Below are 57,671 nucleotides of genomic sequence, written 5' to 3'. Positions count from 1 at the left end.
GGAGCTCTTCTCTATCTCTCAGTGGTTTATCAGCCTATGAGAGATTCTCAGCTGGGCAGGATGTTCCCACTATACTGGATCATATATTCGGTCTTCGAGCTCCTCTCATATATATCCCTTGGGAGGCTTAGTAGCTCGTTCTATGCATCGTGTATAAGCATCCTGGGCATAGCTATAGTTGCATATATGATGATATCCCAGACAATACCTGGATACTTGACAACCGAGCACCCGGCATCGTCGCCCGCGATCCTAGCCCTTTTCGCCACCCTTTCAGTATCCTCTCTCATGGCAGCAATATCCTCCCCAAGGCTTAAGCTAGATAGCATCTATATGGGATGGTAGGTGATTCAAGGATCAACATCTGTTAAGGGATCAATACTTTCCAGATCCCTGGTCTATATATTCTTTAACCTCTATCTCGCATTCCCCCCTACCTACTAGGATCTCTAGAACCTCCTCCGAGATCAGGGGTTTACCGTTAACAACTGGATATGCATATGGAAGCTCTATCTCATGCTCTATAGAGCCTATCTTCCTCCTTATTATAAGCCCAAGCGCTATCGGGATCTCCCTAACCCTCCTCCCCCTAATAACCTCTAGAGCTATATATACACTTGCATCTATTGGGAACTGGTGCTTTCCAATGTTCCTCTTAGCCGCCTCTGGGTATCGATCTGATAATAGCTTTTTAGTCCTCCCCATAGGTGGGTGGGCACCCAGTATCCCTCCTATTACTATTGCTTCGAAGCCAACTAGATCCTCTGGCTCTAGAATCTGGGGAGCCTGGGGATCTAGTATGATGGCTTTTGAAGGGTTAACAAGCTCGTGGAACCTTTTCCTCGTACTTGGAAGACCCGGGATCTCGATCCCTGTTATAGTTAGGAGATCCCCGGCTATTCTATAGCTATTCCTATACTCAGCCAGCACCCATCTGCCTAGGCTCTCCTCGAGATGCTCTATATATATTCTAACCATTCTAGCTAACCTGCGGCGCTAGGTAGAAGGTTGCTGTACCACCTATAGCTAGTGGGAAGATCATTTTAAGGGGTGCGTCGTTTGAGAAGCTTAGCTGGAGCTGGGAGGCTAGTTTTGCGAGGGAGAGCGCCTTTTCTATATACTCTACCTCGTAGGAGCAGCTTGATGGCTTAGATAGTTTAAGATCTATTAAAGATCCCGAGGATCTCGATAGCCTTGCAAGCCCTCTTCTAGTAGATGCCTCCATAATCTGGAGAACCTCCTCATCCTCAGCCTTGAAAAGGGCATAGGATCCTATCGAGGATATATCCTTCACAGCAACCTTAAAAGGATCTATACCGACTATAGCCTCAACATCATATTGAACATCTATATTAGGGATCTCCCTAGGTATCTCGATGCTTCTAAACTTATACCTCCTAGTTGGGAGACCCTCCACAATAACCTCTACAAACTCCCCATCACTCACAAGAACATATTTATCAGTCTTCTTAGCAGCTTCGACAGTGAGCTCTAAGCTCTGCATAGAAACACCTATAGAGAGCTCCTTCTCAACCCTGAGCTCGAGAAAAGCACTAGCAGGGATCTCCATAAGGAGCATAGAAACCCTAGCAGGATCTAGAGCGGCTAGCTTGAAACCCCCAGAATCTATGGTTATCAACACCTCATCAACAAGCCCCTTAAGAGTCTTAACAATCGTAGATGGAACCTTAACATCGGCAAAAGCTATTGATACAACCGGAGAAATCGTAGCGTAGGAGGACAACACCACCCCCAAGAAATAGGAGCAACACGCATTAAAAACACAAAGAAACATATAGCTAGCAAGATATTTCAGGATATAGGGTCTATGAGCCATCCATGCCCGACGCCTAGGGCGATGAGGGGTCAGCTTCTCCAGCTTCTTATTAGAGCCTAGCCTCTGGTAAACCCTAAAATCGATATAGAGCTTAAATAGTAGACAGAGACGATAGCGGCGAAAGCTAGTTTTCCATCTCACATTGATCATTTGTGTCGAGGCGCTCGTTAAGCTCGAGCACCCTCTTCGAGCTCCCTAAAATCCTTCCAGATGATTTTCCAAGTATACCCTCATATTTCTTAATCAGTTACCCCTATTCCGCATATCACAGAACCCCGGGCTTTAGATCAACAGCTTTTACACGCTCTAGCTTTTCGCCATCCCTATCCTTAGATGTCCAAGGTTTTAATTATAGGATCTTTTTTCCCATTGGCTTAGCTCTCTAACCGCAGCAATTCTCTGAATATACTGGGGAGACATTATGCCTCCTAAATAGATCCTTCGAGAGAATCGTTAGATAATTATAAATATATTTTGGTTTTAACTATCATGGGTTCAAGGGAGATGGTCTTTATTAGAGAGACCATGTTAATTGTTTTGTCAATTGTCTTGATGTTTCTGATAATAACGTCCCTAGGGTCTGTAGCATCTCTTATAGATCCCTATACAGGTGTTTGGAGAGAGATTGGGAGAGGCGATTTCAGAGGCTCTATAGAGATCAGGGTTGATGGTGTTGGGAATAAGGTTACTGTGGTTTTTGATGAGCATATGGTTCCCCATATTTTTGCTGATAGTTATAGGGATGCCGCTTTTGCCCTCGGATATGTTCATGCGTATCACAGGCTTTGGCAGATGGATATACAGAGAAGGCTTGCTGAGGGAAGATTATCCGAGATCCTCGGCAACTCTACTCTGAAACAGGATATCTATATGAGGATAGTGGGGCTCTACAGATCCGCTGTGAATACAACTGAGTGGATTAGAAGAACATATCCAGAGGTCTACTCTATTCTCTATGCATATTCCGCAGGGGTTAATAGGGCTATAGAGGAGATGAGGAGCAACAATAAACTGCCCCTTATGTTCAAGCTATTAGGATATGAGCCAGAGCCATGGAGGCCTGAGGATAGCATTGCATGGGCTAAGTATATGGCTTGGAGCCTCACAGACTTCTTTGAACCCCTTAGACTAACATACCTAGCTATGAAGCTCGGGTCTAGAGATACTAACACCCTTTTTCCAGTAGATCCCTATTATAGTGATAACATAACCGTGATCCCAGGGGATGGAAGCATAGGCAATACAAGGATCAATATAGATCCCAGCTATCTCAGGAGCCTAGACTGGTTCTCTCCATGGGCAACAGGCATAGATCTCGGTGATAATGCTCTCGCACAGCAGATTTTAGATGCGATAGAATCGATCCTAGATCTCAGCGGTGAAAAACCCCGAGAGATAGGTAGCAATAACTGGGTTGTGGGACCATCTAGATCAGCTACTGGTGGGGCCATGCTAGCAGATGACCCCCATCTATCCCTCAACATACCGGCTATATGGTATGAGGCCCATATAAAAACCCCTGAGGCGAATGTCAGGGGTGTGACGCTCCCAGGGATACCCTTTATAATCATAGGGTTCAACGAATATGTTGCGTGGGGTCTAACCAATACCCAGATAGGTGTTATGGATTTCTATTTGGAGAAGATAGTAGGCGATAAATACCTCTACAAGGGGGAGTGGAGGCCTCTAAAGATCGTTGAAGAGTCTATAAGGGTTAGGGGCTATGGGGTCTACCTGCTGAAGGTGAATATAACCGCTAACGGCCCTATAATAAGCACTAGAGGAGCCCCAATATCCTTTAGATGGGTCGGCAATGCAGGGTATATGAACGACGATAGCGGGGTTACTAGAGAGGCCATAGCTATATATCTTGTTAACAAGGCAAGAGGGTATGAGGATCTAGTCAATGCCCTGAGATACTGGGATGTGCCCTCACAGAACTGGGCATTCATAGATATCAGGAATAACTATGGTATCGTGATACCAGGTCTCTTCCCATATAGATCTGTATCTGTGAGGCTTCCCAATGGAGATGTGGTGAAGGTCATAGGATCTAGATCTATATTGAATGGGAGTGGGGGGTATGAGTGGGAGGGCTATGTCCCCTATGAACTGATACCAAGGACAATTAACCCAGAAAGAGGGTGGGCTGCAGCGCCTAACCAGAGGAGTGTGGGGCCATTTTACCCATATTTCATCTTAGGAGGCTGGTGGGATCCTGGTGCTAGGGCACAGAGGATATACCAGCTTCTATCCAGTAAAGATAGACACTCCGTTGAGGATATGATGCGATATCAAGCAGATATATATCTATGGTATGCTGCATCCTCACTACCTGTGTTGCTTAAAGCTGTTGAGGGGTATAAAGATCTAGATCCTCTTGAGGCTAAAGCCCTCGAGATCCTCAGATCATGGGATTATAGAATGGATAAGGATCTAGTAGCACCAACTATATGGTGGGCCTGGTTCTCCTCCTTATATGATGAGGTATTCTCAAAGATATACTTGGATCATGGGATCAGGCTAAGGCTATACCCGAGCGAGGACACATTGCTATGGCTGATCCATAGCATGCCCAGCTCAAAATGGTTTGGAGGTAGCCTAGGCGATGCTGCTAGAAAAGCCCTTTCAAAAGCGATAAGCATCCTTAGAGCATCCTATGGCGATGATATAAACACCTGGGTGTGGGGGAGGATTCACATGCTATATATAGCCCATCCAAGCGGGCTCAAACCCCTATCCATAGGGCCTGTGCCAGAGGATGGCGGATCTGCAACTCTGATGAACGCCCCGATACCCTATGATCTAAAGAGTCTTGGGAGGACCTATGTTAGAACAGGCCCTAGCTGGAGGATCGTGGCCTATGTAGAGGGAGGATCTATAAAGGCCTACGGCATATACCCAGGAGGCCAGAGCGAGAACCCATTCAGCGACTACTATAAAAGCTTCTTCAACACATGGTATAGATATGAATATCGCCAGCTGGATCTCCCAGAAACGCCCCAAACCGTTGGAGGCATAGTAGCTATGATCATAGTGATGCCTAGCAGGTGATCAGAATGGGATTGGTTAGAGACAATATATATCCCATCATATCAGGCATCATTGTAGGCGCTGCAGGAGGAGCCTTAGGGCTTAACTGGCTATGGATATCGATCCTCATCGCAATACCCCAAGCGCTTCTATCACCTAGCAAAACCTGGTTAGGAGTCATCAATAACCTAGTTGCATCATCAGCAATATTTATAACCCCTATAATAGCGAGCATCACCACAGATCCAAAAGCAATCAATATGCTAGACACCTTCGCATCAATAGCAGGGATCAGCTGGATAACATTAATAGCGATATCAATCACAGCATATATAGCAACATCTCTTCTAACCTATATAGCAACGACATACATAAAGAAAATCATATTAGAAATATATGCAAGGGAAAAAAGCTAGAGAAACAGTGGAATGCAATAATTGAAGCATCATGAGGACTAAAGATCTATATAACTATTTTGAAAAACATTTATGCTGAATCCTCTAGGGCAGTATTCCTAGCCTTGTTATCATTGCTAGTGCTATCTGTGTTATGAGAGTTGCTACAACAGATCCTGCTAGTATTATCGATATCTTTGCAACAAAATCTATCCTCTTATCAAGATCCTCGATCCTCTTGGTAAGACTGTTGTTTATATCTTCTATTCTTTTTATCATCTGCTCTAGAGATCCCTCTACCTTTGTAACTCTCTCAGCTAGAGAGGCTACCATAGAATCCAAACCCTTAATCTACGTTCTAAGCGATTCAACCTTCTTATCAACATCACCCCTAAGATCATCTATATCCTTTCTAGTAGCTACATCCCTTAGAACAGCACCTATAATCGCTAGCCTCGCATCTGAATCAGTGAGGATCGCTGCTGCAAGCCTCCTCCTAACAGAAGGATCACTCTCAACAGCAGAAATAAAATCCTCAACAGAGCTCAGAAAACCACCCAAGAAGATATGCCATGGGGATAATTAATGTTATAGCTAAAATATTCTGGCTATGGGTTTTACCAGGTTCTTTGAGTAGATAGCTCTCGCCATTCCCTTGGTGTTGTAGTAGGCCGCGTAACTCTCATCGGAGGTCAGTATTATGACGCCTGCTGTGTTGACTCCGAAGAGATCCTCTAGCTCTTTGAAGCTCTCTTCAACGGCTCTCGCAATGTCTCTGAGGTATCTGTAGTGAAGCCCTATCGATCTGCATAGCGATATAGTCATAATTGTCTCCCCAATACCTGTTGCTGAGCAAGCAATATTCCTATCAGCATAGAACCCCGCTCCAGGTATTGGTGAGTCTCCTATCCTACCGCTTATCTTCAGCCAGATCCCACCTGTGCTGGTTGCCGCGGCTAAGCCACCCTTTTTATCGATTGCAACAGCCCCTACAGTATCTCCAATTACCAGGCCTAGCCTCTTTACTAAATCATTATTCTTTTTATAGAAAGGAGGTGGGGCATTCCTAGAGAGCATTTCTCTATATCTCTTAACAACATCTATATTAACCACCCTGTTTTCTAAACCAAATAATCTGGCGAGGAGATCAGCTCCTGAACCCCCTATCAAGACATGATCTGTTTTCTCCATAACAATCCTAGCAAGCCTAACAGGGTTCCTCACCCTCTCAACGATAGCCACAGCACCCGCCCTCATATCGATACCATTCATTATACCCGCATCCATCTGGGCAACCCCCTCGATATTCAAGCTACTCCCATAACCAGCATTGAATAACCCAGAATCCTCCAGCCTTGAAACAGCATATTCAACAGCATCTAAAGCACTATAATCCCTCTCCAAGAGATCTAGCGTTTCCCTTGCAAGATCCCCTAGAAAACCCTCCACCTTCACCCTAGTAGACTCATCAACATCCCAATTACCAGCTCCCCCATGCAACGCAATAGCAGGCCTACCCACTTTAAGAACCTCTAACCTGCCACTAGGCAAGCAGAGCACCAGAGAACTATGGTGAGAATGCCTAAATAATTTTAGAGGCTAGCTTCTGCCACCTCATATTAATAACTATATCTCTAGCTACAGCCCTTTCAAATTTATAGCCCCCCTTTCACATACTTTGGGCGAGGATGATGAAGAGCAGCTTCAGAGCCATCGCTAGAAGGCTACTTGGTAGGAGAGGCACTTTCATGCTGAGGAATACGATCTCCACATTAGCTTTCTATATAGGGGTTAGAGATGATCCTAGGAAGAGACCCCAAGGTATATCAGCCATGGTTGCTGTCTATAATGAGGAGGACTGGATCGAGCCTTCCCTCCTATCTATAAAGGATTTAGTCGATGAATATATAATCATAGATTCCAGCAACGATAACACCCCGAATATTATAAAGAGGGTAAGAGAAGAGCATGGACTTAATATAAAGTACCAGTGGATTCCCCCAGGAGATCTTGCCCATATTAGAAACATGATCCTGGCTAAGGCTAGCTATAGATGGATCCTACACTGGGATGGAGACTTCATTATGAAGGAGGACTCTGTGGGCTTCATCAGATCCCTCATAGAGAAGCTGGATCCTAGAAAACACTATCTAATCTACTGGCCCTGGGTTACACTGTGTGGTGATATCTACCACACATGTGGTGAAAAACCCTATCACATAGAACACTGGCTCTTCACAGCCTCTAAAGAACTGAGATATAGAAATGTCTATGTAGATGGTAAGCCATTTGACTCCCTTATAGCCCCAATATGGCTCTATAGAGCAATCTATATCGATAAGATCATGGGGTATCATATGCCAACCGTTAAGAGGCCCATAAGAATAGCTCTTAAAACCCTTTGGTTTAGATATAGGTCTGAGTTCTACGATGCTGCTAAAAAAGGGATTTCCTTCGAGGATTTCGCCTCTATGAAGGCTAGGGAGGTCTATGGCACAGGGGATCTTGAGGAGGTTGGATGTAGAATTATTAGGGAGATGGTTGAGAAGCTCCCAAGATATGATCCTATAAAATATGGCGATCTACCTAATATTATTAAGAGGCATTGGGAGAAAAGCGGAGCTCGAAAGTGCATCGATAATTAACACAGCTAGGTTATATCAAGAATTAAATATTAGTTATTATATTGAAGAAGCTTAATCCCAGGGATGTTGATCCTTATAAGGGCTATATATTCTAAATCTATGTAGCTCTTGCTCTACTATAGAGGAGGCCTTGGATAAGCTTAGATCGTATGTCTCTTCATAACAGCTCTAATTGGTCTTAGCTCTCGCTTAAATGGATCCAATATTAAACCGAAGATCTCAAGCGTCACCACACCCAGCAGATTTTCATCCTCGCCCTCACCAAGTACTACAGGAGTATGTCTCTCACCAAAACCTGGTAACTCGAGTAGAACCTCAGAAATATGTCTACGGATAACAGTGCCATCGGCAAGAATAAACTCCATCTCATCCATAGGCTTTAAACCGAGATCCTCCCATATAGATCTCGTTAACACAGTATATGTTGCCCCAGAATCTACTAGAAACCTCACCTTCACAGCCTTACCTCTATGCTTAACAATACCATCTATATAGACTAAACCCATATACCGTGCCTCCTCATCCCTCTCAATATGTGATTAGAGTTAGCTGATAAATATTATTTTTAATATTATAGCCTTTACATGAAAGCATTTTCCCCTTAAAAGACCGGCTTCTCCCCCCGCACTAAAGGGGCAAGGTTTTTTAGATGTAATAGCCTCATCACGGATCTGAGGTTCTTATCCCTCTCCGGGTGGGCAAGGTTAGAGCTCTTCTAATATTTTGTCGCATTTATACCAACATAGTTTTCTAGCTAGGAGGGCTACCTCTCCTATTATGATCACTGCGGGGTTTTTGAACCCGTGTTTCTCTATTTCTCTCTGCATTTTCTCTAGACTTGTTATAAGGATCCTCTGATCTTCTGTGGTTCCGTTTTCGATCACGGCTACAGGTGTTTTAGGTGGTAGCCCTCCCTCTATTAGTTCTCTCGATATTTCTCCTGCTCTCGAGATCCCCATGAGGATTACTATAGTGTCGACGACTCTAGCCATGGCCTTAAGATCTACCCTCTTCTCCCCCTTATCCTCTGCCTCCCTACCTGTTGTGATCGCTACTGATGATGATATCCTTCTATGTGTTATAGGTATCCCAGCATATGCTGGCACAGCATATATCGAGGATACCCCTGGAACCACTTCATAGCATACCCCTGCCTCTTTCAGAGCCTCCATCTCCTCTCCTCCTCTCCCAAATACTATTGGATCTCCCCCCTTCAGCCTAACAACTATCTTACCCTCCATAGCCTTTTCAACCATGATCCTGTTGATCTCATCCTGGCTATAGCTATGGTGCCCAGGCTCCTTCCCAACATATATGATCTCAGCCCCCTGCCTCGCATACCCCAGGATCTCCTTCGGAACTAATCTATCCACGAGGATAACATCTGCCCTCGAGATAGCCTCTAAACCCTTGAGGGTGAGGAGCCCTGGATCTCCTGGGCCTGCGCCGACTAGATATACCTTCCCAGGCGATCTGCACCCTAGATCCTCTCTATATTCAATCTCCATCCAGATCCCCCTGACCGCTGGAGACCCTCTCCCACTCTCTCACAAGCTCCAAACCCCCTAGAGCCTCGAACTCCCTCATAACCTTCTCAACAATATCCCCAGCCTTCAGGCTATCGTAGAACCTATCTATATATATTCTATGGGTATAGTCCGGCGATACAAGGGATGCTATAACCCTCACAGACGATCCAACAGCTATTGCTGTAACCCCAATGGGGGCTCTACAGCCAACTCCTAGGAGGGATATGAAGCCCCTCTCCACAGAGGCTTCGAGCCTTGAAACGGGATCATCTATGAGGGACGCGATCTTAGAGGCTGTTGAGCCGGTTCTAGCAACCACGGCTAATGCGCCCTGCCCAGCCTGGGGAGTGATCACACTTGGATCTAGCGGGGTGTACTCCTCAAAACCAAGCCTCTGAAGCCCAGCCTCGGCTAATATAGCTATATCTACATCAACACCAACCTTCCTTATCCTAGTATCAACATTACCCCTGATCCTCCTAACCCTTAGATCCCTCCTATGGTAGAGGATATGGGATATTCTCCTCATACTGCTAGTCCCTATTATAGAGCCGCTGGGGATCTCCCTAAGAGATCTATATGATCCAGGTATAATCGCATCCCTCCTAGATGCTCTCCTAGGGATCGCAGTTATCTCCAGCCCCTCAGGGATCTTTGTTGGATAGTCCTTGAGGGAGTGCACAGCAAGATCTATGTTCCCCCTGATAAGCTCTAGATCTATCTCTTTTGTGAAGATCCCGGGCTCTGCTATTCTCCTAGGCGAGCCCTCAGCATCCCCCCTGGTTCTGATCTTCACAAGCTCGAACTCAACACCACTATATACCCTTTTAATGGCATCTACAACCTCTAGCGTTTGTTTAACCGCAAGGCTACTCCCCCTAGTACCTATCCTCAGAAGCATGTTAGATCCTCCTGAGACTCTCCCTAACAGCCTCTATCGTAACCCCTAGATCCTCCTCCGTATGTGCATACGATGGGAACCAGGTCTCCATCTGGGATGGTGGTATGAAGACACCCCTTTTCATGAGCTCCCTATGGAGCTCTCCATATCTCTTCAAATCGCTTCTAGAGACATCTACATAGCTCTTAACAGGGCCTCTAGCCATGAAGATCTGGAGCATACCCTCAAACCTATTCACATGGGCCTCCAAACCCCTCTCGCTAATAACCTTCTCCGCCTCCTCCTCTATCTCAGATGCTATCTTCCTAAGCCAGCTATAGATCCTATCACCCTCAGCCTCTATATATTCTAGAGTTGCAAGGGCAGCCGCAACAGAGACTGGGTTCCCACTATATGTTCCAGCCTGGTATACCCTGCCCTCGGGGGCTATATGCCTCATAATATCCCTTCTACCTGCGTAGGCTGCTATGGGGAATCCAGAGCCCAGAGCCTTCCCCATAGTAACTATATCCGCTCTAACCCCGAAATACCTCTGGGCACCTCCGGGCGATATTCTGAAGCCTGTGACAACCTCATCGAATATCAATAGACAGCCATATCTATCGCATAGCTCCCTACACGCCTCGAGGAAACCTGGCTCCGGCGGTACGAGCCCCATATTGGCTGCTACAGGCTCTACTATTATGGCAGCTATAGAATCCCCATATACCCTCATAACCCTTTCAAGCCCCTCAACATCGTTATACTCAACCACGAGGGTCTTAGCCGCGGCATCCCTTAGAACCCCTAGATGGGATGGGATTCCAGATGCTCCTGATCCAGGTGATACCAATACATAGTCATGGGATCCGTGGAAGCATCCTCTGAACTTCACAATATAGTCCCTCCCAGTATATCCCCTCGCAAGCCTGATCGCACTCATAGTAGCTTCTGTACCTGTGTTGACGAGTCTGACCATCTCTATATTAGGCACGATAGAGACTAGCTTCTCAGCCAGCCTAACCTCAGCCTCTGTTGGCATTCCATATAGAACCCCGTCCCCCAGGATCCTCGAGATCCTATCGACAAGCCAGCTGGGTGAGTGGCCGAAGAGATTGGCTCCATATCCCATAACATAGTCTATATATTGATTTCCATCGACATCATATACCCTCGACCCCTTTGCCCTTGAGATGAAGATTGGATATGGCTTGAAAGCCCTTACAGGGCTATTCACACCTCCTGGTATAACCCTTAGAGCTCTCTCATAGAGGATCCTGCTGCCCTCTGTATATAGCTCTCGAGCCACTACCTAGCCACCCTAGACAGGATCTTCGATGCTTTGAGGGCATAGTATGTTATTATTATATCCGCCCCAGCCCTCCTCATAGCAACTAGGCTCTCTAATATTGCCTCATCCTCTGATAGATATCCGCTTGAGGCAGCAGCCTTGATCATTAGGTACTCACCGCTCACATTATAGACTGCTAGAGGCACCTCTGGAAAGCTATCCTTAACAATCCTCACAACATCTAGATACCATAGCCCTGGCTTGACCATCACTATATCAGCACCCTCAGCAAGATCCATCTCAACCTCTTTAACAGCCTCCCACAGATTCCTCGGATCCATTTGATAGCCCTTTCTATCGCCGAAGAGAGGCTTTGAGGACGCAGCTATCCTGAATGGGCCGTAGAGGCTTGAGGCGTATTTAGCTGAGTAGGACATGATCGCTACATCTGTATATCCCTCTGAGTCTAAAGCGTTCCTTATAGCACCAACCTGGCCATCCATCATAGCAGATGGAGCAACTATATCAGCCCCAGCCTCTGCATGGCTAACAGCTATTCTAGCAAGTAGTTTGAGGGTCTCATCATTATCAACAACATATCCAGACCCCCTTTTAACTACTACACCACAATGCCCATGATCTGTGTAGGAGCAGAGACACACATCTGTTGCAACAACAACGCTATCGCCATACTCCCTCTTAATACTCCTAACAGCCCTCTGGGTGGGGCCATCACTGCTATATGCCTTCTTACCCATCGGATCCTTCTCAGATGGAACACCGAAGATAAGCACAGCCCTAACGCCCGCTTCTAGGAGCTCTCCAACGAAGCCTAGAACACCTTCCACTGAGTATCTATATTGATCAGGCATAGACTCTATAGGGGCTCTAGGGCTTGTCAGACCCTCGTCAACGAAGATGGGCTGGACAAGGCTATCGCTAGAGAGTCTCGTCTGAGAAACTAGATCCCTAATAGAGCTGCTCCTCCTAAGCCTCCTAGGCCTGGAAACAGGATATCTATATGGCCTCGCCACAACCACTACCCCGGCTCAGAGAGTGGGGAGAGTTATAAGGGTTTGCTAACCACATATGGTTACCCATGGTTACAGCTGTATCCTCTGTGTAGCCATCGAGCGTTACACAGGTCTTATAAGCAGTGTCCCCCATAGCCTAGGGTGGCCCTGCTGAAGCTACCGATATTCGTTGATGTTGAGGGTATGAGGATCCTGGTTATAGGGGGTGGGGAGGAGGGGTATAAAAAGGCCAGGAGATTCCTCGAGGCAGGGGCCGAGGTAACTGTTATCTCTAAGGAGTTTCTACCAGAGCTATCACAGCTTGCTATGGAGAATAAGAGGCTCAGGCTTGTGGAGGGAGACGCGTCGGATCGAGAGCTTCTAGAGAGGTCTATCGAGTGGTGCGACATAGTTATATCAGCACTGGGAGATGCTAGGGAGATAGACGATATGGTTATAGATATTGCTAGGAGGAATAGAAAGCTCTATATACTTGCAGGAGACGCATCTAGAACACAGTGTGGCATGGGTATAGAGGGGGCTTCTGGGGACATTAGATTCGCTATCTACACAGATGGGAGGAGCTCTCTAGTAGCTATGGAGGCTAGGGATAGGGTGAAGAGGTATCTAGACTCTCAGAGGGATCTTCACATCATGTTGGATCTCCTATATAGGATGAAAAGAGCCTTAAAAGCCCTCGGAGTACCCTCGGATCTGAGGATCGAGATCCACAGGGAGGTTTTCAGAGACAGCGTATTCAGATCCAGCGTCTCCTCGGGCGATGTTGAGGCTGCGTGGAACAGACTCTGTGAGATCGTTATGTCTAGAGCCAATATAGATCTCAGGAGGGTTGTTGAGATCCATGCAAAAGCCTGAGATAATGGCTATAGCCGTGAATAGGAAGATCCACGGCTATAGCTATGTAGAGAGGGCTAAGAGAGGCTGGGAGGTGGTTGCGAAGAAGCTTGCAGAGATAGTGGAGAGGGGCCAGCCAATAGGGTATGTGGTTCTCGATACATGCTCGAGGCAGGAGATCTATATAGCTGCTCCAGGGGATAGGATATATAGCTATGCACACGAGGTGGGCGAGGCATTAGCGAGAGCATCATCAGCAGATCCTAGGATATATGCTGGTCTCGAGCTGGTGGAGCATATTTTAAGAGTTCTCTCAGGCAGCGAATCTCCGGCACCATTCGAAAGAGATATTCTAGACCAGGTTAGAAAGGCACTAGATAGAGCACCCCAAACAGCCTATGGGGCTAAAATGCTCTACAACATCTTCAGAGAAGCATCTGAGCTTTCCATAGGCATTAGAAGAGATCTTGGTGTAGATGGTGGCACAGGAATCCCAGAACTCTCCGTATTAGCTGCAAAGCATCTTTTAGGAAACCTAGAGGGTATGAGGGTAGCTGTTATAGGGACTGGAGAGGTTGGGGGTAGGATAGCTAGGTATCTCTCAACATATGGAGTCTCAGACTCTACCATAGTTGGTAGAAGCCTTGCCAGGGCCGAGGCCATAGCGAAGCTCTTCCCCAGGGGCAAGGCATATACAATGGATAGGATTGGAGATGCTATAGCTGGAAGGGATCTTATCTTTCTAGCTGTATCCTCCAGCACGCCAATCCTGGGTGGAAAAGCTATACACGATATACCGGGTTATGTAATAGATGTTGCCATACCGAGGAACACAGATCCCGAGGCTATCGAGGCTCTCGGCCATCGCTATATATGGATGGAGGATCTTGAGGAGATATCCCAAAAGATCCTCCCAAACCTTTATAAAGCCCTCGAAGATTTTGAGAGGGTTTTGAAGATATATATTGAGAGGCTATATACCAGGTATATTATTGAGAAGCTGAGAGAAGATCTCGGGGGGTTCGCAAGGCTATATGAATCCATAAGGAGGGGCGAGATCGAGAGGGCTGTTACGAGGCTCCATCTAGGGGATAGGGAGAGGGAGCTGCTAGATCTTGTTACAAGCTCTATAATGAAGAAGGCCTTAGGTGTTTTAGGAGATCTGCTTGGGGAGAGTTCACCCAGGGGTGGTGATCGTGGTGGATGAGATGGATAAGAAGATCTTGATGGAGCTCCAATATAGATTCCCACTAACCGAGACACCCTATCTAGAGATTAGCGAGAGGCTTGGCATCCCATTCCAGGATCTTAAGAAGAGGGTTGAGGCGATGAGATCCAACCTAACGATCAAGAGGATAGGCTTTAACATAAACTATAGAGCCTCTGGAAAGGTTGCTGCATTAGTTGCTGTTAGAGCCCTGGATGAATCTAGCAAGGAGGCTATTAGGAGGATCCTCTTAAGAGATCCTGATGTTACCCATAACTATGTTAGAATCCACGAGAGATATAATATATGGTTCGTGATTAAGAGGAGAAGCGTTGAGGATCTTATGAGGAGCGTTGAAGAGATCGTAAGATCATCGGGGGTTGAGGAATACCTAGTCCTCCTAGGGAAGAGAACGTATAAGCTATCCGTTAAATTCGATCTTTGGAGAGGCATATCATGGTCAGAGCCAGAGATCCTACCAGAATCGATACCCACATTCGAGGAGCTCGGCATAGATAAAGAGCCCTTCTCACAGCTATCCAGATGGATCCCCGTTGTGGAGAGGCCATATAGAGATGTTGCCGAGAGATACGGCTATAGAGAGGATGAGCTTGTCAACCTAATCAAGGAGCTATATAGGAAGAGGGTTCTTAGAAACATAGGAGCAACTCTCGAGGGGAGGAGGGTTGGGATCACATGGGATGGCATGGTTGTTATCAAGGGCTCTGAGGAGGATTGTGAGAGGATAGCTAGAGAGATCCCCGAGGCAACCCATGTTGTATATAGAATCCCCCTCAACGGTGAGTGGGAGTATAGGGCTTATTTCATGGTTCACGCAGATGATAGAAGCAAGATAGAGGCTGTTGCTAGGAGGGCTTCGGAGATGCTTGGTGATAAGGACTACAGGATCCTATATAGTATCGAGAATCTCAAGCCAGGTATACATTCTAATGAGTAGGGCTCTACCATGAGGTATAGAAGGCTGGGTAGAACTGATCTAGAGGTTTCAGAGATATCCTATGGGGTCTATAGCGTCACAGGGATGTATGGAGATATCGGTGTAGAGGATGCTATAAAGATCTTGAGGCTAGCATGGGATCTAGGGATAAACCTCTTCGACACAGCTGATGTATATGGAAAGGGCTATGGCGAGGAGATCCTTAGAAGGGCCTTCGGAGATGGTGTTAGAGAGATAATAGTTGCTACTAAGGTTGGCTATGATATATACGCTCCCGGGGAGAGGCTTCAGAGGAGATATGATCCCGAGTATATTGTGTACGCTGTGAAGAAATCGATCGAGAGGATCGGTAAGAAGCCGATCGACATCATACAGATCCACAACCCTCCCCTCGAGGTTCTAAAATCACCCCAGCTCTATAGAACCCTCGGAAATATTGTGGAGAGGGGCTTAGCCGAGCATGTAGGCATAGCCCTAGGCCCTGAGAGGGATGTTCTGAGAGAGGCTCTAGAGGCTATAGAGCATAACGAGGTCGAGGTTATCCAGTTCGTCTATAATGCTCTTGAGCAGAGGCCTGGTAGGGAGATAGCCCGTGCAGCTGGTGAAAAGGGTATAGGAGTTTTGGTTAGGGTTCCACATGCTGGTGGGATCCTCAGCGAGAGGATCGATAGAGAGGGTGTTAAGAGCCTGAGGGACCATAGATCTCTGAGGGATAGGGCTTGGCTTGAATGGGCATTCAACCTCTACGATGCTATGAAGCCTATCCTCAGAGGATACGGGGCTACCCCGGGGCAGAATGCTATTAGATTCATACTATCTAGCATACCAGTATCCTCCGTAGTCGTTATAGCCACATCTGAGGAGGAGCTTAGGGAGTACGCAGAAGCCCCTGACAAGGGTCCACTGGATCTCGAGGCTGTTAACAAGATTATAGAGCTCTATGATGAGGCTGAGAAGAGATGGGTGGGGAGATAGCATTTATAGGTACAAGGGATACATGGGCTAGGTGGAGATCTCTATTCAATGATAAGGGCTTCTCACTACACCTGGTGGAGGGTTTTGACGCCCTACCCATAGAGGATCTTGATGATAGGATCTCAAGCATCATTGGGAGGAGATACTCCTCAGCTATATTCACGAGCAAGAACGCCGTTAAGATCCTCATGTCAAGCGATATAGGTAGGGGGTTTGTGGAAAACCTATATAGGGAAGGCTCGCTACTCGTCTCCATAGGCGAGGGCACTGCTGAGATTCTTAAAAGCCATGGCTATAGATCCTTCACCCCACCTATTGAAAGGATCAGTATAGCTGTCAGCATCATAGGCTCCGCAATAAGGCCTGGAGGCAGGATAGCTGTTTTAAGCTCGGATAAGCTGGATCTAGGGTTTGGAGGGGCTTTAGAGGGTATAGAGATAGATCATATAAAGATATATAGACTAGTAATGAGGGAAGAGAGTATAGAGATGATAAGGCATCTAGTTGAAAGGGGGGTTAGAAGCTTCATAGTAGCATCGCAGACAGCCTCAGAGCTTCTGGCAGAGGCTATGGCCAGGGGATATAGAGATGGCCTGGACACAGCTATTGAGGCACATGCTATGAGCAGTAGAATCGCTAGACCTCTAATTGAAAAGGGTCTAGGCGATAGGGTAAGGGTAATAGTATATGAGAGCCCAACATTCAGAGGATTCATGCTAAGCATAATCGAAAGGATATCTGGGCATAGCTAGAGCCCTAGAGATCCTCGGGATGGAATATAGCTTTACATGTGAAAGCGATCCTCTCTAAACATAGAGAGAGTTGATAGATATAGTCTTAATGCTTTACTTCTTTGCATATACTTCACAATATCTATATATAGTTTACTTTGTAAAGCCTTATAAGCTGGGTGGGGAGTTATATCTGGTGGTCATCTATGTTCTCAAGCAATGTGAGGTTGCTTGGTATACACCATATAACAGCCCTTGCAAGTGATCCCCAGGCTAACCTGGATTTCTATGTGGGTGTGCTGGGTTTAAGGCTTGTGAAGATAAGCGTTAACCAGGATGATCCCGGTGTGTATCACTTCTTCTACGCAGATGCTAAGGGCTCCCCTGGAACTGATCTAACGTTCTTCCCCTATCCCGGGGTTCCTAGAGGGGTTCAGGGGTATGGTGTTTCTTCGAGGGTTTATTTCTCGATACCAATGGATTCTCTGGATTACTGGGTTGAGAGGCTTAAGAATGCTGGTGTGAAGATTGGGGAGCCTAGGAGGGAGGATGATGGTATAGTGGTTGAGTTTGAAGATCCAGATGGCCTACCCCTGGCCCTTGTAGCCCATAGAGATGCTGATCAAAAGCCTGTTGAGCCATGGAGAGATAGCCCGGTGCCTGGGGAGCACTTCATCAGAGGCTTCCACAAGGCAGAGATCACTGTTGTTAGTTGCAAGCACAGTGGGTGGTTTTTAGAGGATGTTCTCGGCTTTAGAAAGGTCTATGAGGGTCTTCACAGGGCTAGATACGAGGTTGGCGATGGAGGCTCTGGAGCTATGATAGATGTTCTCTGCCCTCCAGGGCTTGACTATGGCTATGTTGGTGCTGGATCTGTTCACCATATTGCTTGGAACACAGCCACAAAAGAGGATCAAGCCGTGTTTAGGGAGAGACTGCTGAGGCTAGGTTTCAGAGTAACCCCTGTTATTGATAGGAAGTGGTTTAAATCAATCTACTTCAGAGAGCCTGGTTACGTGCTATACGAGATAGCCACCTCAGGCCCTGGCTTCAGCGTTGACGAGCCTCCTGAGATGCTTGGAAGCGATCTCGTACTCCCAGAGTGGCTCGAGCCTCAGAGGGGATGGATAGAGAGCAGACTGCCAAGGGTTAGGCTCCCAAGCGGTGTGGAGATTCCTAGGAGGAGGGGCTGATGGTACAGATTATAAGGGGCGAGCTCCTGGGTTTTAAACATATCTATATACCCCCGTCTAAGGGGGATAGGATCCTTGTTCTCCTCCACGGCACGGGAGGGGATGAGGAGGATCTAGTGCCTCTTGCAAGGTCATTAGACCTTGATGCAGGGATCCTCAGCCCAAGGGGGAAGGTTCTTGAGAATGGTATGCCCAGGTTCTTCAGAAGGATCGCTCCCGGTGTATATGATCTTGAGGATCTTAGATATAGGGCTGAGGAGCTAGCGGATTTCATAGAGATCGCATCCCATCAATATAATTTTAAGAGGGCTAGAGCCATAGCTATTGGCTATTCCAACGGTGCAAACATAGCTATAGCCACTATGCTCCTAAGACCAGGGGCATTCGCAGGGGCGATACTTCTGAGGCCATTCTTCCCAGTAGATCTTGGTGTAAGGCCCAACCTAGCTGGGAAGGAGATCTTGATACTAGCAGGCTCCAGAGATCCTATAGCGCCTCTAAATGATACAGAGAATCTATATAGAATGCTTATATCCCTCGGGGCATCTGTAGAACTCAGAATCGTGGAGGCAGGGCATGAGCTGAGTAAGAGGGATATAGAGGCTATGAGGGATTGGCTTCCAAAAGCCTATAGCAATATAGAGAGAAACACAACCAAACCAGATCTAGGATCACTAGCAGATCTATATTGACCAGGGCAAAACCTATAAGCTGTGGAGAAACCGCATATAGGTGACATATATGCCATGGAGAAGGGTCTTCTCGGAGAGGGCTCTTGAAAGCGCAGGAGGATCTGTAGCTGTTAAGGTAGATGATAAAGTGATCTTCATAGCAAGGATAGATGGAGAGCTATATGCTATAGACGCTGTATGCACCCATGCTAGATGCATTCTAGGTATGGTGGATAGAGAGAGAAGGGTGGTTAGATGCTATTGCCACGGAGCAGTCTTCGATCTCAGAAGCGGGGCAATGCTAGAGCCTCCAAGCGTAGCACCCAACTTCCCCAAGGAGAAGATGGGTTTAAAAACATATGGTGTTAGGATAAACAATGGTTGGGTCGAGCTCGACGTATGATCCTACGGCTTCTCTACCCATCCCAACAGATCGATCCACAGGCTTTTTCGTAGCTACATCAGCATTCCGCTTAAACCCCTTTTCCTCATAGGTGGATTGTTGTGATTTAATACCAGCCTAATATGTCTCTCTAGATCTTTTTAATATATATTGTGTATAGTAATGCGAAGAATATAGCCATTATGGATGCCGATACTCCCACAGCTATATATGCTAGATCCCATGTTAATGGTATTAAGCTATTGGCTAGAGTATTAACGTGGATCCCTCTATCTCCTGTGAGAACCATATAGGGTATTCTCGGTGCATCATGGAGAGCCTCTCCCAGGGGGACTCCAAGGGCGCTTGAGAGGGCTAGTGTATAGGCTGCTAGATAGCTTCTGCCCCCTTTTCTAGAGGATATGAATAGAGATATAGATCCAATCCATATTGCAGCTATCGTAGCTAGAAATGCTATGAATAGGGGTAGGAAGCTCATATATACACCTTGAAAGCCATTTATAGCTTTGAAGAGGTAGGGCGAGTGCTCCCCTAAAGCTAAGTATAGCCATAGACCTGTTAGACTTTGGATAACCAGGATCGGTAGGCCTACTGCTATGTAGAATCTATATCCCTTTAAATATATATCTGCCTCATATGCATCACGGGATCTCCAGCTTTTAATAGCATATATAGATGCTGTTAGTAAAGAGGCCATTGTAAGGGCTCCTAGCCATGTGTGGATTAAAAGGGGTATGTAGAGTGGGTGTTTAATAAAGCCCCAAGCTTCTCTGGGCATAGCATCTGGGTTATCTATATATGCGAAGATCGCTCTGAAGCCTGCCGGCACCGCTAATGCTGATACACCCATGATAACCCCTATCATGATATGTGTTCTCGGGGATACCCTGTCCCAGCTATACCAGTAGATCACTATTGACGGGATCGAAACCAATATCCCCACGAGGGCTATCGATATAGCCGTGAAAAGCTCCGTCATAGCTATATAGGTGAGGGATGGCCAGAGACCTGCAAGAACTATTGTGAGCCATGTCCCCCACACACCTGCGACTAGGTCTGAGACTGCGAGGAATCTAAATGATCTCCTTGCTACCTCGAGAAGCATTGGATCCCCTCTTCTATAGGAGATATACTCGAGCATTGGAACCAATATCGAGAGGCCGAGCACTATGTTCACAAGGGTTACGTGGATAAGGACGGTCATACCTGCTAAGATGAATGACATCCAGGCTACCGGGCTTATATCTATATACTGGCTCATGCCCTTATCACCACGATCTCCTTCTCAAGCTCTCTCAGAGGCCTTATAGTGAGGTAGTAGAGCGCTATGAGACCTCCAATGAAGATTAGGAGGATTATAGCTATCACCAATAGGCTGAACTCAAAGGATATCGGGACAGGGGTTATAACCTGGTCTTTCCTCACAAGCCCATATATGGTCCAGGGCCTCCTACCTATCTCCCTAACAGCCCACCCCGCTGATGCTGCTGCAAGGGCTAGTACTGGGGCTGCGAATGATGAGTAGATTATAAGGGTCTCAGTATCTGTTCTCAGGATCTTTCTAACAAGCCTATCTATAGCATCTATATATAGGCCGAAATATGCTATCCCCATGATGAAGAGTATAACGCCTGATACCACCATTGTGTAGTAGAGCATATGTATCAAAGGTCCGATCTCTCTAGCTGTTTCTATCGTTAGCATCGCAGCGTTGGGGTAGAGGCTATTGCTGGCTAGGGAGGCTAGGTAGTCGAGTCCTTTGAAGTAGTAGTTAGGATCGCCGTGGAGGATGATCCCTAGGATCGGGTTGACGCCTCCCTCCGGTGGGAAGCCCTCTGCCATGAGGAACTTCACATATTGATATTCATAGACAACCCTCCCCATTAGATCCCCGGCAAGGGGCTGGAGGATCGATGCTACTCCTCCAAAGCCAAAGGCTATCCTAGCTATCCTTTTGTAAAAGGATCTAGCATTGCTCTTAGTCCTGAGATACATATATGAGTAGACAGCTGCAGTCTCAAAAGAGGCTATAACTATAGTTGCCAATACCGTGTGGAGAAATGTTGGCAACAGATCCGGGTTTTGAAAGGCAGCCCCGGGATCGTAGAGGATATATCCCACACTCCTCAGAGCCTCTGGATCAGATAGTATGCTGGGACCGGACTGGGATAGGAGTCCCAGTGCATTCTGTGCTGCGGTTGCATTTACGATCTCAGGCCCTAGAACCGGGGTCCAAGGAAGGATCTTGCTCACCAGCGACCCAGTACCCCAGGGGATCTGCATCCACGAGTTAGCCGCTAGGATTAGATATGCAGATGCATTAGACCCTATGACCCCTTCCCCGCCCTGAGGGGCGGGGTTTTGCTGGGGTCTCGGGTGTTACCCCCCTTTGTGGGGGCTACTCCATTATGATGAACGATGTAGGATAGTGGTTTCTTTATATGCATAGGTGTTTTTCCTGTTGCTATCCTCATTATGTTTAGTGCTCCGTTTAGATCGCTGTGTAGCTTATGCCCTAGCGGGCATGTCACCACTCCTCTATGCTCTCTCCTAACTTCAACCTCGTGGTATGCACATCTGCTTGATGTGCCATACTCTATTACCTCGAATACCCTCATACCATATTCCTGTGCCTTGAGCTCGATTGTTTGGATTAGCCTGTGGTATGACCAGATATTCACGCTAAACTTGTTACCACTATCCTGGGATATGTTATATGGATATCCTATGTATATCGTTGATACCCCGAGATCATGCAGCATCCTGATCAAATGAGAGGCTAATGTCCTGTATAGGTGTAATAATCTCCTATATAGCTTTCTGAATAGCCTCCTCCTCTCCCTTCTAAGCTCCTCCGCCGCCTCAAGCTCACCTATATTCCTGGCCATTGCCTCGAGCGACTGTACCCCGGCTATCCTCTTCTCGAAGTAGAAGTAGTCCTGCTTAGCTCTAACACCCTTGTACAAGAGCCAAGTACCATCATTGATCATAACGCTTGCCATAACATTGATACCAAGATCAATTGAGGCTATCCTATCACCCTTTGGAGAAGCAATCTGGATCGATTTTCTCTTACCTCTGACAATGTGCTTGGCTTTATTGCCGTTTTTCGTTGTCTCTACACCGACCTCGACTGGTATGTGGGCGTACCACCTATTGACAGCCTCGTCATATATGATCTCCAGCCTCCCCTGCTTACCATACCACCTGATCTCACCAACAAAATCGATCTCCATGCCAAAGTCCTTAAGGATCAGCTTCTTCCTCTCAACATCAACCACATATCGATCCTGCCTAATCACTATGATCTTCCTCCTCCCACCCTCCCTATCCTTCCAATACCCAGGCGGGCTGACCTTCTTAATGAAGGGAGGTAGCCTCCCCTCCTTCATAGCCTTAAGCTGTGAGAAGAACGAGTTCCAGGCCTCGTTATTCTTCTGAATAACGGCCTGGGCATTGACACCGAGGATATCCCTATACCTCTCATAGTACCTCCTATAGGTTCCCTTGAAATCTACTTTCTGTTTGCTGAAGAACTGCTGCCTCCTCTCATAGTTCACCTCATTATACAACCTAGCACATACATCCCCCAGCCATGACAGCCTCCTATGCTGATGTCCATTTGTCAGTAGACAGACAACATTCATCCTTATATTGGAGAGGTGGGCCTCCGAGATGGTGGGTATTGCAGGGGATAATCGGCCCCCGCTCCTCATCCTAGTAGATTGACCCACCATCCCGGAAGCCCAGAGCATATACCGAAACAAAAACCTAAAAATCTAACCCCGCCTTCAAAGGCTAGGTTTGCCAACTAATTTTATATCAACACGCTAAGCCCTATCAACCAGTGGATCCACCCTCTCAGCCTGCCCCATGTATATAGATATGTTGGTAGCGACACGATCTCGGCTAGGAATGCGAAGAGCTCGTAGAACATTGGGAGGAAGAAAGCAGATCCTATAGCCAATATCGTTCCAGACCATATCTGCACCAAGCCGAACTCCACCAGAGTGCCTGTCACAGCGCCGAAGGCGAAGGATATAGCCCATACATAAGAGGTTATCTTAGCTGCTAGCAGAAGCTGCTGATCCCTCCTAGCTATGCCAAGACCCTCTAGAAAGAGAACCAGATATGGAAGCCCAACAGCCATAACCAAGAAGAAGCCATGGACATAGATACCCACTATGGTCATGGGGATTGCATTGTTTAGCGAAGACTCAGAGATTATACACCACCTCGTATTTATACATCGAAAATTTCTTAAAAAGGTGGTTATTAAGAACTAGAACAGACTAGATAGACATATCTAAACCTATACCATATTATATTATAATATAATATTGCTCTAACCCATATCTTAGAAAATTGGGAAGTCCCAATCTCTTTCAGCAAGGCTAGCAACCCCTTTCAAACGTTGCTAGCCTTGGATATAGTGTGGGGAATGGCGGTAAGCACTGTGAAATAAGGATAAAGCCTCCGAATCCCTTTGCTTCCGCCATAGATTTGGCAAGGCGGGGCAAAAGGCTAAGGCGATGAAACCAACCCCTGCAGGTAGGGACAGAAACTTTGAGCTATTGCTTTCTGTTCTGGATTGCGTCTTTCTATGCTATAATTTATTGGTAATACGCCAGGCAGCGAGAGCTCTGTTCCAAGCCTATGCAGGTTTACCCTAGATGGGAGCCCCATGCCGTTGGGCTTGACAAAGCCCCATGAACCCATGGGATGAGCTAGGAGAGCCCTCTGGGCGAGGTGGAACTCCCAATCGCTAAACAGAGTAAAGCGGTAGAGGAAGCATATGAGGAGTGAAAACTCTCTAGATGGGATCCTCATTTTGATAGATTGATTGCTAACAAACCTCGTCCTTTAGGGCGGAGAGGGGGTCATATACGTTCTAGTTCGATCTTATGCTTAGAAGGGTTTTAAATATATAAGGTGGGGCGTTGACTTAGGCTTGGGTTTAGTAGTGGGTATAGGGGCTAAACCTAGAGCCTATGGCCAGGCTATTGAGAAAATTATAGATATGATGCATGGGTATGAGATAAGAGAGGGTGGGATAAATATAAAGTTCTTAGATCGTGAGGATAAGGCTAGAGAGATATTCGGGCTTGGCAGAGGGGTTATAGAGGATAGTCGGGTAACCATTCTATATGGGCCCAAGTGATGTGGTAAAACCACCCTTTTTCAGCCCTTTTAGATGCTCTGATTAGGTCTAAGGATATGTCTATAGATAGTGGTGTTGAGATCCACTATGTCATTAGACACGAAGTTGGAGGGAATATAATAGTAATGTCGACATCAAAGAATAAAGGAGTATTTAATGTGGTGGTGAATAGGATTAGAGATCTATTTAGAGGTATCCAAATTAATTTTAACCCATTGAGCCCCATACCTATGGGTATGATAAGTATTTCCATGAAAATCTTTAGAAAGGGCAGATCTTTAAGCGGTGGTGATGCAATAACAATTGCCATGGAAATCGTGGATGGAATTGCTTCAAAAGGTAAGGAGGAAACTTGACACGTGGTTGTGGTTGATAAGTATAGGTTATCATCTGATCTTGATTATAGTTCTTTGAAGGGTCATGTGGAGGTTTTCTATAACAGGCTTGTTCATATTGTGAATAAGCTATTAAGAGATCGAGGCATATCATTAGCATATAGTGATTACGAGCGATGCATCTATAGAGAGGCTAATGGTTGGTGACTCGGCCTAGGGCTAAACCCTCTTAGAGGGGATGTAGCCCAAACCTCCCAGCCCTAGAGGGCGAGGCTTTCATTTGTAATAAACTGCTACATATATTATTTCTGGATGGTGGGGAATATTGCGCAGAGCTAGGGATCGGAATATTGAGGACTTTGCGAGGCACCGCGATTTAGCGGTTGAATTCTTTTATAAGGGGCTGGCTGAGATTGATGGAAGCCCTGCCCAGGCCTCAGAAAAGCTGTACAAATCGGTTGAGGAGGGTGTGAAGGCCTTAGCCATATACTACGATCTCAGGGACGTGCTTGAAAGGGTAGGGGATAGGGGGAGGTGGTCTGTGAGGGATCTTGAAGATTCTGTTGTGAGGCTAAGCAAGATATTAGGTGAGTGGCTCAGAAGAGCCTGGGAGGCAGCCTATTATCTCCATGTAGAGGGCTTTCACGAGAGTAGGCTGAGCCCGGCTAGCGTGAGGGAGAGAGTGGGAGACGTGGAAAGAGTCATCGAGGAAATCAAGAAAATCACCATATGAACTTTATGAACTTTACATCTAAAAGCCACGTCCTCTAGGATGTGGATGCTCGCTACTGTTCACCCGAGAGCGGTATTTCATTATCGTTTATGGTTATTTATAGCCGCCCTCAGGCTCATCACGGTCTCCCCTAGGCAAGCTAAGGCGGTTCAGCCACCCTCACCCACCTAGAGGGCACTATTAACTTATAATATCTAGAGCTTATAGCTTATAAAATATGAAAGCATCCAAAAACCATCAAAGACGTTACAGCCCAGCCCTAGGTATTTGCATGCTGCCCTCAGGGTCTCCTTATCGCTTATAGTCTTCGGAGAGGGTGCTTCGTGCTTCCTCCTCAGCCCCTTCTCAACCAGCTCCTGGAACCTCCATATAGCCTCTCAGGGGCTCGATATCTTCAGCGACTCGAGGAGATCTGCCCACTGATCTAGGCTATAGCCCTCCCCAAAAGCTATCCTCCACACGAGGGATGCTATCGCCTCGGCCTCATCCATCCCAACGAGATCAGCCATGATCCTCATAACATCCTCCTCAGGCCTTGGGTCTGCGAAGTATATCGCAGCAGCTATCAGAGGTCTCTCCCAATCCTCAACTCCAACCTTAAGATCCATCGCTTTCAGTTACAATGGATCTCACTTAGGTTTATTCTGGAGGTATTTAAACTCATTGTTGAGCAGGTATGAGGATAGAGTGCTTAGGTATCTGGAGAACTATATGGAGGTTGCGAGGAGGGCTAAGGAGATAATCATGGAGATAGATCCCGAGGCCGAGGTATATGTCTTTGGCTCTGTGGTTAGGGGTAGATATACTGCTGCGAGTGATACAGATATACTCGTTATAACGAGGCGTATAGAGCTGAAATACCTAATCATGGTTGAGGTATATAGAAGGTTAGAGGCACCTATAGAGCTGCATATCACAACGCCGGAGATTTTCGAGAGATGATATAGAAGATTCATTGCACCAGAGGAGATGATCAAGATCTAGTTGTCGATCGATTTAGAAAGGGTTTCAAAACATGGAGGTCTATCGTTTCTCCTTCTAAACAGATCTTTTTCTTATGAGCTATATCTAGGCCCTTTTAAAGCGGAGATCCCCCTTTCTGGGGCTAGAGGGTTCTCACCCAGCGCTGGTTCTGCTGATCTATGTCTTCATATTACCAGCTTCCATCTCTTCTCCGTTGCATCATAGATTAGATTTGCAGATTCCTTTAGCCTCTCGAATAGCTCTAGCTCTTTCCTATCGCTCAGCACAGATCTTATCGCCTCATCGCTATCGCCCCTTATCCTCGAGATCTTAGATGTGAAGCTCTCCCAGAAATCCTTATCAACAGCTATTCTCTCCTTCTCTGTGTTGATTATAACAGCTCCTTCTCTCTCGAGTTTCTGGAAGAACTTATCCCTATTCTTTATCTTACCATAGATCGATGATTCGTAGAATACCTTCTGCTGCTTCAGAATCTCTATAGCAGTTGCCCTCCTAGCCTGAGCCTGCTGTGCCTGCCTCTCCACCGGGGCCTCTTTCTCACCACCTCTCTCCATCTCCTGGAGCCTACCCTCTATATCCTGGATCTTCGATTTGATCTCCTCAAAATCCTCATAGAGAGAAGCTATTTTAGAGGCCAGCTCCTCTATCTTAGATGTATATGCATTGAGAATATCCGAGAGCTTCCTCTCAGATCTAGATGCATATCTAGCAACAAGATCCTCTATAAACCTCCCCAGATCCAGGGCTTGGGAGGATAGCGCAGAGACTATGATGCGTAAAAGATACTCAGAAGGATCCTTATAACCCTCCCTAGAAGCCCTCTCCAAAATAGCTCTATACAAATCATCAGGGATATTCAATACAATCTGAGGCAAGAAACTCTCCTAAGAAAAACTACGCAAAAAAGCATATAACAAACCATCTACCCGAAGGTGGAAAAATACCCCCGGGTTCGTCACAGCGGTACTTCGGCCCCTTCATAGTAGCCTTAGAGAGCCACAGATCTTGGGAATCAGAGCACACTAATAAGAGACACAGCTAGAACTTAAATTTTCCTAGGGCTGAGAATAATTTCGCAAGCCCCTCGGTCTTAGTGAATGCTTAGCCATTTCTAATCAATTGGCTATAAACATAGTGTATTTTATATGCTGACAATTAAATTGTTCTCAGCCCTTACCCTTTTAACACTGATTACATCTAGCTCTAGCACCTTCCCTACTCTCTCAGGATATGGCTTTCTGCTCTAATAGTCTTCGAAGATCCCGATCGGGAGGGAATCGATACATCCCTGGAGATTACTAATACATGTCTAAAAGAGGTTAGAACTATCTATAGATAATAAATTCGATGCCCCACTAACTCAGAGTTTAGCTATTACAGCAAAAACAGGATTCATAAAAAAGATTCAGGGTATTTCGACTATCTAGAATATGTTGGTATTTAAGTGTTATTTAGTTACTACCCATGTTTCTACAAATCCCCTCCAATATATGTTGGTTAGAGGTTCTGAGTAGCTAGCTTCGATTCTAATTACAAGGAATCCCTGGGTCTGTGGGAGTTTAACTTGTATAGCTACCCATTCATTTAGTATTGTGTCGATTGCGAAGTCAGTAAGACTGCCATTGATGTATATCTTATATGTTGCTGCTACAGGCTCCATACTTAGTTTCCCAGGGCCTACGCTATTTAGAGTCACGGTTCTTAGATAGAGCGTTAATATAGATCCTGGACTAAGGATCCTAGTATGTGGTTTGATGAAAACACCTAGCCAATTTAGATAAAAGTTGGATTTATCGGCAACCATGCTATATGGCCCTCTAATCACTATGAGATATCTACCGCTTGGCCATGTTTCATTGAATGATAGATCGACCTGGTATGAGCCCCCACCAAGGTCTCTAGCCTTTGAAGAGTATACCTCGACCCCTGTATCATGTATAAATGAAACTGTTAGATTAAGTGATGGCGCTGGAGATCCATTTATATAAAACGCGGAGAACCTTACAAACGCGCTATCCCCAGCTCTGAAATATGTGGATGCGATGCCAACACCATCTATAACTTTAAAGATCCTAGGCGTGGTTATATAAAGATCATAGGGCACCTTCTGGATCATGGGTTTAGGCCCTATGATCTTAAGATATCTAGGATCTCCATAAAGTATTGTTACATTCAGGGTATAGGGTGTAGGCGCCGGGCACAGCCATACTACAATCTCAAAGGTATAGTTACCATAAACCCTATTTACATAAAACTCCAGGCTCTCAGGCCCTAGGAGAGCGCCTGAATATGCTATCAGATTCCCACTGGGATCGTAGACTGCTAAGTCGAGATCACACGTTGCTAAGGTCCAGCTAAGCTCTGCAACCACTTTTATAGGGACTATCGAGTAGAAGGGAGATATACTAACATTATGTCTAGGGCTAGCCCCTCCAAGGATTCCGATAACCCTCTCCCCAGGTGGTGCTGTGCCCTGGATTATCCTTTGCGAGGGTAGAAGATCCCCTGTATAGATGGTCATTCCAAGATACTCTTGGAGCTTCTCAGGACTCCACCTAGGCTTCCAACTAGGAAGCTCGCCCTTAGTGATTGAAGCCATATAGACGGCAGCTTGAGCATTTATATATCCAGCCCCAGCCTCGAACTCGCCGTATCCAGGCATTGGAGTAGCGGTTGATGTAAGTATATCTTTAACCTGATCAGGCGATAGATTTGGATTAACGCTCAGCATTAGAGCTACGACACCCGAGACGTGGGGTGTCGCCATAGATGTTCCCGATAGAGAGGCATAGTAAATAGTCCAGGATATATTAACTGGGTTGGGGTTAGGATCTGTGGCTGTTATAGCGATAGTACTTGTTCTAGCCGATACTATATCCACTCCAGGAGCTGTTATGGTTGGTTTCTTAAAAATATGTCCTGGAACGCCTCTTGAGGAGAAATATGCTAATTCTCCCTCCTTAGTCCCAGCAGCAACGCCTATGACCCACGGTACAATGCTATACTTATTCAAAGTATCGATCCGAGGACCGCTATTTCCAGCAGCGAAAACCACTACTATGCCTCTTCTATATGCCTCGTAGCTTGCTAGGTTTATCGGATCCCAAGGATCTATATTAGTAGCCGTTGTTCCCCAGCTATTGCTTATAACCCTTATATTATATACCTTATAATTCTTTATAACCCAGTCAAAGGCCTGAAGCGCTGTAAGGATAAAGAGAGCCTCGCCAGCACTTATGCTGATAATATTTACACATGGTGCAACCCCCCTGTAGTACCCCTGACTAGCAATCCCCCTACCCCCTACTATCCCAGCTACATGGGTTCCATGCCCAGAAGTTAGATCTGTGTTTAAGCCTGTAGCATTAATCACAACATTATTAACGATCTTAACATTTACAACTACAGCGTCTCTCAAATCGGGATGCGTCTGATCAGCCCCGGTATCTATTACAGCAACACCTACCCCAGCGCCACATGTTTTGGGAGATCCGATACCCTCCCAAACTTTAGTAGCATTTATGAGCTCCGTAGACTCCCTTAAGAAATACTCAAGCTTTTTATTAAGATATATAGACACGATTTCCTGGCTATTGATTAAGATCTGTAAGAACCACTTTGGAAGCACAGCTCTGATCATTGGTAGTTCCTCGAATATATAGGCTCCAGGATCGAGCTGGAGAATCAGCCTTGAGAATCCTAGCTTAGCATTATTATCCATAAAGCTTATAATTACATCGATATTATCATTAGATCCTATACTCTGGATAAGGGATAAGAGATCAGGATCTATTGATGGCTTTCTATCAACCCACACATCTATTTCACTGGATACCGTATCCTGCTCTTGATGGACTACAGCTGGATATGTGTGTAGTGTAATCAGCAATATGAATAGTAGTGATATATAGTATATTTTAGATCTTTTACTAATATATCTACATTTTATTTCCATATACCATCACACCTTGCCAAAAACTAATCCCTAGAGCACGTATAAATCTTATTCCTTTAAGATCCTTAAAGAAAATATTATATAAAGATTTACATAAGCATGTTTAGAGTAGAGCAGGGCTTAATAGCTCCTTATCTACCTTCCTCTATGTTAAGCATCACTATCATCTGAACCCATCTGTTAACCCTATTAAAAACTTCTCCATTTTCCAGCTATCTCGCAGAGCTATCTTCTGGGCTATTTAAGCGTCTGTTAAGATAACATTACCATGTGATCGAGAAGGAGGGTCTGCAGAGCTTATTAAAAAGCCTTAAAAACTCCTAATATATAATACAATCCACCCCAAACCATCAAACTTAAAATATGTAGATATATTTAACCGTTTACCTGAGAGCCGTTGTTCCATTCCTAGGTTCCTCACGATCTTCTCCAAGCAAGCTACGGCGGTTCAGCCGGATCTCGGAAACTCGGGGTCATTGTTACATTTATTAGCTTTGGGAGTTTATAGAAATGCATTAGCATAATAGTCTGAAAAGAGTAAAACATCCCTAAAACACTATAAACAATGCTTCTGCCCCTCAGCATAATAGTTTTACTACAGAGCTGGCATACTATTTAGCATATAATATATATATTCATTTAAGCCCTATATGATCTTTGGTGGCTTTATATAGGGCTTTTTTAAGGAGAGTAGAGATATTATGATAAGTGAAATCACTACCATTATATAAGGCATTGTAGTAACTATAACACCTGCTAGGCCAAGCGGTGCTAGAAAAGGTCTCAGAGCTAGTAGTAATCCTATTAGATATGCTGCCGCAGCCACTCCTAGTGGGTGCCAGTAGCCAAGGATTACTGAACCTACTGCTAGCCATCCCCAACCACTTGTTAAACCTGAGAAGTATTTGCCTCCGAAGAGCACTAGAGCCATATATGCACCTGCTAAACCTGCTAACATACCTCCGATCAATATTGTTAGGGCTCTTAGCAGATCTACTCTAAGCCCCCTATCCCCCGCTAAAGCCTCATCATAACCTATAGCCCTTATCTCTATCCCCAGCTGTGTCCTATAGAGTATAAACCATAGTACTAGGGCTAGCAGGAGGGTCAAGGCTAGAATCATGTTATGAGCTAGAGAATATTGTGCTATGTTAGCTCCTATTCTATATCCAAGGCTTGCCATAAGATCTGCTAGTCCCATACCAGCTAATGAGAGTATTAGACCTACAGCGATCTGATCTAGCTTTAGAGCTATGACAGTAGCAATATATATACTTGCTAACACCATCCCTGAAAGAGCACCCCCAATGAGCCCTACTATAGGAGATCCTGTGAATGCTGATAGAGCAACAGCGATCGAGGCTGAGAAAGCCATCATACCCTCAACCCCTAGATTAACCCTACCACTTCTCTCTACAACAGCCTCCCCCAAAGCAGCTAGAATTATGGGTGCCCCTGTTGCTAGAGCTATTATTAAATAGTCTATAATGATCATCCTCACCGCCTCAAGAATATTCTCTTAGAGGCTAGCACAGATAGAACAATTATTGATTGTATTGCAAGCACATATCCTATTGGGAGCCCACTAGCCTGTAGAGATCTGCCAAGGACGAAGATTGAGGAGAAGAACCAAGATGCTATGAGGGCTACGATGGGGTTGTTTCCTGAGAACCAAGCTGCTAGAACCCCCATATATCCATAGCCTGGAGTAACACTCATAGGGGATAAGCTATATTGAAAGCCTAACATCATCAGCGAACCTCCGATGCCTGCAACTAATGATGATATTATGGCTGTTAAATATATAATAACTCTGGGATCTAAGCCATATGTCTCAGCAGCCTTTGGGGCCCTGCCATAAACTTCGATCATCAGGCCTAGCTTAGTTCTTGAGAAAATGATCCAACATATAAGTGATATAAAAATCGATAAGGCTAAAATTACTTCAGCTCCAACTCTATATTTAGTATCGATACTCCTTGTTATAGCAAAAGCCCCGACTCTCCATGGACCCGAGACTATATGATTGATCATATATAATACGATATAGTTAAGCATTAAGCTAATAAGTATCTCATTAGCATTAAAGTATATTCTAAGCACGGCTGGTATAGCACCGAGAAGCATTGCTGAGAGTCCTGCAAGAAGCATTGACGCTGGAATCGCTGCAAAGGGATCTAGATCTAAGCCTGAATATGCTAGAAACCAGAGCGTTATAGCCGCACCTAGCAAGACCTGACCCTCAGCCCCTACTGTTATGAATCTAGCTCTATATGCTAGCGTTAGGCCAACGGCTGAGGATGCTATAGGACCCAAGATAGTTAGGCTTAGCAATAGAGGAGCTGGATTTGTATAGACCCAGGCTATGGCATTGATAATACCTATTAATCCTATAGGGCTCAGGGCCCCTAAAGCTATCGCTATGGAAAAACCTATTATAAGCCCTAGAGAGACTCTTACTAATGCCTTTAGCTTCTCCTCTATATACATTCAATATCCCTAGTACTAATTAACCATAGCTCTGATTATATTATCAACAATAAATGGTTTTGAATAGGTGCCCTTAATAGAGCCTTTACTCAAAACAACTATTCTGGTTGATATCGTGAGAAGCTCCTCCAGATCTTCGGAGATCACAAGTGTAGCTGAGTTTCTAGCATTTTCTAAAATCATATTCCTAACGATGACTGCCGTGCTAAGATCAAGCCCGCCAGTTGGATTCATAGCAACTAAAACCCTTGGCCTCTTATATAGCTCCCTAGCAACCATAAGCTTCTGCATATTCCCTCCACTGAGAGTATCTACAGGCATATCTATACCTATACTTTTAATATTCACCATAGATACTATCTCCTTAGATACCCTTCTAACTAGTCCCCAGTTAATTAACACCCCCTTAAACATGGAATTAATAGATAGCAATGAGAAAGCTATATTCTCAGCTATGGAAAGACCCTGTACAAGACCCCAGCCAAGCCTCTCTTCAGGCACAATAGCTAGACCCTTCCTAACCCTATACTCAGGACCCTTAGATGTTACATCCTCTCCATCAAGAATTATAGATCCCTTGGCTGGTTTTCTCAAACCAACTATAGCCTCGAAAAGCTCCAATTGCCCATTGCCAGCAACCCCTGCTACTCCTAGCACCTCACCTCTTCTAACTGTAAAGCTAACGCCTCTAACAGCTAGCTGGCCATAGTAGTCCCTTACCCATAGATCTTTAACCTTAAGCAGAACCTCGCCTAAAGATGCCTCGATCTCTAACTGATGTTGGGAAAATTCTGCAGAGCTATTACTGTCGAACATAAGCTCAACGAGGAGCCTCTTATCAGCTCTATCCTTATCTAGAACCCCTACTACCTTACCTCTTCTCATAACGGCTATCCTATTAGCAGTCTTTAGAGCCTCGTGTATTTTATGTGTTACAAAGATCGCTGATCTACCCTCAGCCACAATGGTTCTCAATATTTCTTGAAAACCTAGAAACTCGTGAGGTGTCATATGGGTTGTAGGTTCATCAAACATTATGAGTTTAGAATCGAGTAATAGTGCTTTAAGTATTTCAACCCTCTGCTTCTCACCTATCGAAAGAGTCCAACACTTACGCGACAGATCTAGTTTGATCCCCAGCCTCTCACTTAAAGCAGAGATCCTCGTGAGAACATCTCTTCTATCAGAAATCCTTCCAGCGGTTCTCAAGGTAAGTACTATGTCCTCGAGAACCGTAAGGCCATCAAAGAGTTTTGGGTTCTGGGGAACCATGTAGATCCCGCGTCTCAGGGCATCTCTATAGCTTGATGGACTATACCTCTCACCATCAATCAGGATCTCACCTTTGAGGGGTTTGATAAGGCCCGCCACAACCTTGATGAAGGTGGTTTTGCCAGCCCCATTCTCACCTAATAGCGCTAGAACCTCGCCTCTATGCACCTCTAGATTCACATCATTGTTCGCTACAACGCCATTGGGGTAGATAACACTTATACCCTTAGCCTCTAAAATATTATCCATGGCCTAGTCCCTATGCTGGTGAGATTATCTTCTCGTAGAACCAATCCATATACCATAGCTCGTTTCTGCCAAGCCTTGAACCAGCCTCTACCTTGATCTTGGGCTCCTCCTGAGGCTTGCCGTCAGCGCTCACCTTATAACCCCTTATTGGTCCTGAAAATGGTTCGAAGATCATTTCCTTCATATCCTCATAGAGCTTCTTGATCTCATTCAACGCTTTAGAGGGTATCACCTCGGTGTTCAGAGGTGCTAGATAGACTGCGCCTTCAGGACTTCCAGCCGTGGACTTACCCACTGATCTCCTCCACCTAAATTGTGTGAAATCTCCTATCCTAGCCCATATATCTTCTTTTATAAACACATTAGCTATTAGCCTAGCTATTAAATATTCATATATAGGGCCCCAATTAGCTATCTGCCCTGTAAGATGGGATTTTAGACTCTTACCCGCCTTTCTATAATATTCATACATATTGCTATAGTGACTGAAGCTATATACCTTAACACCCCTCTCCTGGTAAGACTCAGCTACATCTAACACAGCTGTTGTATCTTCAGTATATGCTATGACATCTACGTTACGCCTTTCAATTAGGTATCTAGCGCTATTAGCCGCGGCATCGGGGCTGAACCATGCTCCTAGAGGAGATGTAACATAGATCTCAAGGCCCTCACCACCTTTACATTTATTCATAAGCTTTGCCCCATAAACAGCTCCTAATGCAAATGCATTTATATGTCTAATCACCTCTGGTATTAAGAATGCTGGTACATAGCCTACCTTACATGTTTCAGTAACAGCTCCTGCCGCGATTCCATTGAGATAATAGAGCTGGTAGAATTCAGCAAAATATGTAGTTACATTTGGGAGATCCTCGAACTCCTCGAACTCACCACTACAGTGATAGAATTTAATATCTTTAAAATCCCTGGCCAGCTCCTTAACCGCATATTTAAAGCCATAGCTAGTGGCGAAGACGGCATCGTACTTTTCCCTTGTCAGCTCAGCCTCTATTACCTTCCTAGCCTCTGCCTCGGAAACCTTCTCTATAAACTTAGTCTCTACTAAGCCATTGAATCTTCTCTCGACATATATTCTACCCTCGTTATGTGCTGCTGTCCAACCTATATCTGTGACTGGGCCCACATAGATCCAGAGTGTTTTTACCTTTCTAGCGGTTTGCTGCGTAGATGTTATTGTGATGAGTCTCTCAATAGTCTGAGGACTGCGTATTGCATAGCCTCCTGCAAGGCCTATTGCGAGGCTTGCGAGGCCTATACCAGCTAGCCTTAGAAAGCTTCTTCTCTCCATAACACGATCCCAATATTTGCATTTTTAATTCAGTTTAAATATTGGTATGTAATCAATATTTAATGGGTATATTGATTTGTACACATCAACACATTATACTTTAGAGATCCTCATTATAGCCTCTATATTTTCTACACTAACCCTTTTCCTCCACTCATCACCTATGATTACGAGGGCTGCGACTCCTTCTAACTTAGCGCCTACTCTATCTATAAATCTCTTCATAACAGCTAATGTTAATCCTGTTTGAACTATGTCATCTACTATAAGAACTCTATCTCCTCTCCTTAAACTATCCTTGGGTACATAGAATATATTTCTAGTTGTAGGTGGCTCTATAATGGATTCCTCATAATACTCTATAGCCGGGTTATCCTTAATTCTTCTAGCTATAACCAATGTAGCCTCGAAGATAATTGAGATAGCTGTTGCAAGAGTTATACCTGATGCCTCGGGCACTAATATTTTATTTATATTTCTACCTCTGAATCTCTCATAAAATTCTATAGCTAGAATTTTTAACATATACGGATCTGATAATATAGGCGACAGATCTAGAAACCCTCTGAGCTCGCCAGCTCTTGAAAAAGCTAGTTTAATTGGGTCTAGAACCCTTCTTAGAGCCTCCAAAATTTCAATAGCATGCTCATAACTAGGTACTGAAAGACCTGCGGAATAGCGGGCCAGAATAGTTTCGTCCATATTGATTTCCTTAGCAAGCTGTCTATACGAAAGAGACAACATTCTCCTGGCAGCTCTTAAAGCCTCAACAGCTAGTATCCTATATTTTAGCTTTTCAACTTTATTAACACCAGCATCTCTAATCATATCACATATACCAATATGCATATGAGCTAATCCCTAATTAATCATTCCTTTGCTCCTACACCCTATACTCTAAATGCCTTGTTATTAATATATTAATATAAGGAATTAAATCTTTCATATATTTTTAGACTCATGGGATTTCACATCTATAGCCCATCCTCAGCTCTTAAAACACTATTCCTGTCAAGCCTTAAGATAGAATAAATAGAAAACCCCATCAACGTGAAAGAAATTATAATATGTTTTATAACATATTTATTGCCTCTTACTTATTATGTCTATGAGTCTGTTTATTATTAGATCTCTCAGGCTATCTATGCTAGCCCTCATCTGCTTCACATCAGCCTCCAAACCTTCAACCCTTTTCTCGAGAGACTCCATTCTCCTCTCAAGCATGTCCATCCTCTTCTCAATAAGATCCATTCTCCTCTCAATAGCCTCCATCCTAGCCACTAGCGTCATTCTAGTAGCCTCCATAAGCAAGAAGCCCACTTCCCAATCACTTAGCTTCTCACCCCTCAAAGCCTTATCAACAATCCTCTTACCATACTCAGCAAGTATAGAGGCTATAACATCCAACCCCACAGTAGTAGCATGCTCAGCCATAGACATCTAAATGTATGTAGTTATCTTGGCTTAAATGTATATGGATCTATATCGATTCGAGATGGGCTTATCTTTCTATCATCTCTGTAATGTTGGTATCCAGAGCTATAGAGGGCTATAGATATATCTTTCTATGTTTCCCTATGGTCACTTTATTTTGAGGCCTTTGAGCTTTGAAAGCCACTCGGGCTCTGATTTTTCGCAGAAGCCCTTGGCGAGCTTGATTGTGTTGATCACGTCGTTGAGATCTATAACCTCTACGGGTGAGTGGATATATCTAGCTGGTATTGATATGACTCCCGATGGTGTTCCTTCCTTGTTTAGCTGTATGGCTGATGCATCTGTGGTGCCTCCTGCTGCTACTTCGACTTGATATGGTATTCCTAGCTCTGTTGCTATTGAGATTAGCTTGTTAATGATCTCCTGGTTTGCTATTAGCCCGGTAGCTCCTCTCCCATCTGCTATCTTTATAGCCGGCCCCTTCCCAAGCTGGGAATACCATTCATGCTCAGGAACGCCTGGATAGTCACTAGCGATCGTGACATCAATTGCTAGAGCAGCGTCTGGCGATATGCTATAAGCAGCTGTCCTCGCCCCTTTCAATCCAACCTCCTCTTGAACAGTTGCTACAGCATATATATCTGCTTGGTTATCCTCCACAAGTTCGAATGTCTTTATAAGCGCTGCTAGGCCAACCCTATCATCTAGGGCCTTGCCGCTCACCCTATCGCTTGATAGCCTTACAAGCTCTCTATCATAGACAGCTACATCGCCAACTCTAATCCCCATCTTCTCGACCTCCGATCTGCTGGAGGCACCAACGTCTATGAAGAGCTCTCTAAGCTCGGGAACCTGCCTAGCCTCCTCGGGCTTAGCTATATGCGGAGGCTTAAGGCCTATAACACCTCTATAGATCCTCCCATCCCTCGTTCTAATCAAAACCCTCTGATAGATCAGAGCCCTCTCAAAAACACCCCCGATAGGGAGGGCTCTGAGAAAACCCTTATCATCTATATGAGAGATGAACAAGCCAATCTCATCCATATGGGCTGCAAGCATGATCCTCCCACCGCCCCTTGAGCCCTTCTTAAAAGCTATCACATTCCCCATAGAATCTATCTGAACACCGTCAGCAACACTCAAAAATAGATCCTTGACATAGCCTCTCAAATCATCCTCAAACCCAGAAGGCGATATATAGCCGGTAATAGCCCTTAGAAGAGAGAAAATCTCCTCCTTATCAAGCCCACCTCTCCCCAAAACAACCACCACATAAAAAGGTTCCAAATAGTATAAGCCTTAGACCGCTGTTTTAGTCTTATCTTGGTTTATAGCTGTTAATATCAACCATGCTTAGTCCTTCCAGGTATTAGATATATATACTATATATTAATCAAATCCCCATAACCCAAGGCTCAGAAACTTTGTGGCTAGCTGCTTAGTTAGAAAGCAGCACTATGATCTCTATGAGCAATGTGGAGAGGGAATAGCTTGACGAAGCTTCTCATATCTCCAAAAGGAGATCAGCTCCCATATGCTATATGGAGAGAGGATAGAGGGTGTGAGGGCGAGCATAGATATAAAACACAATAAAACCCGGCGAGGAACCGATCCCAACAAATGTAGCCATAAGAGTAAGGAGCTATCGATCTTGATATGGAGTAGCCAGTTCTATCTTTATCAGCCAGTAACGCCTATATAGATTATTGTCTCAATGAGGAATACCCGTCCATCTTATAACATTCTATACTCTTCTAATATCACGATGATTCGATCTCCTCCTGTTTCGCGGACAAGCTTTTAGCTATAAGCCCTATATATATTGGAGATGATGAGGTTTCAAAAATAACTAGTGCTATATATAAAGTAATTTGGAGACTAGCCTATGTCTCTAATAATTCCAGAGAAGATTGCTGAAATGCTTAGAAGAGAGGCTGAGAAACACGGCTTAACACCTGAGGAGTATATCCTAGAGCATCTCATTAAAAGCCAGGATCCGGTGCAGAGGGGTAGGGAATATATAGAAGCTTCGATCGATCTAATTAGACAAGCCGAGAAAGAGCTGGAGAGAGGAGATCTGAGACAGGCCTCAGAGAAGATCTGGGGAGCATGTGCCCTCGCAATCAAAGCACATGCCCTTATCAAGAGAAGCCTTAGACTAGAATCCCATAAAGATCTATGGATCTATAAAAACGAAGTTGCAGAAGAACTTGGTGAATGGATTAGAACTGCATTTCTAAAAGCTGACTCCATGCATAAAAACTTCTATGAAGGCCTAGCAACGAGAGAGGATGTGGAAGACGCCTTAAAGGAAATTAAAAAACTAGTAACTGCTATACATAACACTATTAATAGGGTTCAAAGTAAATAGTAGATCGTAGTTATATCTGAGCAATCAATTCCACTTATATTTCAATATAATATCACCCCTACCGAGGATATATTTATCTAATATCTCAGCATATCGGTGCAATATCAAGCCTCGAAGGAAGATTCGAGGAACCTATCTAGATCCCTAGACAAAGCTTCTCAACATCCTTTTTAAGGATCTAATGAGAGCTGAGAAGGATATTCTCCAACTTAAATCTATAGTAGTGCTTTTCAAGGATGGAGGCGTTGAAGACACCACGGCTATCGAGATCCTCTTTACCGAGGGCTTCCTAAAGGAGCTCGAACTAAATCCAACTACGAGGAACGGGGTTTTCAACTGCGAAACCCAGCTAATCTTTCCAAGAGATCTTCTAAATCATCTTCCTCTTTAAGCTTAGCTTTATTTATTAAGCAGATCCTATTTTCATACCTATTTTTCGTGAACAAGCATGCATGATTCTTGTTCAGAGACATCCACGTTCTTGTATCCTATGATATATTTTGTACTCCCTGGCTAATTCTGATCACAATAATCACGTCTTCGTGTATCATAATATGTAGTATTGCCATATATAAAATTTAGTTTAGTATTGGGTACTGTTGATTCACATAGCTCTGTGTATACGCCTCAAGGGTTAATTATATAGTTATGGAGATCAGCGGACACAGACAAATTATACATCTTCTGTACACTTTCTAATAGCACTATGGATGTGAGCAGAACTTGGGATAGCCCAGGATATCATATTGGGGAAAGACTAATTGGCTCGTAAGGCGATATATGATGTGGGTATGGAGATTGTCTAGAGTTATAAGAGTTAGATATGAGAAGGGTGTGTTGAAGCCATTAGACAGGGTTGACCTCGTAGAGGGTAGGGAGTACAAGGTTATAGTGGAGGAGGATGTAGATGAACTGATTAGAAGGTATAGAGGAGCCCTTGGAAAATCATCTGTGCGGGAGTTTAGAGAGCTTGAAGAGGAGGCTCAAGTCCAATGATATGCCTTGACACGAATGTAATCTATAATTTTCTTTTTGAAACCGAGCTAACCAGTATAGCAGAAAAAGTGATTCGAGATGCTATAGTGGAAGGAATAGCTATCCCAATGATAGTGTACAATGAACTCCTCTATATCGTAGGAGCTAAGATTGCTAAAATTAAATTCAGTATTAAGGGAAAATACTCTTTCCGGAGACATATAGCGGAACATGGATTCCCTGAGGAAGCAATAGAAAAAGTCAACGACTTCATAAGAGACTTCAAAGCAAAGATACTAGTAGATCATCAGGATCCAGAGGAATTAGTAGATACAATAAAGCTCTACAAGTTAGCACCAAACGATGCGCAAATAGTTCTAACCTGCAAACACAAAAACATAGGCGTGCTAGCATCGTTTGACGAAGACTTTAAGAGGGTGCCTTGGCTCAAGGTTATACCCTAACTATCGAGAGAAATTATCGCCATCGAAACTGAAAAGCGGATTTTACACTTATTTGCTGTTCTAACATATATTTACCTCTTTACTATATTAGCTAACATTAATGGTTAAATCGTATCCAACCCCCTCAGAGCTATTATATATCTATTTATATCTATACTGTATATCTTGAGATCTCTCTTCTCTACAAAATCCTCATGATCTTCAGAGCTAACTATTTACATCAAGTTCTATTGGAACAATGCTGGAGCCGAGACTAAGAGCTTTTAAGACCCAATGTATCAAAAGCTCTCTTACGAATATTTTTTACTTACTCTCAGATTTTCTGTAGATCCCTCTTCTTTTTGTTTCAAAAAATTTTCCTAACACTATGAACCACACTTATACGAGCTTGACTACTCTAGTTAGCTTTAATAGAGATCGGACTTTCCTTCTAGCCAATACTTAGAGCCCCACGCGAGATGACTAATGAAAGCCCGCCCATTAGGGTAATAACGGCAAAGACGTATAGTCCTCTAGCCTCTAATACTAAACATTTGTCTAATGGATTTCAGCCCTGGCTGAAGAGGGCTCAGAAGTCTTTAAATCCTTCCCTGATTTTTATAGGCTTTAAAAGTTATTTCCTATGGCTATGCTGAGGGTTGTTGGAAGCTATTTCGATGATCTCTCAAGGATCCTCATCCTAGAGGGTGGATCTGTAAGGCTATATATCATAGATCACTATGAGATCCTGTCTAGCCAGCCTGGGAGGGAGCTTTGCTCAGAGGTTCTCGAAGTGGGTGAGGCTATGCTCTGCTACCTAGAGCTAGGAGGATCATGTAGAGCCCTCATCCTAATAGTTAACGAAAGAGCCGAGATCATAAGCCTTAGACTGCTAACAACAATAGAAAGCGATCCGGCAGGTGGATCCCCCAAGGCAGCGAGAGAGCACTGCATCAAAATGCTTCAAAATACTATACAATAATCACCTTAACATCGTAACTCAGCTACTCTCCTAGGGGAATCGACATATACCACCTACGAATGGAAATATCATTCTCGATATAATCTCTGCCGTGTTATTAGCCATTATACTCTCACCCTAAAATGCTGCTTCAGACAGCAATGCTCTAAAAGAGCTTAGTGTGTTTAGAGGCTAGATTGGGATTTGCTTCTCAGCACTATAATTTTATGGTGTGAAAAGGTTAAAGATAGCTAGGATCTATGTTTTTCTTCCACAGTCTCTCTATAGCGCTTCTCAGCTACCTCGGACCCTCTTAGAGTTTCTATTACATAGCCCTTTAATCTACTCTTCTTTGCCCTTTTCCCTACATATTTCTTAAGCCTCATAGCTACCTCTTATAACCTGTCTGCTAGTTCCAGCGTTATATGGTTATCAAGCTGCTGTTCTGTAGATAGCAGATTATATATCGAGATTCCATATAACCTTATCGCCGTCTAATAATCCTCTGAGGATTGAGTTTATCTTTAAGGCGAACTATGTAGAAATATATTAATTATCTATAGATCCTCTCTCAAGCTACTATTCATCACTATAAAATTATAGTGAAAGCCTTTCAAGGTTTAAAATGTTTTTCAAACATTTTACCATAGCATCGAGGGATCTATCTTTGAAAGGGCCCTTTTTATCAATATAGCATTAAATATAATTAAGCTATATGGCCGATTTAAAAGGGGGTCTCTGCATCACCATAGATCTATAGTGATGGCTTTCAATATAGCAACATTACCCTTTTAAATTAAGCTAAACCTAGCAATGGCTTTATATGAAACCATATCTAGATAGAGAGGTGGTACTATAGCACCATAGGTGGTCAATGTAAGGTTCTCTTTCAAATGCATTTGTTTGAAAGGGGCCCTTTCAAAGCCATATATTTAATAAGATTAGGAGATATAGAGGTGCTTAGAAGACTTATTTAATGAGGAGTCATCTCAGCCGGGGTTTTTCCGCTCATCCCTCGCTGGATAGAGCGTTCAGCACCATATCTTTAATATAGTGGGGGGCTATTAACTTGATGTGTGGGTTTTATGATAACTATCTCCTTCGGTTAAAGGCTTGCCTTCTAGAGCTGGGAGTAGCAGGAATCTTTAGAGATATGCGGTTATCTTTATACCCCTTTGCTTTCTATATTAATGTGGGCTTTGCCGAGGGGATATAGAAGTCTCTATATAAGGGTTAGTAGGGAGACTGCTGATCTGATAGATTCTCTTAGGGGCGATCTTACTAGGGATGAGTATATATATAGGGTTTTGAAGAAGCTTAAGGAGTACTGTGGCAACGCGGTAATACCTTGTATCGAGAGGGTTTTCTCTGAGAAGTCTGGGTGTAGGGAGGAGGGTTAATACTCTGCTACCATGGGAGTGTATATTCGTGGATCCTTCCTGTGAGGGCCATCCTAGCCTCTGCTGGTGTTAGAACTGGTTTGTGGAAGTCATCGAGATCGTCGGTTGGTATTCTGGGGCATGCTAGGATTACATAGGCGTCTATCGATGGGCTGTCTATGTTCAGAAGAACCTCTCTATTGATCACATATCCTATATACTCTATAGCCCTTCCACCCCTCCTCTCGATCAGCTCCCTAAGATATCTCCTATACCAAGCCCTGTTCTGCCCCTTCACACCATCTATCAAAACCCATGTCCTAGCATCCATAGCTCTGTATACCATGTAGAGCCTCTTCCTCAGAACCTTCTCAACCTCTGGAGTCATATCAACAGCCTTACCCTCATAGGGATCTATCTTTACAAGAGGCTTCCCAGGGATTGCGAGGCCGAGGCCTAGGGCGTGGAAGACGCCTCCTGAGATTATTACATAGCCATCAACATCCCCCTTTATCGAGTATGGCTTTGAATAGTCACACCCAACTATAGAGGGGCCTCCCCCGTGGATCACGACCTCGAATCTCTTGGACAGGATCTCAGAGACCTTCGGAACCTGCCTAGCATGCTGGATAGTCGAGAATATAGCTACCCTTTTAACACCCCTGCTAGATAGGATCTCCGCAGCCCTCTCAACAAGATCATCAGGGATCTCCAGGGTGCTATATGCTGGGATAAAGATAGTCCTATGCCTAGGCCTGTAAAAGGGGTACTCAACATGCCCAATATGAACCAAGAGATCGTAGCCACCCTCCAAAGCCTCAACATCATCCAAAACACACGCCCCCCAAGAAGGGGATGCTGAAAAGGCTATCTCGACACCACCGAGATCCCTGCTAAGCCTCTCAAGAATATATGGTGCTAGATGCTTAAGACCATCAGGCATCTGAACCAATATCCTCCTAGCACCCAGCCTCCTAGCCTCCTCAACCACCCTCTCAAGCTCCAGATCATAGCCTATATCAACCATGAAACAACTTCTCCAAAAGATTCTCCGCTTCAGACCTTATCAGCACATATTGTTGAGAAAGATGTGGGAAGCACTATAGAGTAGATCTATGGTTTCCCATGCTTCTCAGCCAACTCCTAGAGTTTCGGCTCCATAGATACCTAGCCTCTGGTTTAGGCCAACTATCTATAGGGATCTATGATGGGTTGCCAAGGAAGATCGATCTTTATGGTCAAAGGAATTCCTCATATTCAGGGGATGTTAATATAGTCAGCGCTTCTTAAATCATACTTCTATATGTATCTATCTTTTTAAAATCCTCTATAGCTTATCCCTAGTATTGGATCAAACTATATAGATCTATTCTTGGAGTAGGTTTCTCCACTCACCAACCCTGTAGATCAATATATCGTCTGGTGAGTACTGGATCTTAACCCTCTCCCCAAGGCTTCTTCTAGGGTTAACAGCTATGGATATTCTTGCTCCCCCACCTAGATCCACTATAGCCTGTCTCGAGTGGCCTAGATACATTGTAAACACCACCTTCCCATATAATATATATGGCTGGTTCTCTGCATCATCAACCACCTCTAGATCCTCGGGTCTTATCACTGCTACGGCCTCTTCCTCCCTGCCTAGATCCTCCATTGGTGTTCCAATTAATATCTGACCACCCACTGAGATCCTCGCGTATCTCCCATCCATCCCTATGTATTTGCCTGTTATTGCTGATGTTCTGCCTAGGAATAGTGCTACGAATAGGTTTCTAGGCCTTCTATAGATCTCCTCTGGGGTTCCGATCTGGAGTATCTTACCAGCATTCATAACAGCGATTCTATCTGCTAGGCTCATAGCCTCCTCCTGATCATGGGTCACATAGATCATTGTTATCCCAGCCTCCCTCTGGATCCTCTTAAGCTCAGACCTCATCCTAATCCTGAGCTTAGCATCTAGATTACTTAGAGGCTCGTCCAAGAGGAGAACCCTTGGCTCCACCGCAAGAGCCCTTGCAAGGGCAACCCTCTGCTGCTGCCCCCCAGAAAGCTGGTGGGGATACCTATTCTCCAGCCCAGCCAACCCCACAAGCTCTAGAACCTCCCTAACCCTCCTCTCTATATCAGCCCTTGAAAGCCCAAGCCTTCTCCTCCTAATCTTAAGACCATACGCCACATTATCAAACACAGTCATATGAGGCCAGAGAGCATAGTTCTGGAAAACCATCACCGCACCCCTCTCATACGGCTTCTCATATGTGACATCCCTCCCACCAATATAGATCCTCCCAGAATCAGGGGTCTCAAGCCCCGCAATCACCCTAAGAGTAGTTGTCTTCCCACAACCAGAAGGGCCTATAATAGCGAAGATAGATCCCCTGGCAACCTCGAAGCTAACATCATCCATAGCCTTAACACTTCTATATGCCTTGCTAACCCTCTCCAAAACAACCTCTTCCAAATAGCTCCCAACTATATAGAAATTTAAGAAAGTTATATGCTCCAGCTGTTAAGATATCTTAGAAATCTATCCCGAAAGCCCTGATTCTATTATAATCGGTCAACGGCTGTAAATCCAAATAAAAAGTTAATGAGCAATTATAAAGAGAAGTAGTTAGCAGATTTTATTTATAGTGTAGATCTGATCATACTATTATTAATTAACTAATTAATTGGTTAATCAACAATAGTTACAGATAAATGTCCTTATAGAGAGTTTATTAACTTTTTAATACAAAATATAGCTGGGGATACAGGGTGCTCCTTAGTAATGCGGTATACAGGTTTAGGGGTATTGCCAAGAATATTATGATTATATCTATTGTTGTTGTTATTGTTATTGCTGCTGTTGGTGGGTATCTATATTATCTCTCAACACAGAGACCTGTACAAGTTGGGGAAATCAAGATCGGACTTCTATTCCCACTAACAGGTTCAATGGCCCCCCTAGGAATAGATCAGATGACGGGTGCTAGAATAGCTATAGATCTGATAAATGAGCGTGGAGGCATACTAGGAAAATACAAAATAAACTATGTTATAGCTGACTCAAAAAGTGATCCAAAGGTAGCTGCCTCCGAAGCTGAAAGGCTAGCAACATTGGAGAGGGTTCAGATTATCATAGGATCATATGCCAGCCCACTAGCCCTGGCCGCCACAGAAGTTACAGAGAAATATAAGGTCATATATTGGGAGGTAGGTGCTGTAACAGATTCTATAACTCTGAGAAACTTTACATATATCCTTAGGAACCAGGAGATAGGGGGTGATCTTGGGATAGTATCTGCGCTCTTCTTGCGAGATGTAGTGGCTCCAAAGCTTGGGAAACCTCCTTCACAGATAAAGGTAGCGATAATACATGAGGATGGGCCTTATGGAACTAGTGTTGCTACATCTAATGAGAAGATGGTTAGAAAATTCGGCTTTAACGTTGTTCTTAGGGAAGCATATTCTGCGTCTTCAACGGATCTCTCTCCATTAATATTAAAGCTCAAAGCAGCAGAACCAGATGTCATACTTGCAACTGGATACTATACAGATGCTGTTCTGTTTTTCAGACAGGCAAAGGAGCTAGGGCTTAAGTTTAAGGTTTTTATAGGACACGGAGGCGGACACAGTTTACCCGCTACTTATCAAGCAGTTGGAAAAGATATGGACTACGTATTTACTGTTGATACTCCGCCTCCTCCCCCCGGCTTTAATATTAATGCTATTAGAGAAGATCTCAGACCTCTTGTCGAAGAGTTTGTGAAGAGGTTTGAGAAAGAAAGGGGTTATAAGCCTCTCACCCATGCATATATGGGATTTGCCAATACAATACCGCTATTAACGGAAATATTACCCAGAGTTATTGAAAAGTACGGAAAAGTTGATCCTGATAGCATATTGAAGGTTGCTTGGGAAATCGATATTCCAGATGGTGGTACACCAATGGGCTATGGGCTTAAATTCTCTACACCGAGTAACCCCAGCGATACCGTCCTGGGTATGATTGGAAGGGCTGAGTCTCCTGAAAAACATATTGGTCAGAATATAAGGGCTAGACCCGTTGTTATGCAGTGGATAAATGGAAGCCTCTATGTGGTGTATCCTAAGGAGTGGGCTGTAATGGATCCTATTATACCATTGCCTCCTAGCAGCCCGTATTATAAGCCTTAAAATTTTTATTATCATACTATTTTTATTTATATATATTTGGTTTTTTCTTTAGCTCATCTATAAAATCAGCTATAGCTCCTCTAATATCGAACTTAGGTTTCCAATTAAAATCCTCTCTAAAATATCTATCATCCACAGCTTTAGGCCACAAGGTTGCAGGTCCCTCGGGAGGAACAATGTTTATTTGAGCATTAGGTATATATTCCTTCACTATTTTAGCTACATCTCTTACACTTAGGTTGTAGCCTCCAACAAGGTAGAATCTCCTCTTCGGATCCTTTGATCTTGAGAGGGTTATTAGTGCATCAACAAAATCTTTAACATATATCCAGTTACCCTCTAGATCTGGAACTGTAACTGGCTCGCCAAATGCAGGTTTCTGAATTATAAGGCTTGAGAACGCGGTACTACCTTTACTCCTTCCCGGGCCGAAGATCCACGTGCCCCTAAGCCCTCTCACATCAAGCCCGTATTTTTCAGCATAGTAACGACCCCAGAGCTCGCCAAAAAGCTTAGAAATTCCATAAGGCTCTACTGGGTTCCTCGGGGTATCATCATTAACTATAGATGGTCCGGAAAATATTGCTAGGGAGCTTATAAATATTATCATACGCACATCATGTAGCCTCCCCAGCTCATAGAGATTCATGGTACCTTCTATATTCACTCTAAATGCTGCTACTGGATCCTTATTCGCCTCATCACTTAACAAGGCTGCGGTATGATATATATAATCGGGTGAGTATTTCTTAATAACAGAGGCAACTATATCCCATCTCGAGATATCACCAATCACATAAGCTATTTTATCCTCTATATCTGCGAGTAGTTTAGATCTGCTCCTACTTAATATCACTATATCCTCACCTTCATCTAGGATTCTCCTAGCTAGATGGGAAGCAATAAAACCTCCTCCAGTTATGAGGACAACCATGGGGTTCACCTATTAACTAATAAGATCATGGATATTAAATAAGTTGTAATGACTTAACCGCTCAGCTATATTTCTTGGAGATCGCGTATAGGCTGTGGCTAAAGCTAGGATCCGTTATTGTGGCTATATCAACTACCACAGGCTCCTTTACCATGTAGGCCTCTCTCAACGTAGCTTCTAACTCACTTTCCCTCTCAATACGATAACCCCTTATCCCATAGCTCTCAGCAATTCTAGCATAGTCTGTTAATAGGAATGTTGAGGATAGAATTTTACCCCCCTGTAGATACTCCTGCTCCAGCTTTATCCATCCAAGCGCGCTATCATTTAGAACAATAACCATAATGGGATAACCAGTTCTTTTTAGAGTCTCGAGCTCTGATACATAGTATCCAAATCCTCCATCACCGCTTACAACTATAACCCTCCCCTTAATAGCTCCAGAAGCATATACTCCTATCCCAGCTGGCAAACTATATCCTAGCCCTGCGAAACCTCTCGGGGCTATATATACCCTACCGCTTCTCTTCACAATATAATACTTAGCGGTCCAACCTGAGGAGCTTGATGCATCAGATACTAATATATCTTCGCTATCTGTGATTTTATTGAGTACAGCTATTACTCTCTTAGGATTTACACCTCTTCTAATATCATTTAATATATAGTCCTTGCTAATCATTTCTAGATATTGACTTTTTAGTTTAGAAACCAGCTTAACCCATTCCTCACTTACCTGCCAACCTGCTAACATATCATTTAGTTTTTTAAGGGTTTCCTTAGCATCCCCAACAAGCCCTACTACTACTGGAAAGTTTCTCCCAATCTCTTCAGGGTCTATATCTATGTGGATTATTTTCTTACCTTCTAGAAGTTTCCAATTATATGTAGCATATTGTGGGAGCTTAGATCCAACTACAATCACTAGATCGCTCTCATTAATGGCTTCAGCAGCAGGCTCCCAGCCTCCGAGATCACCTATAACACCTAGTGAAAGAGGGTGTGTCTCTTCAACAGAACCTTTACCAGATATGGTAGTTACTACAGGTATTCTATATACATCCCTTAAGATCCTCACCTCATCCCAAGCCCTAGCTATATGTACCCCTCCTCCACATAAGAGTACTGGTTTTCTAGAATTCTTAATCTCATTAGCGGCTCTCCTGAGATCCTCGTCTGTTGGTATGAACCTCGTAACAGGGATCTCACTCTTCTGATCCTTAATAACAAGATCTTCGTATGAGCCCCAGAATATATCAACTGGGATATCTATTAAGACAGGGCCTGGTCTACCACTTATAGCTACCTTGATAGCATTTCTAACTACATCTTCAACATTATAAGGAGAGGTCACTAGATATTGCGCCTTCGTTATTGGCTTGAAGATCGCTAGCTGATCTGTTTGCTGCGCTACATTAGATCTACCATATTTATGTGAGTAGACATATTTTAGATCAACATCCCCCACAATAGCCACTAAGGCTGTAGATGACGAATAAGATTCAGCTATGGCTGGAACTAGCCTGAGAGCTCCAGGACCAGCGGTTGCATCTACAACACCTAAACCTGTGATCTTTGAATATCCATCTGCGGCAAAGCCCGCATTTGTTTCTTCATGAAATAATACATGTTGTAATGAGTAATCATGAATGGCCTCATAAAGAGGAAGATTATGGTGACCTGGAACCCCAAAGAAGTTCTTAACACCGTGCTTCTCTAAAATCTTGACAATTACATGGCCAACCTTCACATATATCCCCACGTAGAAAGTCTATCTCAAAACGTTATAATTGTTTCGCTTAGAAAGCTAACCTATGTATGCCTTTCTTATATATTCATTATTAATTAGCTCTCTCGAATCACCTTGAAGAACAACTGTACCCTTTTCTATCAAATAAGCTCTCTGAGAGAATTTGAGGGCTTTTTCAACAAACTGCTCAGTAACAAGGATACTTAGCTTCTCATTTTCATAAAGATGTTCAAGAGTGGTATATATCGTATTTATGATCTTTGGTGCTAGTCCTAGCGAGAGCTCGTCTATGATGAGTAATCTCGGCCTGAGCATGAGGGCTCTGGCTATTGCCAACATTCTCTGCTCGCCCCCACTTAGGGTTCCGCCAAGCTGATCCCTTCTCTCCTTGAGTATTGGAAATAATGTATATATAAGATCTAGTGTATCATTTTTCTTCTTCTCAGCCTCTTTAGTAGTTATCGCTGCTATAAGATTCTCATATACAGTTAAGCGAGGTATTATCATTCCACCCTCTGGCACATAACCTATTCCTAAGCGTGCTATTTTATATGTATCCATCCCTGTGATATCTTGTCCATTATAAAATATACTTCCGGAGCTGGGCTTTATGATACCCATTATGGCTTTTATAAGGGTTGTTTTGCCAGCACCATTAGGCCCTATTAGTGCTACTTTCTCATGCTCGCCCACACTGAGGCTAACCCCCCATAGAACCTTGATCCTGCCATATTGGGCTTCTACACCCCTTACATCAAGTAGGGGCATATGTCTCACCTAGGTAGGCTTTAACCACCCTAGGATCTCTGATGATCTCCTCTGGACTACCTTCAGCTATCTTCTCCCCATGATCTAGAACTACTATCCTGGAACATAGCTTAGTGATTGTTCTTATAACATGCTCAACAACAATCATAGTTATACCCTCCTCATTAAGCCTCTTCAATATCTCAATAATCTCATCAGCCTCATAAGGCTTCAGCCCAGCCATTACCTCATCTAGCAAGAGAAGCCTAGGCTTCAGTGCTAAAGCCCTGGCAAGCTCGAGTCTCTTTCTTTCTAACACATTTAGATCTTTTGCAAGGCTATATATCCTCTCCCTAAGCCCCAGCTTAGTTAGGATATCCCTAGCCTCTGCCTCAGCCTCATCTAAATCACCTGTTGTAACATAAGAAGCTATTTTTACATTATCAAGAACAGATAGGCCCTCAAATGCTTTAGTTGTCTGAAAAGTTCTCGCAATACCCTTCCTTTTATATGGAGGCATCTTTGTTATATCTATCTCTTCAAAATAAACCTTCCCAGAATCTGGATAGTACATACCAGAAATTATATTTATAAGGGTTGTTTTGCCAGCACCATTAGGCCCTATAAGCCCTAGGACCTCGCCTCTATATATATCTATATTTACATCTTTTAGCGCAACTATTCCTCCAAATCTTTTACTTATGTTGATAAGCCTTAATATGTATTTGCTACTCATCTATATCACCCATAACATTATCTTACTATTTCTTTTTTAACCTTAGTTCTTTCATATATTATTTTATATAGCTTATCATAGATCCCTCGTGGCATTAGTTTAAGAATCAATATAAGGAGCATCCCATATATAATAAGATAGGCCCCATAATACCCACCCCCAAGGGTTATTCTTAAGATCTCCGATGTCGGAACCAGGATCAATGCTCCAATAGATGGTCCCCAAATGCTGTACATTCCACCGAATATAGCCATAACCGCAATGTCGATCGACAGCTCAAGACCAAATACTGTGTTAGGATCTATATACCTATAGTACTGAAGATAGAAGGCTCCACCGAGGCTTGTGAAGAAGCTACTCAGTAAGAGGGCTATTAACTTGTATCGAGGAACATCTATACCTATGCTCGCCGCTACCTCCTCATTCTCCCTAATTGCCACTAACTTTGTAAAGAAACCTCTTAATATATACATAGTCAGGATAGTAATTATCCATAGGGAGAGGATAAAGTAGTAATAAGGCCATCTTTCTGGAAATTGAAAATAGAGGGGGCTATAGCCTATAACTGGATATGAGACTCCTAGGGAGCCGCCTGTTATTTCTCTAAATGCTATAAATAGCTCCCTCAGGATCTCTGCAAAGGCTAACGTTGCTAGCACAAAATATACACCCCTCAAACCAAATCTAAAGGCAACAACACCTATTGCCGCTGCCGCAGCCACAGATACAGCTGATGCCATGAACATACCTACTAGGGGTGTTATGTTGAACCATTTTAAAAAGAAATATGTAAAATATGCTCCTAATCCGAAGAATGCTGCATGTCCAAGAGATACCTGGCCAGCATATCCTCCTAGCATGTTCCATGCTGTGGCTAGGTATGCAAATAAAAGTATTAATATCGTTACATGATGTATATATGGATTCAGAGGCATCCATGGGATAATCATCAGAATAGAAGCTATAGCTAGCATTAACCTCACAGGCTTATATGTATTGCTCATAGCATCACACCCTAGCCCTCCCACCTAACAGGCCTGTTGGTCTTATCGCAAGAGTTGCTATGAAAATTACGAATATAAATGCTCTCGCAAGCTCTACATTATAGAAGGTTGCTATTAGAGACTCAAACAGCCCTACGATGAAGCCTGCTATCAATGCCCCAGTCATACTGCCAAGTCCACCAAGAACCATTATGACCCATGCCATTAAACCGAATGGCAGCCCTACTGTTGGATATATATAATAAATTGGGGTGATTAAGAGACCAGCAAGCCCAGCCAATACTGTTCCTATTATGAACACAATAGCCCTAATAGCTTTTGAGTTTATACCGAGAGCCTGAGAGGTAATGGGATCCTGTGCCACTGCCCTTATCCATATGCCCAGCTTGGTTCTCATAAGTATTATATAAAGTAATAAGGTTGATGCCACTGCCCCAAAAAATGCCATTAGCTTGTAATGTGGGATCGATACTCCTCCGATGTTATAAGAAAATGACTCAACACGGATTGACCTGAAATCCGCGCCCCATAGTAGTAGAAATATGTTTTGGAGGATTATCGAAAGTGCAAACGTTATTAGTAACTGGTTTAGCTCGGGATCCTTAAGTATTGGTTCTATTAAAAATCTTACTATGATATATCCAAAGATAGTCATTATCAGGAGAACAATTACTCCGGTGAGGGCTAGGTTGAGGCTATAAAGTGTTGTGAGCCAGAATGTTAGATACATAGATAGTGCTATGAATTCCCCGTGGGCGAAGTTTATGATCTTGAGGACCCCATAGATCAGATTTATACCTACAGCTATTACGGCATAGATCCCTCCTTGGAGTATTCCATTAACTATAGCCTGTTCAATCACCGACATTTGAGACACCCAAGCCTAGCTTCATCATAGTAGTAAACCGCCATCCACTATTATTACCTGACCAGTTATATAGTCAGCATCTTCCGACGCTAAGAACACCACTACACCGGCTACATCTTCCGGCCTCCCGAATCTCCCAAGAGGAATTCTTTTTAAAAGCTCCTCTCTTATTCTCTCTGGCCATTGCTGGGTCATCGGGGTATCTATAATTCCCGGCGCTACAGCATTAACAGTAATCCTATATTTAGCAAGCCTCCTAGCTAGTGCCTTTGTCAGAGCTATTATCCCAGCCTTAGATATAGAATAGTCGATCCCAGCATAATATCCTCCAGATATACCTGCAGTGGATGCCATATTAATTATCCTCCCTCCACCCTGCCTAATCATATGTGGAACAACCTGTTGGGATAAGAGAATAGCTGACTTGAGATTAACACTCATAACCTTTTCAAAGAGCTCATCACTCAGATCCTCTAGATTTGCTGAGGAAAATATACCAGCATTATTCACCAAAACATCCACTTTACCGAAGAAGCTAAGGATCTTCTCAACAGCTATCTTCACCTCCATCGGAGAAGATACATCAGCCTTAATGGGTAAGACATGGGGAGATATAGATTTAACCTCATCAGAGGTCTTTAATAGCTCATCACCGAGTATATCTATAAGCGCTAGAGAAGCACCTTCCCTAGCAAGTCTTAATGCAATTGCTCTTCCAATACCCCTGGCAGCACCTGTAACGATACATACTTTCCCACTTAATCTCAAGATCCTCGCCAATAATGTATATATAAAAATTCTTATATCTTATGATAATATAATTAAATCGCTATTAGCTTTGATTCCATTAATCTCTTCTAGCATATTAGGTAGGTCTTTCTAGAAACATATAAAGATCATGGGCTAGATCATTTTGCATAAGGACTAGATGGCGGAAGAGGTATTATGGGTTCTCTAACAGCATATTCTCTAGGATATACAACATAGGTAACGCCATCGATCCATTGTAGTACTACCGGCTTAGCCCTTATATTCTGTCCTATATGTTTCTGGGGTTGATCAGCTCTCCAAATTTGGCCAAGCACCGTATCGCTAGGATTAGCTGGTGATGCGAACTTCAACCCATAACCCATTGGCGTTCCACCATCGGGGATATCGATCTCATAAATTACCTTTAAGATACTTTCAGCATCAACTTTCCCAAATCTCTCTATAACACGGGGCAGAATATCTGTTAATAGTGGTAGAACATTGGCGAAGCCGAGGTTTGCATGAACACCCGGCTTATAGCCTCTTTCTTTTTCAAACCTTTTCACAAATTCCTCCATGAGAGGACGTAGATCAGCCCTAACAGCGCTTGCATTAAATCTAGGCAGGGGAGGAGGCGCATCTGTAACAAATATATAGTCCATATCTTTTCCAACAGCTTCATATGTGGCTGGAAGGCTATGGCCTGCTGCATGTCCTATTAAAACCTTAAACTTAAGCCCCAGCTCCTTTGCCTGTCTAAAGAACAAAACAGTATCTGTATAGTATCCGGCAGCCGCTATTACCTCGGGATTCGCTCCCTTAAGCTTTAATATAAGTGGGGAAAGATCTGTGGTTGATGCGGAATATGCTTCCTTAAGAACTATGTTAAAGCCAAAGGCTCTCAGCATCTTCTCAAGACCAGCTGCTACACTTGTCCCATAGGGGCCATCTTCATAGATTATTGCTACGCTAACATCTCTGGGGGTTTTACCAAGCTTAGGAGCTACAACATCTTTCAAGAACATTGCAGTTACTATCGCATAATCGGCTGCTATCGGCATATTTCTGAGTATATTAGAGAAATTCCTAAGTGTAAGTGAATCTGTGATAGCACTTATTTCTAAATACACAACATCCTTAGGATATCTTGCAGCAACCTCTGTTGCAGCTAAAGCTAAGGGGCTAGCATATGTACCAATTATTATAGGAACTTTCTCAATAGTTATAAGCCTTTCAGCTTCGGAGGCAGCTACCTTTGGATCACTTTTGCAGTCGGCTATAACATAGTTTATTTTGTATTTTCCTAGTATGCCTCCACGCTCATTTATCAGATCTATAGCTATTCTAGCACCCGTCAATTCATCAATCCCTAGGGGGGCCATTGAACCTGTTAGTGGGAATAGAAGTCCGATCTTGATTTCCCCAACTTGTACAGGTCTCTGTGTTGAGAGATAATATAGATACCCACCAACAGCAGCAATAACAATAACAACAACAATAGATATAATCATGATATTCCTAGTAATGCCTTTTAACATAAAATCCCCACCCTCTCATATTTAAAGTCACAAAGCTTATAAGTATTACTTAAGCTCATTTATTAAGATATCAGTTTATTCAATAGTTACTACTATAATTCTTTTAAAATCCCAAATCACTTATAAATAGACATCTTCTTCATCCATTTGTAGATTTGTTGACTAAAGGGCTTTATCTGGGATGGATTAAGCGGCATTCACGATCTTTTCTGCTTACGTAGGCTCTCCTCTTCAAGATCTTTAAAGCCTATATACCCTATCTTAGGTCCATAAAGGGCATACCATATAGCATCTCTGATAGGCTCTATAATCATCCTATCTCTCTCAACATATATTTTCACCCTAGAACCCTCCCTAATACCTAGTCTCTCAGCCGCAGGCTTGGGAATGGCTAGAAGTCTCTTCCTACTAACCTTAGCCTCAAAAACCATCGTATCACTCATAATTTATACCCATAATCTATACCACTGATAAAAGGCTAAGACAGATTAATAAGCTTAATCATTTATGGAACTAAACCGATTCACTAAATTAATCTCAAAAAGAAAACTTAACATAGCTCTCTCCTTGAATCTTCCCTATATTAGAATAATTAACGCTCAAGAATAAGAAGATGTAAAGTCGAAAACAAGCATATATATAGCTCAATAAGAGCCTTTATACAGAGAAGCTGTTAGGAGGTAATTAAGATATGAAAAGAATAAAGCTTAGGTTCATAGACAAGCTGGAAATTGAATTTATGAATAGAGATCAGGCTCTGAAGAGGGTTGTGGAGTGGGCTGAGAAGGGCATGATCAATGTCCAAGTAGTATATGGCCCGGAGGGCTGTGGGAAAACGGCTTGGCTTAAGCAGAGTGCTGAATTGTTAAGGGAGCTGGGTTTCGATGTAATCTATGTAAACCCTGTTGAGAGGGAATTCTACGCCGAGATCGGTGTTAAGGATGTTAAGAATAGATTGCTCGAAATAGTTAAAGGAGCTACTGAGGATACTTGGGGAAGGGTTGCATGGGCTGTTATAGATGCTGCCAAAGAGCTGATAAAAGCTGGGAGGAAAAAGCTAGCCATCCTAGCCGATGATGTATTCCAAGCCATTGGGCTGGATAGAGCCTCTATCTATGTTAAGGGGTTACTCGGTCTTATCGAGTATCCTCCAAGTAGTTATGATGTGATCGTTGCTGTGGTTGCTACTAGCGAGGGGGTTTCTAGGAATGAGATTGGTAGGCATAGATGGGCTGATATCCTTCCTATATGGAATATGTCTAGGGAGGGTTTTAAACATCTATATGATCAGCTGCCTGGAGTGAAGCCTCTCTTCGATGATATATGGAGGATCACTGGGGGTAATCCTAAGTTGTTGGCAGAGCTCTATAGAGTGGGTTGGGATGTGGAGAGGGTGTTGAAGGGTGTGATTAATGAGAAGAAGATAGATGTTTTCATCGCCTCACTCGATGCTAGTGGGAGGGATTTGTTGAAGCGGGCTGTAGAAGATCCTGATGTTCTTCTAAGCAGGGAGGGG

Annotated in this window: 61 protein-coding genes (1 of these 61 running past the window's edge); 25 read left to right on the top strand and 36 right to left on the bottom strand. The window is 43.9% G+C overall.

Translation table 11 applies throughout. The annotated features are described in order from the left end of the window. On the top strand, nt 1-345 hold the 3' portion of the coding sequence (locus tag QXE01_00305; GenBank protein ID MEM4969674.1) for a hypothetical protein. Its footprint begins 192 nt before the window's first position; 345 of the gene's 537 nt are visible here — the last part of the coding sequence; the start codon falls outside the window, past its left edge; its stop codon occupies nt 343-345. Between the two features lie 30 nt (nt 346-375). Here the strand turns inward: QXE01_00305 and QXE01_00300 are convergent, their stop codons facing one another. Then, nucleotides 376-978 carry a hypothetical protein gene (locus tag QXE01_00300; GenBank protein MEM4969673.1) on the bottom strand — a complete coding sequence of 201 codons (603 nt, stop codon included), beginning with the start codon at nt 976-978 and terminating at the stop codon, nt 376-378. A gap of 1 nt (nt 979) precedes the next feature. Next, nucleotides 980-1,744 (bottom strand): hypothetical protein, encoded by a 765-nt coding sequence (locus QXE01_00295; GenBank protein ID MEM4969672.1) that lies wholly within the window; start codon nt 1,742-1,744, stop codon nt 980-982. 582 nt (nt 1,745-2,326) lie between these two features. Here QXE01_00295 and QXE01_00290 point away from each other — a divergent pair. Together QXE01_00290 and QXE01_00285 are read left to right on the top strand one after the other, a co-directional pair. Further along, the gene (locus tag QXE01_00290; GenBank protein MEM4969671.1) at nt 2,327-4,891 is read left to right on the top strand and encodes a penicillin acylase family protein; all 2,565 of its coding nucleotides are present in this window, start codon (nt 2,327-2,329) and stop codon (nt 4,889-4,891) included. A 5-nt stretch (nt 4,892-4,896) separates the two neighbouring features. Then, nucleotides 4,897-5,286 (top strand): hypothetical protein, encoded by a 390-nt coding sequence (locus QXE01_00285; GenBank protein ID MEM4969670.1) that lies wholly within the window; start codon nt 4,897-4,899, stop codon nt 5,284-5,286. A gap of 84 nt (nt 5,287-5,370) precedes the next feature. Here the strand turns inward: QXE01_00285 and QXE01_00280 are convergent, their stop codons facing one another. The 3 genes from QXE01_00280 to QXE01_00270 are packed head-to-tail and all read right to left on the bottom strand — an operon-like array spanning nt 5,371 to nt 6,816. Further along, the gene (locus tag QXE01_00280) at nt 5,371-5,598 is read right to left on the bottom strand and encodes a hypothetical protein (GenBank protein MEM4969669.1); all 228 of its coding nucleotides are present in this window, start codon (nt 5,596-5,598) and stop codon (nt 5,371-5,373) included. Between the two features lie 18 nt (nt 5,599-5,616). After that, on the bottom strand, nt 5,617-5,826 hold the full coding sequence (locus QXE01_00275; protein ID MEM4969668.1) for a hypothetical protein: 210 nt from the start codon (nt 5,824-5,826) through the stop codon (nt 5,617-5,619). A 33-nt stretch (nt 5,827-5,859) separates the two neighbouring features. Beyond that, nucleotides 5,860-6,816, bottom strand: coding sequence for an isoaspartyl peptidase/L-asparaginase (locus QXE01_00270; GenBank protein MEM4969667.1), 957 nt, complete (start codon nt 6,814-6,816; stop codon nt 5,860-5,862). Between the two features lie 137 nt (nt 6,817-6,953). Here QXE01_00270 and QXE01_00265 point away from each other — a divergent pair, with 137 nt between their 5' ends. Continuing rightward, nucleotides 6,954-7,910, top strand: coding sequence for a glycosyltransferase (locus tag QXE01_00265; GenBank protein MEM4969666.1), 957 nt, complete (start codon nt 6,954-6,956; stop codon nt 7,908-7,910). A 140-nt stretch (nt 7,911-8,050) separates the two neighbouring features. Here QXE01_00265 and QXE01_00260 read toward each other — a convergent pair whose 3' ends face one another. From QXE01_00260 to hemB, 5 genes are all read right to left on the bottom strand, one after another. Next, entirely contained in the window at nt 8,051-8,416 is a 366-nt protein-coding gene (locus QXE01_00260; GenBank protein ID MEM4969665.1) for an aspartyl protease family protein, read from the bottom strand. 198 nt (nt 8,417-8,614) lie between these two features. Further along, the gene (gene cobA, locus QXE01_00255; GenBank protein ID MEM4969664.1) at nt 8,615-9,418 is read right to left on the bottom strand and encodes a uroporphyrinogen-III C-methyltransferase; all 804 of its coding nucleotides are present in this window, start codon (nt 9,416-9,418) and stop codon (nt 8,615-8,617) included. Next, a complete protein-coding gene (gene hemC / locus QXE01_00250; GenBank protein MEM4969663.1) occupies nt 9,408-10,340 on the bottom strand; it encodes a hydroxymethylbilane synthase in 933 nt (310 codons plus the stop codon). Before hemC ends, cobA begins: the two co-directional genes overlap by 11 nt. Before the next feature lies 1 nt (nt 10,341). After that, nucleotides 10,342-11,628, bottom strand: coding sequence for a glutamate-1-semialdehyde 2,1-aminomutase (gene hemL / locus QXE01_00245; protein MEM4969662.1), 1,287 nt, complete (start codon nt 11,626-11,628; stop codon nt 10,342-10,344). Continuing rightward, on the bottom strand, nt 11,628-12,644 hold the full coding sequence (gene hemB / locus QXE01_00240) for a porphobilinogen synthase (GenBank protein ID MEM4969661.1): 1,017 nt from the start codon (nt 12,642-12,644) through the stop codon (nt 11,628-11,630). The genes hemL and hemB overlap by 1 nt, the downstream gene beginning before the upstream one ends. A 141-nt stretch (nt 12,645-12,785) precedes the next feature. Here hemB and QXE01_00235 point away from each other — a divergent pair, with 141 nt between their 5' ends. From QXE01_00235 to QXE01_00200, 8 genes are all read left to right on the top strand, one after another. After that, complete coding sequence (locus tag QXE01_00235) at nt 12,786-13,499, top strand: NAD(P)-dependent oxidoreductase (protein MEM4969660.1); 714 nt, start codon at nt 12,786-12,788, stop codon at nt 13,497-13,499. After that, nucleotides 13,486-14,685 carry an NAD(P)-binding domain-containing protein gene (locus QXE01_00230; protein ID MEM4969659.1) on the top strand — a complete coding sequence of 400 codons (1,200 nt, stop codon included), beginning with the start codon at nt 13,486-13,488 and terminating at the stop codon, nt 14,683-14,685. The genes QXE01_00235 and QXE01_00230 overlap by 14 nt, the downstream gene beginning before the upstream one ends. Further along, nucleotides 14,645-15,643, top strand: coding sequence for an Lrp/AsnC family transcriptional regulator (locus QXE01_00225; GenBank protein ID MEM4969658.1), 999 nt, complete (start codon nt 14,645-14,647; stop codon nt 15,641-15,643). Before QXE01_00230 ends, QXE01_00225 begins: the two co-directional genes overlap by 41 nt. A 9-nt stretch (nt 15,644-15,652) precedes the next feature. Further along, nucleotides 15,653-16,618, top strand: a complete 966-nt coding sequence (locus QXE01_00220) for an aldo/keto reductase (protein MEM4969657.1) — start codon at nt 15,653-15,655, stop codon at nt 16,616-16,618. Continuing rightward, nucleotides 16,603-17,370 carry a uroporphyrinogen-III synthase gene (locus QXE01_00215; protein MEM4969656.1) on the top strand — a complete coding sequence of 256 codons (768 nt, stop codon included), beginning with the start codon at nt 16,603-16,605 and terminating at the stop codon, nt 17,368-17,370. The genes QXE01_00220 and QXE01_00215 overlap by 16 nt, the downstream gene beginning before the upstream one ends. A gap of 185 nt (nt 17,371-17,555) precedes the next feature. Next, nucleotides 17,556-18,542: a ring-cleaving dioxygenase gene (locus tag QXE01_00210; protein ID MEM4969655.1), complete on the top strand. Its 987-nt coding sequence runs from the start codon at nt 17,556-17,558 to the stop codon at nt 18,540-18,542. Further along, complete coding sequence (locus QXE01_00205; GenBank protein ID MEM4969654.1) at nt 18,542-19,234, top strand: alpha/beta hydrolase; 693 nt, start codon at nt 18,542-18,544, stop codon at nt 19,232-19,234. Before QXE01_00210 ends, QXE01_00205 begins: the two co-directional genes overlap by 1 nt. A 49-nt stretch (nt 19,235-19,283) precedes the next feature. Further along, nucleotides 19,284-19,616 (top strand): Rieske (2Fe-2S) protein, encoded by a 333-nt coding sequence (locus QXE01_00200; protein ID MEM4969653.1) that lies wholly within the window; start codon nt 19,284-19,286, stop codon nt 19,614-19,616. 130 nt (nt 19,617-19,746) lie between these two features. Here the strand turns inward: QXE01_00200 and QXE01_00195 are convergent, their stop codons facing one another. The 4 genes from QXE01_00195 to QXE01_00180 all read right to left on the bottom strand — a co-directional run bounded on the left by QXE01_00195 (nt 19,747) and on the right by QXE01_00180 (nt 23,808). Continuing rightward, the gene (locus QXE01_00195) at nt 19,747-20,877 is read right to left on the bottom strand and encodes a cytochrome ubiquinol oxidase subunit I (protein ID MEM4969652.1); all 1,131 of its coding nucleotides are present in this window, start codon (nt 20,875-20,877) and stop codon (nt 19,747-19,749) included. Next, on the bottom strand, nt 20,874-21,899 hold the full coding sequence (locus tag QXE01_00190; protein ID MEM4969651.1) for a cytochrome ubiquinol oxidase subunit I: 1,026 nt from the start codon (nt 21,897-21,899) through the stop codon (nt 20,874-20,876). The genes QXE01_00195 and QXE01_00190 overlap by 4 nt, the downstream gene beginning before the upstream one ends. A gap of 44 nt (nt 21,900-21,943) precedes the next feature. Continuing rightward, on the bottom strand, nt 21,944-23,353 hold the full coding sequence (locus QXE01_00185; protein MEM4969650.1) for a transposase: 1,410 nt from the start codon (nt 23,351-23,353) through the stop codon (nt 21,944-21,946). 80 nt (nt 23,354-23,433) lie between these two features. Continuing rightward, entirely contained in the window at nt 23,434-23,808 is a 375-nt protein-coding gene (locus tag QXE01_00180) for a cytochrome ubiquinol oxidase subunit I (protein ID MEM4969649.1), read from the bottom strand. 759 nt (nt 23,809-24,567) lie between these two features. Here QXE01_00180 and QXE01_00175 point away from each other — a divergent pair. The 4 genes from QXE01_00175 (at nt 24,568) to QXE01_00160 (ending at nt 25,845) form a co-directional block, all read left to right on the top strand. Continuing rightward, nucleotides 24,568-24,777 (top strand): hypothetical protein, encoded by a 210-nt coding sequence (locus tag QXE01_00175; GenBank protein MEM4969648.1) that lies wholly within the window; start codon nt 24,568-24,570, stop codon nt 24,775-24,777. Nucleotides 24,778-24,833: 56 nt separating this feature from the next. Next, entirely contained in the window at nt 24,834-25,133 is a 300-nt protein-coding gene (locus tag QXE01_00170) for a hypothetical protein (GenBank protein ID MEM4969647.1), read from the top strand. Between the two features lie 54 nt (nt 25,134-25,187). Beyond that, on the top strand, nt 25,188-25,319 hold the full coding sequence (locus tag QXE01_00165) for a hypothetical protein (protein ID MEM4969646.1): 132 nt from the start codon (nt 25,188-25,190) through the stop codon (nt 25,317-25,319). Between the two features lie 118 nt (nt 25,320-25,437). Next, on the top strand, nt 25,438-25,845 hold the full coding sequence (locus tag QXE01_00160) for a PaREP1 family protein (protein MEM4969645.1): 408 nt from the start codon (nt 25,438-25,440) through the stop codon (nt 25,843-25,845). A gap of 377 nt (nt 25,846-26,222) precedes the next feature. On the opposite strand, the gene QXE01_00155 is transcribed toward QXE01_00160, so the two are convergent. Next, the gene (locus tag QXE01_00155; GenBank protein MEM4969644.1) at nt 26,223-26,453 is read right to left on the bottom strand and encodes a hypothetical protein; all 231 of its coding nucleotides are present in this window, start codon (nt 26,451-26,453) and stop codon (nt 26,223-26,225) included. 58 nt (nt 26,454-26,511) lie between these two features. On the opposite strand from QXE01_00155, the gene QXE01_00150 reads away from it, so the two are divergent. Further along, nucleotides 26,512-26,787, top strand: coding sequence for a nucleotidyltransferase domain-containing protein (locus QXE01_00150; GenBank protein MEM4969643.1), 276 nt, complete (start codon nt 26,512-26,514; stop codon nt 26,785-26,787). Between the two features lie 206 nt (nt 26,788-26,993). Here QXE01_00150 and QXE01_00145 read toward each other — a convergent pair whose 3' ends face one another. From QXE01_00145 to QXE01_00105, 9 genes are all read right to left on the bottom strand, one after another. Further along, entirely contained in the window at nt 26,994-27,704 is a 711-nt protein-coding gene (locus tag QXE01_00145; GenBank protein MEM4969642.1) for a hypothetical protein, read from the bottom strand. 572 nt (nt 27,705-28,276) lie between these two features. Further along, nucleotides 28,277-30,784 (bottom strand): S8 family serine peptidase, encoded by a 2,508-nt coding sequence (locus QXE01_00140; GenBank protein ID MEM4969641.1) that lies wholly within the window; start codon nt 30,782-30,784, stop codon nt 28,277-28,279. A gap of 646 nt (nt 30,785-31,430) precedes the next feature. Further along, nucleotides 31,431-32,279, bottom strand: coding sequence for an ABC transporter permease (locus QXE01_00135; GenBank protein MEM4969640.1), 849 nt, complete (start codon nt 32,277-32,279; stop codon nt 31,431-31,433). Nucleotides 32,280-32,281: 2 nt separating this feature from the next. Next, nucleotides 32,282-33,274 (bottom strand): hypothetical protein, encoded by a 993-nt coding sequence (locus QXE01_00130; protein MEM4969639.1) that lies wholly within the window; start codon nt 33,272-33,274, stop codon nt 32,282-32,284. A gap of 15 nt (nt 33,275-33,289) precedes the next feature. Next, nucleotides 33,290-34,795, bottom strand: a complete 1,506-nt coding sequence (locus tag QXE01_00125) for an ABC transporter ATP-binding protein (protein ID MEM4969638.1) — start codon at nt 34,793-34,795, stop codon at nt 33,290-33,292. 10 nt (nt 34,796-34,805) lie between these two features. Continuing rightward, on the bottom strand, nt 34,806-36,107 hold the full coding sequence (locus QXE01_00120; GenBank protein ID MEM4969637.1) for a BMP family ABC transporter substrate-binding protein: 1,302 nt from the start codon (nt 36,105-36,107) through the stop codon (nt 34,806-34,808). 93 nt (nt 36,108-36,200) lie between these two features. Then, entirely contained in the window at nt 36,201-36,956 is a 756-nt protein-coding gene (locus QXE01_00115; protein ID MEM4969636.1) for a phosphoribosyltransferase family protein, read from the bottom strand. Nucleotides 36,957-37,190: 234 nt separating this feature from the next. Next, complete coding sequence (locus QXE01_00110; GenBank protein MEM4969635.1) at nt 37,191-37,541, bottom strand: hypothetical protein; 351 nt, start codon at nt 37,539-37,541, stop codon at nt 37,191-37,193. A gap of 147 nt (nt 37,542-37,688) precedes the next feature. Next, entirely contained in the window at nt 37,689-38,801 is a 1,113-nt protein-coding gene (locus QXE01_00105) for a M42 family metallopeptidase (GenBank protein ID MEM4969634.1), read from the bottom strand. A gap of 625 nt (nt 38,802-39,426) precedes the next feature. On the opposite strand from QXE01_00105, the gene QXE01_00100 reads away from it, so the two are divergent. From QXE01_00100 to QXE01_00080, 5 genes are all read left to right on the top strand, one after another. Then, complete coding sequence (locus QXE01_00100; GenBank protein ID MEM4969633.1) at nt 39,427-39,912, top strand: PaREP1 family protein; 486 nt, start codon at nt 39,427-39,429, stop codon at nt 39,910-39,912. 181 nt (nt 39,913-40,093) lie between these two features. Further along, nucleotides 40,094-40,303 carry a hypothetical protein gene (locus QXE01_00095; protein MEM4969632.1) on the top strand — a complete coding sequence of 70 codons (210 nt, stop codon included), beginning with the start codon at nt 40,094-40,096 and terminating at the stop codon, nt 40,301-40,303. 407 nt (nt 40,304-40,710) lie between these two features. Then, nucleotides 40,711-40,908, top strand: a complete 198-nt coding sequence (locus QXE01_00090; protein MEM4969631.1) for an antitoxin family protein — start codon at nt 40,711-40,713, stop codon at nt 40,906-40,908. After that, the gene (locus QXE01_00085; protein ID MEM4969630.1) at nt 40,905-41,351 is read left to right on the top strand and encodes a PIN domain-containing protein; all 447 of its coding nucleotides are present in this window, start codon (nt 40,905-40,907) and stop codon (nt 41,349-41,351) included. Before QXE01_00090 ends, QXE01_00085 begins: the two co-directional genes overlap by 4 nt. A gap of 622 nt (nt 41,352-41,973) precedes the next feature. After that, entirely contained in the window at nt 41,974-42,312 is a 339-nt protein-coding gene (locus QXE01_00080; protein ID MEM4969629.1) for a hypothetical protein, read from the top strand. A gap of 230 nt (nt 42,313-42,542) precedes the next feature. Here the strand turns inward: QXE01_00080 and QXE01_00075 are convergent, their stop codons facing one another. Continuing rightward, nucleotides 42,543-42,677, bottom strand: coding sequence for a hypothetical protein (locus QXE01_00075; GenBank protein MEM4969628.1), 135 nt, complete (start codon nt 42,675-42,677; stop codon nt 42,543-42,545). 813 nt (nt 42,678-43,490) lie between these two features. On the opposite strand from QXE01_00075, the gene QXE01_00070 reads away from it, so the two are divergent. Next, the gene (locus QXE01_00070; GenBank protein MEM4969627.1) at nt 43,491-43,691 is read left to right on the top strand and encodes a hypothetical protein; all 201 of its coding nucleotides are present in this window, start codon (nt 43,491-43,493) and stop codon (nt 43,689-43,691) included. A gap of 7 nt (nt 43,692-43,698) precedes the next feature. Here QXE01_00070 and dph2 read toward each other — a convergent pair whose 3' ends face one another. Together dph2 and QXE01_00060 are read right to left on the bottom strand one after the other, a co-directional pair. Then, complete coding sequence (dph2, locus tag QXE01_00065) at nt 43,699-44,697, bottom strand: diphthamide biosynthesis enzyme Dph2 (GenBank protein MEM4969626.1); 999 nt, start codon at nt 44,695-44,697, stop codon at nt 43,699-43,701. 339 nt (nt 44,698-45,036) lie between these two features. Then, complete coding sequence (locus tag QXE01_00060) at nt 45,037-46,131, bottom strand: ABC transporter ATP-binding protein (protein ID MEM4969625.1); 1,095 nt, start codon at nt 46,129-46,131, stop codon at nt 45,037-45,039. Nucleotides 46,132-46,427: 296 nt separating this feature from the next. Here QXE01_00060 and QXE01_00055 point away from each other — a divergent pair, with 296 nt between their 5' ends. Next, on the top strand, nt 46,428-47,828 hold the full coding sequence (locus QXE01_00055) for an ABC transporter substrate-binding protein (protein MEM4969624.1): 1,401 nt from the start codon (nt 46,428-46,430) through the stop codon (nt 47,826-47,828). Nucleotides 47,829-47,850: 22 nt separating this feature from the next. Here QXE01_00055 and QXE01_00050 read toward each other — a convergent pair whose 3' ends face one another. From QXE01_00050 to QXE01_00010, 9 genes are all read right to left on the bottom strand, one after another. Next, the gene (locus QXE01_00050; GenBank protein MEM4969623.1) at nt 47,851-48,762 is read right to left on the bottom strand and encodes an NAD(P)-dependent oxidoreductase; all 912 of its coding nucleotides are present in this window, start codon (nt 48,760-48,762) and stop codon (nt 47,851-47,853) included. 61 nt (nt 48,763-48,823) lie between these two features. Beyond that, a complete protein-coding gene (locus QXE01_00045; protein ID MEM4969622.1) occupies nt 48,824-50,512 on the bottom strand; it encodes a thiamine pyrophosphate-binding protein in 1,689 nt (562 codons plus the stop codon). A 57-nt stretch (nt 50,513-50,569) separates the two neighbouring features. Beyond that, nucleotides 50,570-51,280, bottom strand: a complete 711-nt coding sequence (locus QXE01_00040) for an ABC transporter ATP-binding protein (GenBank protein ID MEM4969621.1) — start codon at nt 51,278-51,280, stop codon at nt 50,570-50,572. Continuing rightward, nucleotides 51,267-51,995 (bottom strand): ABC transporter ATP-binding protein, encoded by a 729-nt coding sequence (locus QXE01_00035; GenBank protein ID MEM4969620.1) that lies wholly within the window; start codon nt 51,993-51,995, stop codon nt 51,267-51,269. Before QXE01_00035 ends, QXE01_00040 begins: the two co-directional genes overlap by 14 nt. 17 nt (nt 51,996-52,012) lie before the next feature. Next, on the bottom strand, nt 52,013-52,999 hold the full coding sequence (locus tag QXE01_00030) for a branched-chain amino acid ABC transporter permease (GenBank protein MEM4969619.1): 987 nt from the start codon (nt 52,997-52,999) through the stop codon (nt 52,013-52,015). A gap of 4 nt (nt 53,000-53,003) precedes the next feature. Continuing rightward, nucleotides 53,004-53,867 carry a branched-chain amino acid ABC transporter permease gene (locus QXE01_00025; GenBank protein ID MEM4969618.1) on the bottom strand — a complete coding sequence of 288 codons (864 nt, stop codon included), beginning with the start codon at nt 53,865-53,867 and terminating at the stop codon, nt 53,004-53,006. Nucleotides 53,868-53,891: 24 nt separating this feature from the next. Continuing rightward, nucleotides 53,892-54,635, bottom strand: a complete 744-nt coding sequence (locus tag QXE01_00020) for an SDR family NAD(P)-dependent oxidoreductase (protein ID MEM4969617.1) — start codon at nt 54,633-54,635, stop codon at nt 53,892-53,894. A gap of 140 nt (nt 54,636-54,775) precedes the next feature. After that, a complete protein-coding gene (locus QXE01_00015) occupies nt 54,776-56,155 on the bottom strand; it encodes an ABC transporter substrate-binding protein (protein MEM4969616.1) in 1,380 nt (459 codons plus the stop codon). Between the two features lie 197 nt (nt 56,156-56,352). Then, complete coding sequence (locus QXE01_00010) at nt 56,353-56,598, bottom strand: AbrB/MazE/SpoVT family DNA-binding domain-containing protein (GenBank protein ID MEM4969615.1); 246 nt, start codon at nt 56,596-56,598, stop codon at nt 56,353-56,355. 248 nt (nt 56,599-56,846) lie between these two features. Between QXE01_00010 and QXE01_00005 the strand changes: the two genes are divergently transcribed. Continuing rightward, on the top strand, nt 56,847-57,671 hold an 825-nt coding region (locus QXE01_00005; protein ID MEM4969614.1), incomplete at its 3' end, for an ATP-binding protein.

The sequence above is a fragment of the Sulfolobales archaeon genome (assembly GCA_038897115.1).
Lineage (GTDB): Archaea > Thermoproteota > Thermoprotei_A > Sulfolobales > AG1 > AG1.
This window is presented reverse-complemented; position numbering and strand designations above follow the sequence as displayed.

What these genes read in the sequence shown, in the direction of transcription:
- QXE01_00300 (MEM4969673.1), bottom strand. Translation starts at nt 978, where the DNA reads ATGGTTAGAATATATATAGAGCATCTCGAGGAGAGCCTAGGCAGATGG.
- QXE01_00290 (MEM4969671.1), top strand. Translation starts at nt 2,327, where the DNA reads ATGGGTTCAAGGGAGATGGTCTTTATTAGAGAGACCATGTTAATTGTT.
- QXE01_00285 (MEM4969670.1), top strand. Translation starts at nt 4,897, where the DNA reads ATGGGATTGGTTAGAGACAATATATATCCCATCATATCAGGCATCATT.
- QXE01_00280 (MEM4969669.1), bottom strand. Translation starts at nt 5,598, where the DNA reads ATGGTAGCCTCTCTAGCTGAGAGAGTTACAAAGGTAGAGGGATCTCTA.
- QXE01_00265 (MEM4969666.1), top strand. Translation starts at nt 6,954, where the DNA reads ATGATGAAGAGCAGCTTCAGAGCCATCGCTAGAAGGCTACTTGGTAGG.
- QXE01_00260 (MEM4969665.1), bottom strand. Translation starts at nt 8,416, where the DNA reads ATGGGTTTAGTCTATATAGATGGTATTGTTAAGCATAGAGGTAAGGCT.
- cobA (MEM4969664.1), bottom strand. Translation starts at nt 9,418, where the DNA reads ATGGAGATTGAATATAGAGAGGATCTAGGGTGCAGATCGCCTGGGAAG.
- hemC (MEM4969663.1), bottom strand. Translation starts at nt 10,340, where the DNA reads ATGCTTCTGAGGATAGGTACTAGGGGGAGTAGCCTTGCGGTTAAACAA.
- QXE01_00230 (MEM4969659.1), top strand. Translation starts at nt 13,486, where the DNA reads ATGCAAAAGCCTGAGATAATGGCTATAGCCGTGAATAGGAAGATCCAC.
- QXE01_00220 (MEM4969657.1), top strand. Translation starts at nt 15,653, where the DNA reads ATGAGGTATAGAAGGCTGGGTAGAACTGATCTAGAGGTTTCAGAGATA.
- QXE01_00215 (MEM4969656.1), top strand. Translation starts at nt 16,603, where the DNA reads ATGGGTGGGGAGATAGCATTTATAGGTACAAGGGATACATGGGCTAGG.
- QXE01_00210 (MEM4969655.1), top strand. Translation starts at nt 17,556, where the DNA reads ATGTTCTCAAGCAATGTGAGGTTGCTTGGTATACACCATATAACAGCC.
- QXE01_00205 (MEM4969654.1), top strand. Translation starts at nt 18,542, where the DNA reads ATGGTACAGATTATAAGGGGCGAGCTCCTGGGTTTTAAACATATCTAT.
- QXE01_00200 (MEM4969653.1), top strand. Translation starts at nt 19,284, where the DNA reads ATGCCATGGAGAAGGGTCTTCTCGGAGAGGGCTCTTGAAAGCGCAGGA.
- QXE01_00195 (MEM4969652.1), bottom strand. Translation starts at nt 20,877, where the DNA reads ATGAGCCAGTATATAGATATAAGCCCGGTAGCCTGGATGTCATTCATC.
- QXE01_00190 (MEM4969651.1), bottom strand. Translation starts at nt 21,899, where the DNA reads ATGCAGATCCCCTGGGGTACTGGGTCGCTGGTGAGCAAGATCCTTCCT.
- QXE01_00185 (MEM4969650.1), bottom strand. Translation starts at nt 23,353, where the DNA reads ATGGTGGGTCAATCTACTAGGATGAGGAGCGGGGGCCGATTATCCCCT.
- QXE01_00180 (MEM4969649.1), bottom strand. Translation starts at nt 23,808, where the DNA reads ATGACCATAGTGGGTATCTATGTCCATGGCTTCTTCTTGGTTATGGCT.
- QXE01_00170 (MEM4969647.1), top strand. Translation starts at nt 24,834, where the DNA reads ATGTCTATAGATAGTGGTGTTGAGATCCACTATGTCATTAGACACGAA.
- QXE01_00155 (MEM4969644.1), bottom strand. Translation starts at nt 26,453, where the DNA reads ATGGATCTTAAGGTTGGAGTTGAGGATTGGGAGAGACCTCTGATAGCT.
- QXE01_00140 (MEM4969641.1), bottom strand. Translation starts at nt 30,784, where the DNA reads ATGGAAATAAAATGTAGATATATTAGTAAAAGATCTAAAATATACTAT.
- QXE01_00135 (MEM4969640.1), bottom strand. Translation starts at nt 32,279, where the DNA reads ATGATCATTATAGACTATTTAATAATAGCTCTAGCAACAGGGGCACCC.
- QXE01_00130 (MEM4969639.1), bottom strand. Translation starts at nt 33,274, where the DNA reads ATGTATATAGAGGAGAAGCTAAAGGCATTAGTAAGAGTCTCTCTAGGG.
- QXE01_00125 (MEM4969638.1), bottom strand. Translation starts at nt 34,795, where the DNA reads ATGGATAATATTTTAGAGGCTAAGGGTATAAGTGTTATCTACCCCAAT.
- QXE01_00120 (MEM4969637.1), bottom strand. Translation starts at nt 36,107, where the DNA reads ATGGAGAGAAGAAGCTTTCTAAGGCTAGCTGGTATAGGCCTCGCAAGC.
- QXE01_00115 (MEM4969636.1), bottom strand. Translation starts at nt 36,956, where the DNA reads ATGCATATTGGTATATGTGATATGATTAGAGATGCTGGTGTTAATAAA.
- QXE01_00110 (MEM4969635.1), bottom strand. Translation starts at nt 37,541, where the DNA reads ATGGCTGAGCATGCTACTACTGTGGGGTTGGATGTTATAGCCTCTATA.
- QXE01_00100 (MEM4969633.1), top strand. Translation starts at nt 39,427, where the DNA reads ATGTCTCTAATAATTCCAGAGAAGATTGCTGAAATGCTTAGAAGAGAG.
- QXE01_00095 (MEM4969632.1), top strand. Translation starts at nt 40,094, where the DNA reads ATGAGAGCTGAGAAGGATATTCTCCAACTTAAATCTATAGTAGTGCTT.
- QXE01_00085 (MEM4969630.1), top strand. Translation starts at nt 40,905, where the DNA reads ATGATATGCCTTGACACGAATGTAATCTATAATTTTCTTTTTGAAACC.
- QXE01_00080 (MEM4969629.1), top strand. Translation starts at nt 41,974, where the DNA reads ATGGCTATGCTGAGGGTTGTTGGAAGCTATTTCGATGATCTCTCAAGG.
- QXE01_00075 (MEM4969628.1), bottom strand. Translation starts at nt 42,677, where the DNA reads ATGAGGCTTAAGAAATATGTAGGGAAAAGGGCAAAGAAGAGTAGATTA.
- dph2 (MEM4969626.1), bottom strand. Translation starts at nt 44,697, where the DNA reads ATGGTTGATATAGGCTATGATCTGGAGCTTGAGAGGGTGGTTGAGGAG.
- QXE01_00050 (MEM4969623.1), bottom strand. Translation starts at nt 48,762, where the DNA reads ATGGTTGTCCTCATAACTGGAGGAGGTTTTATTGCTTCCCATCTAGCT.
- QXE01_00040 (MEM4969621.1), bottom strand. Translation starts at nt 51,280, where the DNA reads ATGCCCCTACTTGATGTAAGGGGTGTAGAAGCCCAATATGGCAGGATC.
- QXE01_00035 (MEM4969620.1), bottom strand. Translation starts at nt 51,995, where the DNA reads ATGAGTAGCAAATACATATTAAGGCTTATCAACATAAGTAAAAGATTT.
- QXE01_00030 (MEM4969619.1), bottom strand. Translation starts at nt 52,999, where the DNA reads ATGAGCAATACATATAAGCCTGTGAGGTTAATGCTAGCTATAGCTTCT.
- QXE01_00025 (MEM4969618.1), bottom strand. Translation starts at nt 53,867, where the DNA reads ATGTCGGTGATTGAACAGGCTATAGTTAATGGAATACTCCAAGGAGGG.
- QXE01_00015 (MEM4969616.1), bottom strand. Translation starts at nt 56,155, where the DNA reads ATGTTAAAAGGCATTACTAGGAATATCATGATTATATCTATTGTTGTT.
- QXE01_00010 (MEM4969615.1), bottom strand. Translation starts at nt 56,598, where the DNA reads ATGAGTGATACGATGGTTTTTGAGGCTAAGGTTAGTAGGAAGAGACTT.